Annotated in this window: 57 protein-coding genes and 1 pseudogene (2 of these 58 only partly in view); 23 read left to right on the plus strand and 35 right to left on the minus strand. The window is 47.7% G+C overall.

The genetic code is table 11. The annotated features are described in order from the left end of the window. Positions 1-153: the 5' end (the start) of an IS3 family transposase gene (locus tag CWM47_RS21470; protein ID WP_157816232.1), read on the minus strand. Its footprint begins 768 nt before the window's first position; the window shows 153 of its 921 coding nt (coding positions 1-153); it begins with the start codon at positions 151-153; its stop codon lies beyond the left edge, outside the window. Continuing rightward, a complete protein-coding gene (locus CWM47_RS21475) occupies positions 96-398 on the minus strand; it encodes a transposase (RefSeq protein WP_100990246.1) in 303 nt (100 codons plus the stop codon). The genes CWM47_RS21470 and CWM47_RS21475 overlap by 58 nt, the downstream gene beginning before the upstream one ends. 183 nt (positions 399-581) lie before the next feature. Between CWM47_RS21475 and CWM47_RS21480 the strand changes: the two genes are divergently transcribed. Then, complete coding sequence (locus tag CWM47_RS21480) at positions 582-1,598, plus strand: IS110 family RNA-guided transposase (RefSeq protein ID WP_100990247.1); 1,017 nt, start codon at positions 582-584, stop codon at positions 1,596-1,598. Positions 1,599-1,765: 167 nt separating this feature from the next. Here CWM47_RS21480 and CWM47_RS21485 read toward each other — a convergent pair whose 3' ends face one another. From CWM47_RS21485 to CWM47_RS21520, 8 genes are all read right to left on the minus strand, one after another. Continuing rightward, complete coding sequence (locus CWM47_RS21485) at positions 1,766-1,978, minus strand: hypothetical protein (protein ID WP_157816033.1); 213 nt, start codon at positions 1,976-1,978, stop codon at positions 1,766-1,768. Then, positions 1,953-2,570, minus strand: coding sequence for a DUF4249 family protein (locus CWM47_RS21490; protein WP_157816034.1), 618 nt, complete (start codon positions 2,568-2,570; stop codon positions 1,953-1,955). Before CWM47_RS21490 ends, CWM47_RS21485 begins: the two co-directional genes overlap by 26 nt. Before the next feature lie 36 nt (positions 2,571-2,606). Continuing rightward, positions 2,607-2,786 (minus strand): glutaminyl-peptide cyclotransferase, encoded by a 180-nt coding sequence (locus CWM47_RS39825; RefSeq protein WP_262511975.1) that lies wholly within the window; start codon positions 2,784-2,786, stop codon positions 2,607-2,609. Positions 2,787-3,106: 320 nt separating this feature from the next. Further along, positions 3,107-3,514 (minus strand): hypothetical protein, encoded by a 408-nt coding sequence (locus CWM47_RS21500; protein ID WP_100990250.1) that lies wholly within the window; start codon positions 3,512-3,514, stop codon positions 3,107-3,109. 139 nt (positions 3,515-3,653) lie between these two features. Then, entirely contained in the window at positions 3,654-5,363 is a 1,710-nt protein-coding gene (locus CWM47_RS21505) for a toprim domain-containing protein (RefSeq protein WP_100990251.1), read from the minus strand. 44 nt (positions 5,364-5,407) lie between these two features. Then, entirely contained in the window at positions 5,408-6,592 is a 1,185-nt protein-coding gene (locus CWM47_RS21510; RefSeq protein ID WP_157816035.1) for a DUF3945 domain-containing protein, read from the minus strand. Positions 6,593-6,725: 133 nt separating this feature from the next. Beyond that, on the minus strand, positions 6,726-7,928 hold the full coding sequence (locus CWM47_RS21515; protein WP_100990253.1) for a DUF3945 domain-containing protein: 1,203 nt from the start codon (positions 7,926-7,928) through the stop codon (positions 6,726-6,728). A 23-nt stretch (positions 7,929-7,951) separates the two neighbouring features. Continuing rightward, positions 7,952-11,146, minus strand: a complete 3,195-nt coding sequence (locus tag CWM47_RS21520) for a DUF3945 domain-containing protein (protein WP_100990254.1) — start codon at positions 11,144-11,146, stop codon at positions 7,952-7,954. Between the two features lie 132 nt (positions 11,147-11,278). Here CWM47_RS21520 and CWM47_RS21525 point away from each other — a divergent pair, with 132 nt between their 5' ends. Further along, positions 11,279-12,334, plus strand: coding sequence for a M23 family metallopeptidase (locus CWM47_RS21525; protein ID WP_206170534.1), 1,056 nt, complete (start codon positions 11,279-11,281; stop codon positions 12,332-12,334). A 160-nt stretch (positions 12,335-12,494) separates the two neighbouring features. Here the strand turns inward: CWM47_RS21525 and CWM47_RS21530 are convergent, their stop codons facing one another. From CWM47_RS21530 to CWM47_RS21545, 4 genes are all read right to left on the minus strand, one after another. Continuing rightward, positions 12,495-14,687: a YWFCY domain-containing protein gene (locus CWM47_RS21530; RefSeq protein WP_100990255.1), complete on the minus strand. Its 2,193-nt coding sequence runs from the start codon at positions 14,685-14,687 to the stop codon at positions 12,495-12,497. A 74-nt stretch (positions 14,688-14,761) separates the two neighbouring features. Further along, positions 14,762-16,357 (minus strand): type IV secretory system conjugative DNA transfer family protein, encoded by a 1,596-nt coding sequence (locus tag CWM47_RS21535; protein ID WP_100990256.1) that lies wholly within the window; start codon positions 16,355-16,357, stop codon positions 14,762-14,764. A 404-nt stretch (positions 16,358-16,761) separates the two neighbouring features. Beyond that, positions 16,762-20,145, minus strand: a complete 3,384-nt coding sequence (locus CWM47_RS21540; RefSeq protein ID WP_100990257.1) for a relaxase/mobilization nuclease domain-containing protein — start codon at positions 20,143-20,145, stop codon at positions 16,762-16,764. 4 nt (positions 20,146-20,149) lie between these two features. Continuing rightward, on the minus strand, positions 20,150-20,680 hold the full coding sequence (locus tag CWM47_RS21545) for a hypothetical protein (RefSeq protein ID WP_100990258.1): 531 nt from the start codon (positions 20,678-20,680) through the stop codon (positions 20,150-20,152). 995 nt (positions 20,681-21,675) lie between these two features. Here CWM47_RS21545 and CWM47_RS21555 point away from each other — a divergent pair. The 16 genes from CWM47_RS21555 to CWM47_RS21630 all read left to right on the plus strand — a co-directional run bounded on the left by CWM47_RS21555 (position 21,676) and on the right by CWM47_RS21630 (position 36,455). Then, complete coding sequence (locus CWM47_RS21555; RefSeq protein WP_100990260.1) at positions 21,676-22,374, plus strand: ParA family protein; 699 nt, start codon at positions 21,676-21,678, stop codon at positions 22,372-22,374. A gap of 11 nt (positions 22,375-22,385) precedes the next feature. Beyond that, entirely contained in the window at positions 22,386-23,087 is a 702-nt protein-coding gene (locus CWM47_RS21560; RefSeq protein ID WP_100990261.1) for a hypothetical protein, read from the plus strand. 73 nt (positions 23,088-23,160) lie between these two features. Then, complete coding sequence (locus CWM47_RS21565) at positions 23,161-24,402, plus strand: hypothetical protein (RefSeq protein WP_100990262.1); 1,242 nt, start codon at positions 23,161-23,163, stop codon at positions 24,400-24,402. Between the two features lie 126 nt (positions 24,403-24,528). Continuing rightward, positions 24,529-24,864, plus strand: a complete 336-nt coding sequence (locus CWM47_RS21570; RefSeq protein WP_100990263.1) for a DUF4134 family protein — start codon at positions 24,529-24,531, stop codon at positions 24,862-24,864. Between the two features lie 110 nt (positions 24,865-24,974). Further along, positions 24,975-25,286 carry a DUF4134 family protein gene (locus CWM47_RS21575; protein ID WP_100990264.1) on the plus strand — a complete coding sequence of 104 codons (312 nt, stop codon included), beginning with the start codon at positions 24,975-24,977 and terminating at the stop codon, positions 25,284-25,286. 8 nt (positions 25,287-25,294) lie between these two features. Continuing rightward, positions 25,295-25,657, plus strand: coding sequence for a DUF4133 domain-containing protein (locus CWM47_RS21580; protein ID WP_100990265.1), 363 nt, complete (start codon positions 25,295-25,297; stop codon positions 25,655-25,657). Positions 25,658-25,660: 3 nt separating this feature from the next. Further along, entirely contained in the window at positions 25,661-28,168 is a 2,508-nt protein-coding gene (locus CWM47_RS21585; RefSeq protein ID WP_100990266.1) for a TraG family conjugative transposon ATPase, read from the plus strand. A 52-nt stretch (positions 28,169-28,220) separates the two neighbouring features. Continuing rightward, entirely contained in the window at positions 28,221-29,219 is a 999-nt protein-coding gene (locus CWM47_RS21590) for a hypothetical protein (RefSeq protein ID WP_100990267.1), read from the plus strand. A gap of 30 nt (positions 29,220-29,249) precedes the next feature. Then, on the plus strand, positions 29,250-30,266 hold the full coding sequence (locus CWM47_RS21595; RefSeq protein WP_100990268.1) for a hypothetical protein: 1,017 nt from the start codon (positions 29,250-29,252) through the stop codon (positions 30,264-30,266). 51 nt (positions 30,267-30,317) lie between these two features. Next, positions 30,318-31,364: a hypothetical protein gene (locus CWM47_RS21600; RefSeq protein WP_100990269.1), complete on the plus strand. Its 1,047-nt coding sequence runs from the start codon at positions 30,318-30,320 to the stop codon at positions 31,362-31,364. A gap of 28 nt (positions 31,365-31,392) precedes the next feature. Then, positions 31,393-32,037 carry a conjugative transposon protein TraK gene (traK, locus tag CWM47_RS21605; RefSeq protein WP_100990270.1) on the plus strand — a complete coding sequence of 215 codons (645 nt, stop codon included), beginning with the start codon at positions 31,393-31,395 and terminating at the stop codon, positions 32,035-32,037. Beyond that, entirely contained in the window at positions 32,034-32,501 is a 468-nt protein-coding gene (locus CWM47_RS21610) for a hypothetical protein (protein WP_100990271.1), read from the plus strand. Before traK ends, CWM47_RS21610 begins: the two co-directional genes overlap by 4 nt. Before the next feature lie 21 nt (positions 32,502-32,522). Further along, positions 32,523-33,956, plus strand: a complete 1,434-nt coding sequence (traM, locus tag CWM47_RS21615) for a conjugative transposon protein TraM (RefSeq protein ID WP_100990272.1) — start codon at positions 32,523-32,525, stop codon at positions 33,954-33,956. Positions 33,957-34,018: 62 nt separating this feature from the next. Further along, a complete protein-coding gene (gene traN, locus CWM47_RS39340; protein ID WP_240625387.1) occupies positions 34,019-35,422 on the plus strand; it encodes a conjugative transposon protein TraN in 1,404 nt (467 codons plus the stop codon). A 5-nt stretch (positions 35,423-35,427) separates the two neighbouring features. Beyond that, complete coding sequence (locus CWM47_RS21625) at positions 35,428-36,027, plus strand: conjugal transfer protein TraO (protein WP_100990273.1); 600 nt, start codon at positions 35,428-35,430, stop codon at positions 36,025-36,027. A gap of 11 nt (positions 36,028-36,038) precedes the next feature. Continuing rightward, on the plus strand, positions 36,039-36,455 hold the full coding sequence (locus tag CWM47_RS21630; RefSeq protein WP_100990274.1) for a TraQ conjugal transfer family protein: 417 nt from the start codon (positions 36,039-36,041) through the stop codon (positions 36,453-36,455). 59 nt (positions 36,456-36,514) lie between these two features. Here the strand turns inward: CWM47_RS21630 and CWM47_RS21635 are convergent, their stop codons facing one another. The 7 genes from CWM47_RS21635 to CWM47_RS21670 all read right to left on the minus strand — a co-directional run bounded on the left by CWM47_RS21635 (position 36,515) and on the right by CWM47_RS21670 (position 42,463). After that, positions 36,515-36,988 (minus strand): hypothetical protein, encoded by a 474-nt coding sequence (locus CWM47_RS21635; protein WP_157816036.1) that lies wholly within the window; start codon positions 36,986-36,988, stop codon positions 36,515-36,517. A gap of 601 nt (positions 36,989-37,589) precedes the next feature. Further along, a complete protein-coding gene (locus CWM47_RS21645; protein ID WP_100990277.1) occupies positions 37,590-37,958 on the minus strand; it encodes a hypothetical protein in 369 nt (122 codons plus the stop codon). A gap of 80 nt (positions 37,959-38,038) precedes the next feature. After that, entirely contained in the window at positions 38,039-38,455 is a 417-nt protein-coding gene (locus tag CWM47_RS21650) for a hypothetical protein (protein WP_100990278.1), read from the minus strand. Positions 38,456-38,864: 409 nt separating this feature from the next. Beyond that, positions 38,865-39,926 carry a hypothetical protein gene (locus CWM47_RS21655; RefSeq protein ID WP_100990279.1) on the minus strand — a complete coding sequence of 354 codons (1,062 nt, stop codon included), beginning with the start codon at positions 39,924-39,926 and terminating at the stop codon, positions 38,865-38,867. Positions 39,927-40,234: 308 nt separating this feature from the next. After that, entirely contained in the window at positions 40,235-40,732 is a 498-nt protein-coding gene (locus CWM47_RS21660) for a hypothetical protein (protein ID WP_100990280.1), read from the minus strand. A 305-nt stretch (positions 40,733-41,037) separates the two neighbouring features. Then, the gene (locus CWM47_RS21665; protein ID WP_100990281.1) at positions 41,038-41,739 is read right to left on the minus strand and encodes a hypothetical protein; all 702 of its coding nucleotides are present in this window, start codon (positions 41,737-41,739) and stop codon (positions 41,038-41,040) included. Positions 41,740-42,085: 346 nt separating this feature from the next. Next, positions 42,086-42,463 (minus strand): single-stranded DNA-binding protein, encoded by a 378-nt coding sequence (locus CWM47_RS21670; RefSeq protein ID WP_100990282.1) that lies wholly within the window; start codon positions 42,461-42,463, stop codon positions 42,086-42,088. Between the two features lie 133 nt (positions 42,464-42,596). On the opposite strand from CWM47_RS21670, the gene CWM47_RS38240 reads away from it, so the two are divergent. Together CWM47_RS38240 and CWM47_RS21675 are read left to right on the plus strand one after the other, a co-directional pair. Then, positions 42,597-42,737 (plus strand): hypothetical protein, encoded by a 141-nt coding sequence (locus CWM47_RS38240; RefSeq protein WP_157816037.1) that lies wholly within the window; start codon positions 42,597-42,599, stop codon positions 42,735-42,737. 109 nt (positions 42,738-42,846) lie between these two features. Next, positions 42,847-43,839, plus strand: a complete 993-nt coding sequence (locus tag CWM47_RS21675; protein ID WP_100990283.1) for a pentapeptide repeat-containing protein — start codon at positions 42,847-42,849, stop codon at positions 43,837-43,839. A gap of 114 nt (positions 43,840-43,953) precedes the next feature. Here the strand turns inward: CWM47_RS21675 and CWM47_RS21680 are convergent, their stop codons facing one another. From CWM47_RS21680 to CWM47_RS21710, 7 genes are all read right to left on the minus strand, one after another. Then, the gene (locus CWM47_RS21680; protein ID WP_100990284.1) at positions 43,954-44,292 is read right to left on the minus strand and encodes a hypothetical protein; all 339 of its coding nucleotides are present in this window, start codon (positions 44,290-44,292) and stop codon (positions 43,954-43,956) included. A gap of 210 nt (positions 44,293-44,502) precedes the next feature. Next, entirely contained in the window at positions 44,503-45,003 is a 501-nt protein-coding gene (locus CWM47_RS21685) for a hypothetical protein (protein WP_100990285.1), read from the minus strand. Positions 45,004-45,196: 193 nt separating this feature from the next. Next, positions 45,197-46,084, minus strand: coding sequence for a hypothetical protein (locus CWM47_RS21690; protein WP_100990286.1), 888 nt, complete (start codon positions 46,082-46,084; stop codon positions 45,197-45,199). A gap of 206 nt (positions 46,085-46,290) precedes the next feature. Continuing rightward, positions 46,291-47,325, minus strand: a complete 1,035-nt coding sequence (locus CWM47_RS21695) for an ArdC family protein (RefSeq protein WP_100990287.1) — start codon at positions 47,323-47,325, stop codon at positions 46,291-46,293. Positions 47,326-47,578: 253 nt separating this feature from the next. Continuing rightward, positions 47,579-48,865 carry a hypothetical protein gene (locus CWM47_RS21700; protein ID WP_100990288.1) on the minus strand — a complete coding sequence of 429 codons (1,287 nt, stop codon included), beginning with the start codon at positions 48,863-48,865 and terminating at the stop codon, positions 47,579-47,581. 9 nt (positions 48,866-48,874) lie between these two features. Next, positions 48,875-49,663, minus strand: coding sequence for a ParA family protein (locus tag CWM47_RS21705; protein WP_100990289.1), 789 nt, complete (start codon positions 49,661-49,663; stop codon positions 48,875-48,877). A gap of 132 nt (positions 49,664-49,795) precedes the next feature. Beyond that, positions 49,796-50,620, minus strand: coding sequence for a recombination directionality factor (locus CWM47_RS21710; RefSeq protein WP_100990290.1), 825 nt, complete (start codon positions 50,618-50,620; stop codon positions 49,796-49,798). Positions 50,621-51,000: 380 nt separating this feature from the next. On the opposite strand from CWM47_RS21710, the gene CWM47_RS21715 reads away from it, so the two are divergent. Continuing rightward, positions 51,001-51,987: a hypothetical protein gene (locus tag CWM47_RS21715; protein ID WP_100990291.1), complete on the plus strand. Its 987-nt coding sequence runs from the start codon at positions 51,001-51,003 to the stop codon at positions 51,985-51,987. 494 nt (positions 51,988-52,481) lie between these two features. Here the strand turns inward: CWM47_RS21715 and CWM47_RS21720 are convergent, their stop codons facing one another. The 5 genes from CWM47_RS21720 to CWM47_RS21740 form a co-directional block, all read right to left on the minus strand. Continuing rightward, positions 52,482-52,823 carry a hypothetical protein gene (locus tag CWM47_RS21720; protein WP_100990292.1) on the minus strand — a complete coding sequence of 114 codons (342 nt, stop codon included), beginning with the start codon at positions 52,821-52,823 and terminating at the stop codon, positions 52,482-52,484. A gap of 249 nt (positions 52,824-53,072) precedes the next feature. After that, a complete protein-coding gene (locus tag CWM47_RS21725; RefSeq protein WP_100990293.1) occupies positions 53,073-53,300 on the minus strand; it encodes a hypothetical protein in 228 nt (75 codons plus the stop codon). 75 nt (positions 53,301-53,375) lie between these two features. Further along, positions 53,376-53,678: a hypothetical protein gene (locus CWM47_RS21730; protein ID WP_100990294.1), complete on the minus strand. Its 303-nt coding sequence runs from the start codon at positions 53,676-53,678 to the stop codon at positions 53,376-53,378. A 154-nt stretch (positions 53,679-53,832) separates the two neighbouring features. Next, on the minus strand, positions 53,833-54,561 hold the full coding sequence (locus CWM47_RS21735) for a hypothetical protein (RefSeq protein WP_157816038.1): 729 nt from the start codon (positions 54,559-54,561) through the stop codon (positions 53,833-53,835). A 418-nt stretch (positions 54,562-54,979) separates the two neighbouring features. Further along, a complete protein-coding gene (locus tag CWM47_RS21740) occupies positions 54,980-55,300 on the minus strand; it encodes a hypothetical protein (RefSeq protein WP_157816039.1) in 321 nt (106 codons plus the stop codon). On the opposite strand from CWM47_RS21740, the gene CWM47_RS21745 reads away from it, so the two are divergent. Both CWM47_RS21745 and CWM47_RS21750 read left to right on the plus strand, forming a co-directional pair. Beyond that, entirely contained in the window at positions 55,300-55,521 is a 222-nt protein-coding gene (locus CWM47_RS21745) for a hypothetical protein (RefSeq protein WP_100990297.1), read from the plus strand. The genes CWM47_RS21740 and CWM47_RS21745 overlap by 1 nt on opposite strands. 95 nt (positions 55,522-55,616) lie before the next feature. Beyond that, positions 55,617-55,874, plus strand: a complete 258-nt coding sequence (locus CWM47_RS21750; RefSeq protein ID WP_100990298.1) for a helix-turn-helix domain-containing protein — start codon at positions 55,617-55,619, stop codon at positions 55,872-55,874. An 8-nt stretch (positions 55,875-55,882) separates the two neighbouring features. Here the strand turns inward: CWM47_RS21750 and CWM47_RS21755 are convergent. Together CWM47_RS21755 and CWM47_RS21760 are read right to left on the minus strand one after the other, a co-directional pair. Beyond that, positions 55,883-56,134 (minus strand): annotated as a pseudogene (locus tag CWM47_RS21755) (IS701 family transposase); the annotation flags it as partial. Between the two features lie 139 nt (positions 56,135-56,273). Then, a protein-coding gene (locus CWM47_RS21760; protein ID WP_100990300.1) for a GAF domain-containing sensor histidine kinase crosses the window boundary here: on the minus strand, positions 56,274-57,290 show its 3' portion. 351 nt of this gene lie beyond the right edge of the window; 1,017 of the gene's 1,368 nt are visible here — the last part of the coding sequence; its start codon lies beyond the right edge, outside the window; the stop codon is at positions 56,274-56,276.

Raw genomic sequence — 57,290 nt, forward strand, 5'->3', positions numbered from 1 at the left:
CCCAATCGGATGTTTACGCCAATAGTAATAACCACTACTGCTCACATTCAGCACTTTACACATCTTCTCAACGGGAAATTCGTTGGTATGTTCCTTTATAAATCGGAATACCTCCCGTCGCCCTTGGAGAAGATGCTGACCGCCTTTTTTAATATATCGCGTTCCATCTGAGCTTCTCGAAGCTCCCGTTGCAACCTCCTGATCTGTTGCTGTTCATCAGTAAGTGCGGTATTGGCAGGCAACGGTTGATCGTTTTTTTTTGGCCGTTGCCTCCATTTACTGATTCGTCCCGGATCGATGTCCAATTCGCGGGCGGCCTCTTGAATTGATCCTTTTACATACGATAACTCGACGGCCATTTCTTTAAATGCTATGTCAAACACACGTCGTTTAACCATGGTCAAATTGAAGTTTGTCCCCAAATCTGCTCCAAAAAAAGTCTCCAGTCAAATGTAGCAAGTCCACTGTGGGGTTCCGTGAACATAAGATTCAAATAGAAATGAGGGTTGCCAGGCCCATTAGAAAGGTAATGAATTCTGTTCAGGAAGTGGTTGATTGATAAACTTTACCTCTATCTTATCATGGATTGCTCAAATCAGTATCGCTATTTTATTGGCGTTGACGTATCAAAAAGTGAGTTAGACTTTGCGGTGGTCGAAGCAAATCAAGTACTTTTTCATGTCGAAGTCAGCAATGACAAAAAAGGAATCCAAGCCTTCTTTCGCCAGCTCAAGGATTTGAACCAAGGTGAGATTAAGCATAGTCTTTTCTGTCTCGAGCATACCGGAATTTATAACAATCCACTCTTATCATTTCTATTTCAAAAACAAGCGTCCGTCTGGGTGGAGAAGGCTACCCAAATTCGGGAAAGCATGGGCGTGAGTCGAACCAAGAACGATAAAGTAGATGCTATCAAAATTGCCCGTTATGCTTATAAAAATAGGGAAGACGTGCAGCTATGGCATCATAAACGAGATGTGATTGAACAATTAGATCGGTTAACCGCTATGCGCAAACGAATAGTGAGTGCTATCCATATGCTTAAAGTACCACTCAACGAATCGGCCGAGTTCGTCACTAAGAAGGCATCAAGGAGCGATACCAAGGCCTGCACTCATTCATTACTTGCCCTGCAAAAAGACCTGAAAGGAGTCGATATTGCTATTAAGCAAGTCATCAAGTCTGATCCAGCATTGCATGAATTATTTGAAATTGTTACTTCCATCAAGGGCGTTGGTATTACAGTAGCCACTGAAGTCATCATTACGACCAATGAGTTTAAAGATATTACCGATCCTAAAAAGTTTGCCTGCTACGCTGGAGTCGTCCCTTTTGAGCAGAGTTCGGGTCGCAAACGAGGGAAACCTCAGGTCAGTCGGATTGCCAACAAAAAGGTAAAGGCACTCTTGCACTTGGCGGCTTTATCAGCCAGTCGTCACTCGGAAGAATTTCAGACCTACTTTGACCGCAAAGTATCGGAAGGCAAAAACAAGATGTTAGTGCTCAACAACATTCGTAATAAAATTGTATTGCGCATTTTCGCTTGCGTCCGGCGAGGTCAGAAATATGAAAATTTTTATCCTTCCCCTGTTGTTTGAGTCATAGAAATCTACGGGCGGAGTGGTCAACGTTAATTGGGCCACCAGCGGGGCTTAATAGAAGTACGATACGCACTCGTCTCACAAACAAAGCAGGGCAACAGCGGATCAACCGTCACTCGAAAATAGACCGGATTACCCTGAGCCGCTGACCGATCAACTAGTAATTAGGCTTCCGATTCGCCAGTTGCTCCAAAATAGCCATATGCCAAAGCACCAACCTTATTAAGGGCATGAATATTACCGCTAACATTCTGCGGGGCTGTGTCAAATTGGCCTCCAGTATTGGCTATAAGTTGAGCCGTTCGTTTAAAAAAACTATATACGCCTGCACTCAGTAACTGCTGTTCTACTTCAAAAAATAAGGTTGCCCCCATCATACGTGACTTGAGGAATCGGCTGCCGACTAATCGAATGACCATTAATAGCTATATCCGAAGCGATATTAACACAGTTGCTGTAACAGTGGGTAATATCCCAGCAATTTCGACAACAACTGATACCCGTACTTGGATTACCTGTCACGGTGGCGCAATAATCTAGAAATTGATAATGGGTCCACTCCCAGCGATAAAAATCACCTGTAGTAGCCAGGTCTTTGGTGTCGACGAACACATTCCACAGATTGGCCTTGTCATTGGTCAACGCGATGGGATCATATTGATATTCATAGTAAAGTCGATCAATGGGCGGACAGTCTTTCAAGCGTTCGGGATCGGATTCATATAGGGTTCCATCCTTGGTTTGAATCAGCAATTTGTAGCTGCGCCCAACGACTCCCTGGAAATCCCCTGGTTTCGTCCTGTAAACGCCAGGGGTTTGTTGCTGTAACACTTCCTGATTGCCCAGCGTATCCCCTATTGTCACCAACGCTCCGGTTTCCAACAAATTGAGACTGGTTGAGGAGTAGTCAGCCGTTCGGCTTAGGGAGTGCTCGCTGAACTGTGTCAGCGAGCACTCCCCCGCAGCCACGCCACTTATACAACAAGCCAGATTACAGGGTAAACCTTATCGAAGTGCGATAGTAGTCTTTCGCTTAAGTTTAAATAGGCCATCTACTTTTAGCTTGTAAAGGGTAGGCCAATTTTTACCCGTTATGTATAAGTCAGCTTCTTGAGGCCGGTAAGCAATCCCATTCAAGACATTTTCTTTGATATCTACTTTTTTTAGTGAACAAGCCAGGCACAACCGAACTTGTCGCGTTTGATCAGCTGTGCAGTAGTGGAGGAATTCTAAATGCTTACAAAGCTTTTACAGTAGCACTTGCAAAAGATGCTAAACAATCCCCTGCAAAAGTTCATCGGTAAAAACAATACAATTGGCCAATTCATCAACTAATAAGCCGAAGTTGAACAATTAATATTTGTTACTTCTATATTCTTCAGTATGTTTGGTTATCTACAGAGTTGTAGAAACCTATCGGGGGATAGAAAACGAAAAAAGGGATCTCAGACGTGAAAATTCCATTTTTTTGCAAATACTCTTTAAATCCGCCGACGCTCCAACTACTAATCCTGCTCATCCAGGAACTGATTCCAGTCCTCGTCATCGTCATCTGATAATTCAGTATCATATTCTGCTAATTCCCTAAATCCAATAAACTCAAGTTGCCCCACCAGCCAATACCGTGTCAATTCAGGCGACATGAGTTCACCCGTTTTATTAACGTGTATCCACAAGGCCCGGCCGTAGTAAACGGCTCCAGTTTCGCGCCATTGCCAGCCTGGTGGCAGGGGCGGCTGGGTAAGCACATCACCATTCATAATGGCCCGATCACCGCTCGGCTGATGCAAAAAAAAACCAATTTCAACGGTACCGACCCAACGGCTGATATCCGACAAGGAATCCGTTAGCTCAATTGGATATACCGATTCCAGGTAAGGATCGATTAGCCAGGCGGAAAATAAAGGCTGCATAGTTGCGGACGTTTTACAGGCTACTAGACGATTATAAAAGTAACGATGAGCGGCAATTACCTGGTGAATAAAGGTCCTAAACGAACTTAACGCGCAGTCGAAAATACCACTCGGTTTAGGGTTTGTCTAGAAACACTGATTACGACCGTCTTATTCGATTTGCTGGTACTGGCTTATCGGTAGTGACCGCTGGCTTCACTCCTTCTTTGGGATCGACGGGCTTACCCGATGGAGGGACTGTTTGTGAATTTTGCGGCACTGTTGCTGGTGTATCTTTCCGAATTCGCTTGGCTCCATCTTTTGGTAATTCATTATTGACAGCTCCCTTCTCATATTGATGCAGCGGTAATCCCGTTGGCCCAACCTTCACGGTTGATTTTTGATTGGCTATGGCAGCCGGGTCGTTTTTGAATTGAGACTGTAATTTTACTAGCCACTCGGGTTGAAGCGTAATGGGTTCATGTTGCCGGTTCTCAGGTCGGTTAGCTCTTATTTTGTCAATTTCCTGCTGAATCTTATCGGCTTTTACTTTTAAGTCATCATTAAAATCTTTCTCCACCGAGCGGTTCACGTAAAAGTGATTGTCCGTTAGGCGGATTTCTTTGGTTAGATTTTCCGCCCGTATCAACATCGGTCTGTTATTGGGAATATCGACAGTAATTTCAGTATCGCCCAAATACGTTTTCCCCACTTTAACTTTAGCTTTCGTCTCGTCAACTAAATGGCCCTGATTCATAACCGAAACAATTCGCTGGGTTAGCTCATCGGGTGATTTACCCGGAGGGGATTCCACGCCCTTAGGCAAGGTTAAACGTAGCTGATTTGGATTGCCTGTCTTTTGATTGCCCTCCGTCATATACGCTTGCCAGGTCTGGTCCGGTTGACCAGGTAATTTCAGGCTACCCATGTATTGAATATTAAAGCGTATCCCCGAGAAGTCATTATCGTTAGCTAAGATGAATCGTTCTGGTTTTATGGTATCAATGATTTTTTGCAACGTAGGCAGTTGCAGACCACCGGGCTGCCCTCCTGTCGATACATAAAGCCGATCGCCGGCTTGACGAGGCGGATGTAGCTGGTAGTGAGACAGGGCGTCGATAGGGTTTTCGGTAATAACAATTTCCCGGGGTTTTACGCCGGGAATAACGTTGGATAACCAGACACTATCGTGCTTGGGAGAGACGAGCATATTATGACTGGCATTGCGCGTGTTAAGGGTCACGATGTGTTCCATATTACGCATCGGGAAGGCCGTGTTGATGCCGGTATAGCCGTTTTTCGTCTCAAACGGGCGTTGCACGATCTGGCCTTTGAATTCTGGCGCATCGATGGTCTTGTCGTCAATATGACGACTATATAACCAGTTGCGTTGGTGCAGTGGCTCGATATTAAGCAGTCTGGCCGTTGTTGTCTCATCCAGCCGACGAATGTCTTTCAAGCCAATGGGCCGGATCGACTCATGGGACGTATAGACATTACCGACCAGGGGGCTAAGGTGAGCATGTAACTGTTTCCAACCATCCCGGCTCCCCAGATCCAGGTTTAATTTATTGGATACCATGTTGATGATCGTTCCCCGGTCGCGGTTATCCTGAAACGATTTATAGGCATAATGTCCGGTTTCCTGTACCCGGTGCACGGTGATCTTACGCCCGGTGGATTCCTCTTCCAGAGCCGCCCAGTTTTTACCGTGTTTCCCCTTAATCGGCTGCCAGCCCTGATCAATGAGGTAAGTCACTAAATTGATATCCGATTTATACCGATCGGTGAGTGAACGCTCCTCGGCAACCCGACGATCGTAAGCATCTTGTCGGTTGGTTCGTTGGGCTTCCTGCGGTTGAGTTGACATGGCGATTCAATTTATAACAGGGAAAAAAGGACGGGATGAAGCCCTTACGGACGATGGCCTTTAGGCGGCTTCACGTCTGTTTTGGGTTTACTAACTTTAGCCTTTGCTGATTTGGCCTCTGGACTGGATTTCACCTGGGCTGGTTTGGTTGTTTGTTCAGGTCGTTTGGTATCCGACGCCGTCGTTGTTTGCTTTTGGGCTAACGGCGGGATGGGACGGGCAGCTGTCTGGAGATCAGTTGCGCTGGGGTGTAGGTCAACTTTTTTGTTCAGCGCCTTGATAAAATCAAGGTTCAAAAGACGTTGAACGGAATCGGGTATTTGTTGAAGGATAGGGAGGAGCGGTTGATTTTTTCCAATCGCTTTATCCAGTTGCTGACTGAGTTGAAGTAAAGCTTCTGCTTCAGTTTTTGTGGCCATGATCGGTAGCGCGAATAACTTACCGGTTTCGGGAGCCTGAGCAAGCTGGGGAAGTTTTATCGATAATACGTATTTAGCGTTATCGGCCTGCGGGATGACCAACACTTCGACCCCATTCGGGTGAGCTTGCGTTGTTTGCCTTATTCCCTTCTCGGCGAAACGCAAACTATCCAGTAATGGCGTAGCCGAAGTAGACCGTTCACCAGCTTGTGAGGTAATGAACTGCCGAGTTTTTGGAATCTGTTCAAGCTTGGGTGGCTTGATGCGTTCAAACTTAAACCCTCTCTTCGAGGCTGCCAGACGAACAAAGGCCGAAAACGTCTGGTCATCTTTTTTCATGTTATTGATGCGAATTGAGTACCCTTCCCGTAACCGCTCTTTGGCCGACGGATCAATGGGTACGCCCAGCAACTTATCCGGTATCGGAAATTTATCGGTGTTGATCACCGTCATTTTTTGCGTTTCCGGATTAATACCAATGATGCCTCTAAAGGGTTCATTAGACGTTGGGTCGATGAGCTGAACGGCGCGCCCCATATCTCCGTACCGCTGGAGATTTTCTTTATCACTAGGGCTAAATTGGTGACCCAAGTAGTTATCTCTCAGTTGTAGCCGCGCCTGCACATGCATTACGTTGATGGATAAACCCCGCGTTGGATGATTAATCACGCTGAGCTTGGCGGCATCGCCATCCTTTAACGGAATGATGTTGGTTTGTTTACCGTCCAATAATTTTTTTATCTCAAGGCCGACTGGTGCAGAAACTAAATTCGACGATAAGTCCAGGTGAGCAGCTAGAACTGGACGCATCTGTTCTATCGTATAGCGTTTACCTATCAACGTAGATACATCAATTGGAGGAGTATTCTCGACGGTGCTATCCATTCATTTAATATTTTGTATATAACGTGAAATTACAAGCTCACTCGTTTATAATAGCGTTTTATACCCGTTTCCTACCGTATCCCGCTTTTGTCGAGGCAATCGGTTCAGTCCGTTTCGTATTTTTATCCGTCTTGGCTACGGGCTCATTCTGGCGTGCGGGGCTTGGCGGGGTAGCCGTACGCGCGGGCGTTCTACCCTCCGACAACGACGAAAATTTTTGATCAGCTCGTTTAATTTCCTCTGCTGTCGCGGTTTTTTTGGGCGGCAGTACTACCCCATTCTGTTCCTTTCGATAATCCAGAATTTCCATTTTAGCCTGCGCTCTTGGACTTTTCAATTCCTGGCCATGGGGGATACGGTTTAGGGGCCTCCATTCTACCGGTGAGTCACTCGCCTTATTTACCCGAATCATATCCTGATAGGTTAGTGCGCCCGCTGGCTTGCGAACGACCTGGCCTTTTTCATCCTTTGCCGATACTACTGTTTTCTTCCATTGTTCGTCGGCCGCCTGACGAGCAACCTGTTTGGGCGTTAAATCAGCGGGTTGTGGCGCATTTCGTTGCGTATCTCGTTTTTCCTGCAGGGCGTTGAGAGCCGCCTGGTTGACAGGCGTAAATTTCAGCCCTCGTTTATGGGCGGCCACCTGAACGTCGGCGGTAAAGGGCTTTCCATCCAGACCCGTCATGTTTTTTACCCGGATGACTCCGTGGTTTTTCAGCGTCTGTTGCTGTTTGTCCGTAATGGGCACGTTCCGAAGAACGGTTGGTGGTACGAATCGTTCTTGCCGAAAGACAGTCAACCGATTTGTCTGGGGATCATAGCCCACCATTCCCATAAACTGTTGATTGGTCTCTTTATCCGTCAACGGGACGGGGCGGCCTAATTCACCGGTTCGTTGCAGACGGATGTGGTCTTCATGCGTGAGCTGGTAGCCCAAAAAGCGGGGAGCCGGCGTTCGTTCTAGTTGCCGTGGAATCATTTCAACCCGGGGACCTTTACCCGGATCGTCATAGACAAATAAACGGCCCTGCACCGGGGTAGTAGTCCCGTTGCTATCCGTTTGATTCAGGGTTAGGCTGGATGTACGCCGGGCATTTAATAGTTCGCGCATATCTTCCGGCGATAAGCTTTCCTTGCGAATGCCCAGCGGTTTAAGCTGCATTTCCAGCTGCTCCCAAGTGAAGCGGTTTCCGGTTTCCAGCGGACGCGGGTTAAGGGGTTTTTCGACCCTGTTTAAGCTGTTATAATCTGTAGAAGCCATGGTGTCGGTATTGATTACAATCGTTAAGAGTGACGGCGAACCGTGGGTTGTTTTGGCCGGTCCGCCGGTGCGGTTGACTTTACGGAGTTGGATGGCCCTTTTTTCGCTTTGGTCGAATCCGCGTTTTGCCGTGTGTTACCAGCCGGTTTTTGCTCAAGATTACCCGTCTGGTTTTGCGTTATTCGAGTCGATCCATTTTTTGAAACGACGCTGGTATCCGTTTGGGTCTGGGGCTGGTAGCGGGCTTTGGCTTTCTCCAGTTCGTGAGGCTTGGCTTCCTGTAGGCTAATTCCACCGATTGGCGGATTTCTTTCCAGTTTCGTCAGTAATCGGGCCTGTTCGGACGGTGATAGAAGTGTATTGTCCTGAGGTTTCATCGTAAGCGGCATGTATGCCTTTGAGACACCATCGTTTTTGACAGCAATGGAATCCGAATAGGTCAGATCTTTAACTTTTTTACGCTGCTCGGCTCCATCCCCCGTTTTTACGTCGAGGGTCGTATTGAGCCACTTCTGATTGTTCTCTGGCGTCAGCGATTTTAGATAAACAACAAACCCTTGATTCGGCTTTTCCCCACTTACCGACTGACTTTGCAAAGGGCCTTGTTTGATGTTTTGTGGGATCGTTTCACTCTGTTTTTTGCCGATACGATCCAATCGAAACTGGCCCTCCACCGCTGAGAATTGTAGCGTTGCTGCATAAGGCTTTTTAGTATCGCCTTGCAGTCCCGTTAATGTGATTTGTTTACCGTCGCGCAGCAGCTCCTGCTGCTGGGGGGTCAATGGCTGACCTTTAACCTCAGCGGGCACTTTTATAGATTCTTTATCAATGGTGCGCAGTAGTTTAGCCACCGGATCATAACCGACCAGAACTTCCCGTTTAGTAGCGGTTTGAGCATCTTTGTACTCAACGGGTCGGTTAGCCATGCCTGTCCTTTGCAACCGCATAATGTCTTCTGTATATAAGTTAAGCCCCTTCGGTACAGACAACGAGGTTTTGAGTTGGAGCGGCTCAATATGAACCTGGGGCCCTTTACCCGGAATCTCAATGAGAAGTAGTTTTCCCTGGGCTGGGGCTACTATACCGTTTTTATCCTTTATGGTAAAGGATACGTTTGGGTGCGTAGCATAGCCATCCAGTAATAATGCTTTGTTCATCGGATCAATTGATTTTTCTGAAATGCCCAGTTTATCCATCTGGGGCTTGATCTGTTCCCAGCTGTAGCGCTTTTCCTGGTTGACGTAGGCGGCCTGTTGCCGAAATGTTTCAGGTACAATGGGTTGGGTATGGGTTTGTTTATCTGAGACCTGGCTATGAGCCGTTGCCGCGGATACGGTTGGCTGATGAGCTGCCGTTGATTTGAGCCCATCAGTAGCTAATACCTGTGCCGGCGGATTAGTAACAGCAGTTGTTGAAATAGTTTCTGAAGGTCTGGTTTGCTGACGCGACTCTAACCGATCGAGCAGTTTTATAGCCAGCTTGTCCAAAAAATGATCCATTATCCGGGACACCATCGATTTTGGCCCAGCTTCAGAAGCTGCGGATTGACCGTTTTGACGGATGGGGTGATCTACGCTTAATTTCGGTCCAGGCCGCTCTGAATCGACTTGTTGAGACCGGGCATTTGCGCTTGCCGTTGGTTTTGGGTCAATCGGTTGATTGACTGTCACTTTCTGAACGTCGGCCTGGTTGATCCCTGCGGGACGCGTTCGCCGATCGAGTTCCCGAATTAATTCCTCAAGTGACAGCTGATTGGCTTTTGATGAACCATCCGGCGTAGTTGGCTCGTCGGTTGCCTTCCGTTTGAAACCAAAGTTCTCTCCCTTAAATAGTTTGTCCATCAGGTCCTGAACAATTTTATAATTATTCAGAAAATTGGACACCATACCCCCTTCAGTTAATTTCAATTGAAGGATTTTCGTTAATAAACCCCCTGATGATTCTCCTTCATCAGCTACCCGTTTGGCTGGTGCCGTAGTAGGCCCTTTTTCGCCGGGCAGAGGCAATGATGCATCCCCTTCCGCTGCTGGACGTCCAGGAATGGCTGGCGATTTTACCGAATCAAAAGCGACATTAGCGGGCTTGCCGGTTAATTCCTTAGCATCCTGATCCGTCGGAGAACTTACTGCCCGTTTCTGATCCTGAACAGGTTCCGTTGAATCGAACGCTTTTTTCAGGCGCTCTAACAAATCAATGTTCTTTACCGCTTCGCCCGGTGGTGGTAATGTTAGCGGCGTTTCTCCCGATTGATGATTCCGAACCACATTCATCAAACTAACCATATCAATCGGGTTGCCAGGTCCGTGCTGTACGACGGCTGGAAACTGTTGAGTTGTTTCTTTCAACTCCATCAAGTAGTCCGTAACCCGCAGCTGTACGTCAGGCTGTCGGGTCGTATCTAACTTTTCGACCAATTGATGCATTTGATGCCGAGTCGTCTTTTCGTTGAAAATCGCTCGGGATATTTCCTCATTGCTTAAATAGTTATCGCCTTCAAGATACTGTCGCAATTGATGAGCGTGGGCGGGCAATGCCAAACTCATTTCCGTTGTTTGAATACCCTCTGCTATCCCTAACTGCGTGGCATCGGACCGGCTCCGTTCACTGGCCATGTCAACGCGCCAGCTTTGTGAATCATTTGGCAATAGTCCTTGATCCTTCAGGCCCTGACGAATCGGCTCATCTACTAAACCCGGTAGTTCAATACTCCGGGTATAAAGGAGTTCGAACTGGGGATACATCTCCCCCTTACGAGCTAACGTCGTATCAACGACTGCATCACTAACAGGCTTTAGCGCATGGGCTGGTAGTTCCCCTGCGTAATCGTTTAGGTAGCCGGTTATTGAGGCAGGAATCTGACCCCGTTGAAGACCCTGCTGCTCAGCTTCTGATAAGGGATTTTGCTGCTGTTGAACGCGTTGCTGGCGAAATGGCTCCAGCAATTCCTGCATGATCGGGTCCTGCGTGTAAAGCACGGTTCGTAAATCATCGGACGGCCGGGCATCCAGGGGCTTTCCCAACGCGGCTGCCCGTTCCTGGGCGGCCATATCATTATTGATGATTGTTGCCAAGGGAACGTAGAGATTGGTCGGTAGTCGATTGTCATTTTCCTGCCGATACGTTAAAATCGGCTGGGGCAGTTGGCCACGCTGGGCAAAAGCCGACAGGTCAGCAACCGTGAGGTCATGGGCGGATTCTGGCACGGGTTGAGGTTGCATCTTGGATCAGTACGTTAAGTGATTCATGCGAAAAAATGGTCAATAACTAATGAAGATGTAATAATACAATACAGAAAGTTTGATAACTTTGAGAATGAAAATCATTTTTTTTTCGGTCACGTTCTGACACTTATGAACCACTCGCTTGGAACTTTATTTTTTTCCTTTTGTATTGGCTACGGAGGGGTACTTGGCACGGCTCAGGCTCAGGTAATTTTTAAAGTTGATTCACCCGTTAAGCGCCATCAGAACCTGATGCCTAAGCGCCAGGAAGCTGTCGAACTCGACGAATCTATGGCCGTTGATGTGGACTCTGCAGACAATCCAACACCTGAGCAAAACGCAATCGGTAACTCCCCAAAACAGGATAGTCTTGATGGATACGGGAAGCAATTTTCCCCTCCCTTAAATCGTCCGATTAACCCCAAACAACGATTTTTGGTAACCTACATGGGTAGCCCCCTGAAAAGCGATACCAGTTCTCAAAGCCGGTATCGATTAGCGCCTATTGAGTTTAATGCTGCCGATTCAAGTAAACGGAATTCATTGGCTAATCGGACTCTGGCCCCTCGACGGTTTGTGGATCAGGATTCGATTATGGTTGCGGTTTTGGAGGATTCCCTACGGCGTATTCGTCAACAACTGATACCTCTTGGCCAGACAACTAAAGCGTCGGCTAAATCAGCCTTTGATTTATACCGGTCCATTCCGTCAATATTACCCGTTCGACTACGCTCTTATGAAGACTTCCGGATTTCGTCTGCGTATGGCCTACGCGTTCATCCGATCAGTGGTCGTTTACAGAATCATGCCGGTATTGATTTACCCCAACCTCGCTTTACGGCGGTTTACGCCACGGCCGATGGCGTTGTTGACCGGGTCGTCTGGCAACCTGCCGGGATGGGGCTGGCTGTTTATATCGTACACCCTTCAGGGTATCAAACTGGCTACGGTCACCTCGAAGACCATTCGGTACTCGTGGGAGAAGTTGTTCGCCGGGGACAGGTAATTGGCCGGGTTGGATCGACGGGCTTAGCCACGGGGCCGCACCTTCATTACACCGTTTTAGCGGGAACCCAACCTGTAAATCCGGCCTCGTACTGCTTTTTGCTGCTAAATGCGTTAGACGAATCTAAATCCAGCGTTTCCCGTTCCGGCCGGTCATCAGGTTATCAACGGAGAAAGTAGCCTCCTTTTTCGATTGACCGTAAACGCATTCCTACCGGATAAACTATACCGTTGGTTTACTAAAGTGTCAACGAGTGTTTTTCGGGCTTCGACGTTCCGATGCTGAATAAAAAAAGGCACTTGATCAGTCAAGTGCCTTTTTTGACAGGTTTTTTTCGAATTAATTATCCACGGCGTATTCATCGTTTACTACGTCGTACTCCTCTGAATTCTCATGGTCGGCTTCTTCATCGGCCGCTTCTCCCGTTAAATAATTGGGATCAGCGGTGCGCAGATCTCGTAGCAAATGACTGTTCGGCCCCTGACGAATAGCGTCTAATTCTGTTTTAATCAGATTCGTTACCTCCGTCTTGACTTGTTTAAACTGCTCGTTCATCATCTCCTGCACCTGTTTGTCACTCAGGTTTTCGTAGGCTTTTAAGGCCGGTATTTCAGGGAGCTTACTTAGCTCATCGATCATGTCTTTATCGACGACGATCTGTGCATGAAATATTTTTTGCTTGATGGTTGCGTCAAAGTTGTCCGCTATCGATCCGACAAACCACCCTTGAGACAGGTTGCTGATCTTACTTTCGGGAATGACCGAATCCATTGCCGTCGAAAAATTAGTCGTCGTTTCTTTCTCGGTCACGTTAAAACTTTGACGCTGCTGTACATTTTTCCCAAAACGGCTCGATAAATTTTTGGCCGTTTCTCCAACAACCTGTCCACTGAATATGTTGCCAATCGTGTTGAAAATTGCTTTCGCTTCTTTATCTCCGTAATCCCGTATGAGCTGAGTTAAATCCTGCAACCCTAATAAGGTAGACACTTTATTAGAACGAGCCGTGGCAATCAGGTTATCTAATCCTCGCATATAAATGGTCGGTAGCTCATCAACGATGATGGAGCTTTTTAGCCGGCCTTTGCGGTTTACAAGCTTGATAAGGCGGGCATTGTAAAGCCCCAGGGCTGCCCCGTAGACCGACTGGCGGTCAGGGTTATTACCGACACAAAGAATTTTGGGGGCATCTGGATTATTAATGTCCAAGGAGAAGTCATTGCCGGTCATTACCCAGTAAAGACTCGGGGACGCCATGCGCGATAAGGGGATTCGCGCCGATGCAATTTGACCTTCCAACTGCTCTTTTGCCCCGTTTTTCAGGGCGCTGAAGAACGGCTGAATTAAATTTTCGAGTTCAGTTTCAGCCGCCATCAATGGAAATATCTCTTCATAATCGTGATTGGCGAATTCAATAATGTGCGGAAACGTACAGTAATTGATATGATCCGCGACCCCTGGCTTTTCCCGTTCCGATTCAGGTAGTGTTTCTAAATAAGCTTCTACCTGACGGTCATTGAACCGTTTCATGTACCAGATGCAGGACATTAGAAATGTTATCGGTGACTCGACAAAAAAGTCGCCCTGCTTCTGTAACCAGCTTTTATTCAGATTCAGCAGGATAGTAGCACTAGCCTCCTGGGCATCAATGATGTCTGTCATAAGACGGGGTAAGAGTGGATTACACCGATGAGAGCGCCGGGGGTCGTCAAAATTGATGGTGTAGAACCGGGGTACTTTACCATACATCCTTTCATATACATCCTGGTGTTTGAGTAAGTAGAAATAAGCGATGCGCGACAAGTCGGGAAATTTGAAGTCGTAGATAAACATCGTAAATCCTTTTTGTATCTGCTGGCGAATGTAATTATTGACCACAGCAAAGGATTTACCGGAACCGGGCGTTCCCAGTACCATCGCAGCCCGAAATACATTGACCACATTAATCCATCCCTTGTAAAGCTTTTTTTTGTAGGTGAACAAGGTGGGGATGTTTACGGAATATTCATTATCGACCAACACGGTCTCTTGCATGAAGCTCTCATTCTCTTCATTGAATGGGTCATCCCCCATTTTTAAATTGATGATACTATCGGCAATACCCGCAGCTTTGATGAGGGTTAAATAACCCGACACGGTTGTTAGGACGTACAACAGGTTAATCAGATTGTAGCTTAGATTTCGAAGAGTCAACAGAAGTGCGCTCCCAAAGTAGAGGAGAATACCAATCAGTCCGTACAGGAATGCATCATTCCAGGTAGCCGTAATATTCTTTTTGGACTTATTTCCCAGTACATAGACGAGTAATAAAAACAGAGCTGCCAGCTTGGAATACCACACTTGCTCAAATACGTGCGTCGAACTGTTTAAAGAGCGAATGAACCGATCCAGTAAGCCAAGGGGTATACCTAACTGCTGAAAAACGTTGTTACAGAAAACGTAAAAATGAAATAAGAGGACTGCATACCCCATGAACATGATTGTGTTCAGGATACCTCTATACTCTTTATCCTGTTCTTGTGAATTAGCCATGACAATAAGATCTGATTTGAATTAGAATTAAGATTAATCACGCAGTTGACTAGCCAGATGGCTAGGCTCAAGGGTTAGCGCAACTTGAGGCGCTCACGTTCCTGCTGAATTAAGTCAGCGACCTCCCGTTGAATTGTCGCCATATGCTCATTCAATCGCTGGTCAAGCTGCTTATCAGTCAGCGTAGCCAGTTCAGGATTTATGGGTAGTTCAGCGAGGTTTAGATCAGGCTTTACCTTATGGGCAGTCACCTGAGCGAAGAAAACGGGTTGCGTGGCAGGCGCATCAACCAACGTAGCTACTACTCCGGCAAAGCATCCATAGGGTAAAGCTCCTAAAGTGGCGGGTGATATATGGGGTGATTGCGTTGCGTTCTCTTTTGAAAAAAAGGACCAGCTTCTGGGTGGTTTTACAGCTTCCAGGCCCTTAGTCAACCGATCAGCAATTCGTTGAGCTGACGTGCCCAGCACTTGTCCGGCTAGTATCGTTCCACTCATGGTAAACAGAGCCTGAGCTTTAGTCTTACCATATTGGTTTTCAAGTTGGGTTAGATCCTGAACCGATAAGCAAAGGGCAATTTTATTAGACCGGGCCGTGGCTAATAGGGTATCAAATTCGTCTATATAAAGGGTAGGAAATTCGTCGAAGATCAACGCACTGGGTCGTTGATGGGGATGATTGACCTGCCTGGCCATGAGGTGTGAAATCAACGCTAATGGAACAGAAAATAAGTGGCCCAATGCGGGATCGTTTCCCAGGCACAGTATTTTAGGATTGGTCGGACTATTGATATCTACCAATGCTTCACTCCCTGTCATAATCCAGTAGAGCACCGGATTTTTTAGGGTGGACAGGCTTAGTTGCATCACCGTCAACAGCCCCTCCATGTGTTCACGCGTATCATTTTCAAAGATGCTAGTTATTCCCTCTATCAAATGGGCCAACTCGGGCTCGGCATTGAGTAACGGAATGATTTCTTCGTAAGGGCTTGTTGCAAATTCAATGATGTGGGGTAAGGTGCAGTAGTTGAAGCGATTTGATTTATTGGCCTCAGCTCGTTCTTCAGTTGGCAACCTATCTTCATAATTCGCTACCTGCCGATCGTTGTAGAGCTTCATGTACCAGATACATGCAGTTAAATAATTGATCGCAACCTCAACGGAAAAGTCTCCCTCTGCCTTCAGAATCCAAGATCTATTTACGTTATACACTAGGTTTTTAGCGGCGAGGAAGGCATCGAAACTATCGGTGAACCGCTGGGCCAAAAATGGATTACAACGCGACGAATAACGGGGGTCAGTAAAATTGATGGCATGAAACGAAGGGCTTACTCCTAATTGGTTCGTCGTTTTTTCCTGATTGGCTATGTAATGCATATAGGCCAGCCTGCTTAACTCAGGCGATTTATAATCGTAAATGGCCATCGTGAATTCCTTATCCAAAAGCTGATGTACAAAATTTTGGACAAAGGTTTCTGTTTTCCCTGATCCGGGTGCTCCTAAAATCATCGTACCCCGAAACGGGTTTGTCAGGTTAATCCATCCTTTTCTGACCTGCTTCTTATAGCGCCAATGGGTCGGAATATTGACCGAACACTCATTGGCAATTCGGTGGGTTTCCTGGCTGAAATAATCAATCAGCTCGTCGGCTTGTGTTGCTGAATTCATCATGATACGTTGGATTAAAACTGGAGAAGATAAAGTGATTCACTACGGCCAAACACTAGGTACATTGGTGAACTGGTCTGTAGATTTAGTTTAAACAGGTCGGTACATCCGACAGTGAAGGGGCTGGTTTTAATGGTTTGACGGGCTTTCGAGGCCCTCTCGAACCAGGCCACCCTGACCAGTGAGGGGAGAGATTATAAGCTACACACCGAATCGATAAAAGTGCATCCTGATACGCTCGACCATCCAGATGAAATCTTGACATAAAGTAGTTGGTTGAAACAGTCTATAATTCAGGTGAATCCTGCATCTCAACTATAGACTGTTTCAAAATTGACTCTTGTCAATCACATATCATTTGAAGCTATTACATTATTTTTTTTTCGGTCACAAATATTAAAAAATAATCAGTGCTTACGGCCTCGACGTCTCACGGGCGTATGCTCGCCGACTCGTCTTTTCTTGGGCCGAATGGCACTAGCCGACTCACCCAATATATCCAAGAGTCCTTTCTGGGGAGCCTGGTTTTCAAATCGGTCCAGCAGATATTGTAAAGTGTCACCGGATGAAGATTGCTTCAGCATAGCTGTACTAGTTGACAAAGCGAAATTCTGTGGACTGGCGAGTAGTGGTTGCGAACCTGACGTTTGTTCCTTGGTCGGCTGACGATTCGTTCGTGGTTGACTCACGAGTTGATCCAATAAAAGTTGGGGCTCTCGAATTCGCGATAAATGAGGAAACCGGTCATGGATTCGGTTAATCAATAAATTGATTTTGCCGGGTTCAACGTCGCTATCGACGGCCCTGGCTAATGACCGCATCCGTTGGGCGGCAACCGAATCGGGCGCTGGCCAGGCCCCTTCGAGCACATAGGTATTCTTTCCCGGTTGAGAAGGAAACTGGCGGCTGAAGGTTTGCGCAATTTCGGGCGGCACCGCTACGTAGCTGGTGGGGTCCGTTTTATAGTGTCCCATTCGGAATACCGGTTTGTTGGTAGAATCAACTTCCTGTTTGATTAAGAACCCCCGTTGATACAAGGCTGATAGATGCCGCCGGGCCTCAAAAGGCCGTGTTGTACCGGGATCGCCGAATTGTCGAGTGGTGTCGCTTAAAACTTGGCTTCCCCGTTGTTCATTGTACCAGCGTTGAAAGGTTGGCAGCATCTGCTTGAGTAGGATAGTTTCTACGGCTGGCAGCGTTAGACTGGCCACTTGCTGACGAGTTAGACTGGAGAAATCGTTGCCTTGACTGATGGCCCGTAATAGGGCTTGATCGGCCGCGTTGAGACGGGGGCTTATAAGATCATTAGAGGCGGGACGGCTAAAGTAAGTTTGTTCGGACGGTGTTAAGGTATAGTACCGGCCGGGATGGGTTGAGTGTTCACCTTCTTTCAGCCGCACTTGCCCAGATTCAGCTCGTTGCCAGACCAAGCCTAGTTGCGTGGTAATCTGGTAGCGTTGCTGTGCAGTTAAATCCGCTTGTTGCAAAAGTCTTACCAGGTCCTGGCTTACGGTGGATACTGGTTGAGGGATTACTGGTTTGGTTGGTAAGCTGATCTCTTTGTTTGCTTCCGGCGTTGCATTTTTCCCTGCCGTTGATTCCAGTTGAGCCTGTAGCTGAATTTGTACCCTCATGGCTTGCTCCATCACCGAACCCGAACCCGTTGCATAATTGGTCTGACGATGCCACCGGCCAAGCTCTCCCTGCATTAGTGCCGTATTGTTGAGGTCTATTGCCTGGCTCATGGAAACCAGACTGCGCCCCGCCGACGATTGCAAGGTTTGGGTTTGATCCGCTAGCGTGGGTATGGACTCTTTCTGTAATCGACGAGCCAAGGCATCTGGCATGGGAGTAAATCCGTCTGAGCGGGTTAAATAGTGTCCCATTCGATAGGCACCACTGGCTAACGCGTCGATGACAAAACCTCTGGCCTGAAGTTGAGGAAGTAGGGGTTTTTGGTCGTTCAGGTAAGTACTTACCTGATTGGCATAGGATTTATTTAGCCCAACGGCGACATGGTCAAATTGCGGGCCGATGGCCGCTTTGAGGTGAGCTGCCGATACCTGGTAAAAGCTGATTGGGTCGGGGGGCAGTTGTCCACTGGCTAACGCCCCATACAGCAATCGTTCCGGTTTAGTTAGACGACTTCGAAAGGCCAGTGACGGCCCCTGATCCTGTTGTAGCTGTTTTTGAACAGACAAGGGTATAACATAACGTAGCTGTGCGTCTTCCCGGTGGCTCAGCGTACTCTGATTAACCGTAAGTACGAAATCAGCGGCGGCCAGAAACGCCCGTTTACTGGTTGCCGATAGTGGAAGTTCGCTGGCCAGCGAAACGAATTGGCTGGCGGTCTGGCTAAAATAGGCCTCTTCTTTAGACCGGATCTCGGGTAATTGACTTTGTTTATAGGCTTCGAATTGAGTGACTGCCTGCCGGGCGGATTGGGGATTTACCCCTTCCTCTATTAACAAGTCGGTCAGTGGCTCATGGGGAAACTGACGGATGAGTTGGCTCTCAAAAAAGTATGGCTTTTTGCCATCAACGCCTTGCTGCCGTACCTGCTGGTAAAAGTGACTAACACGTCGACGCAGAGCGAGCTCCTGGGAAGTTGGCTCCGTCTTTTGGGTTTGTCCATTTGTCGGCTCGGCGGACTCGGCTGAGCGCTTAGTTCGTGGTGGTAGATCGGTGGTGCTTGAGGAGGATGCCCGAACTCGGTTTTGAAGCGTGTCAAGCCGAACACTCCGGTCAGTGAATGCGGCTCGTTGAGCCAAGCGGGTATAGGCTGGTCCAAGTTCATTTTCATCGTATACATTGCGACTTTTATGATCGACGTACACGTATTGCTGTCCCGTATCGATCACCTGAATTCCGGCGCTTCGTAACTGAGTTTTAAAATCCGCTTCACTCAGTTGGCTGTACGATCCCAGACTGTTGTGAATCCGTTGCCGCGTAGCTTCTTTACCACTGCGGATGCGGGTAGCGTTCTGTTTGAACTTGCGCTCCAGTCGCTCATAGGTCGGTGCAAACGCAAAACGACTGGCTTTGATAGCCGGACCGATCGCTTCCCCCCGTTGATCGTTCGGCCCATTGTGTAACTGAAACGTAATGCCCTGGTAGGGCCTTCCGTCAGCTGCCACGCCACTTAACTGATTCATCTGTATCCGGTGCTGGTGAAGAAACTCGGAAAAGGTCAGCACATTGGAAAAATTATAATCCGTCAGGGCCGTACGAACCACGTTACCGATTGCTTTTTTAGCTTCGGGTTCTTTAAAGATTAAAACTTGTTCGGGTAATAACCCACTCATCAGTACTTGCTTGCCTTGCTTCTCAGCTTCAACCAGGCCGTATTCTTTTTCCAGCGCCTGGCGAATGGCATTACTACGTCGCTGCTGATGGGAATCTGATATGCGATTTCCTTCATGGTCAATCGACACGGAGACAATATGAATATGGGGATGATGGGTGTCTTCGTGACGATACACTAGGTAGGGCTGTTCACCATAGCCTAATCGTTGCATATACTGCTGACCAATTAATTTCAGCTGATCATCACTGAATTGTTCACTCGGATGAAAGGCCAAGGAGGCATGGAAGGTGGGTTTGCTGATACGCGTGTTGGTGGCTACATAACGTTCCAGGACATTGATTTTTTGATGCACAGAAATCGCTTCCCGCTCAAACGTTGTCGAGTTATAGCCGCCAATAAAACGGGCATCTCCGTTGGCAACTTTATGCTCATTGTAAAGAACGGCTCCAGACGGTCTTGCCCCAACATTGATACGAACTACCATGAGATTAATCGGCTAAATGTCCGTACGTAGTTTCCAATTGTGTATAGAGTTGTTTTACCTGTTGAGTGAGCGCTTTCAAGTCGTCAATCAAGGGTTCCTGGCTTTTAAACTCATCACCTAGTTGACTCCATAATTTAAATTGATGGAGTCGCTTGGTTGATTGGTTAAGGTTGTTATTGATCTGTGAAAGCTGGCGTCCTAGATGGTCCAATTTATTCAAATGATATTGCATAACTGGCAGCTGGTCTGGTTGTCCAGAAGTACCCTCTTTTTTAGAACTGGAAGCTTTGGGATTTGAGGCCCGAAAAATTTGCTCTTTAGCGTATTCACTTTTGGAAATTTTTCGACCGGCTATGTAGTGTTTGAACGCCTGCGTAAACGTCTCTGACTCGCCGGTGGTCATGTATACTTTCAGAATAACGTTGGCCTTCAACTGGTCTTCTTTATAAGGACCTGGTGGCTTTTTAGAAACTTGTCGGGGTTTCTTTACCTGTTTTTCTTCTGGCTTGGGTTGAGCTTGGCTGGTTGATTTCATCGGCTTACAGCTAAATAGTCGTGTCAAAATGTAGTTCAGCTTACTGCTTTACGAACCTCGATTGCGAATGGATTACCGAAGCAATTGGGTAAAGACAATACCGACGAATGTGTTAACGAGTCGGTAATTGTCGGTTTTTTAGCCTCGCAGAGCAAGATTCGGTTTTGGGGCCGTTGATTCGACCAAAGGAAGAATTACGGGCCCGTAAACCACATCTTGCTTTCGCAGTGGCGAACCGGTTTTCGGGCGAGAAAAGCCCCCGATGGGCGAAAAAGTGCAAAAACCGGTTTTACCTAAGTTATCCGGTAGAATTTTATAATCATTCAGCATATGGGTGTTTCTAAACAGGGCCACTAATGACTTTGTGCACGGCGAATAACGCTACAAATATCTAATGGAAATAAATATTAAAATACATGTATATTCAAAATATGCGACCGAAAAAAAAATAATTTATAGACTGTAGTGAGAGTTAAAAATAGAGTCTACTATTTTGAATAAAACTAGAAACCACCAAAAAATGTCGAATCCAGCAAATTGGAACGGTGACCGTGATCCAACGGTAGCCGAGGTCTAACGGTAACCGTGACCTAACGGTAGCCGAGGTCCAACGGTAGCCGAGGTCTAACGGTGACCGTGACCTAACGGTAGCCGAGGTCTAACGGTAGCCGAGGTCTAACGGTAGCCGAGGTCTAACGGTGACCGTGGTCCAACGGTGACCGTGGTCCAACGGTGACCGTGGTTCAACGGTAGCCGAGGTCCAACGGTAGCCGTGACCTAACGGTAGCCGTGGTCCAACGGTAGCCGAGGTCCAACGGTAACCGTTAGCCTACTGAGGATGCAGAAAAGGTAGTGAAGCTAAATTTCAATCACAGATGTCCAAAATTTTGGACAAAGGGGTCATGCATTTTCCTGCTATCTGATCATGAGTATCGCACTTTTTAAAGCAATTAAGCCAGCTTTTCACCTATTAAACATTTAACAACTTACAGATTATGCCCAAGCTAGTCAGTTTTGTTCAGCAGAAAGGAGGAACCGGAAAGACAACGATGACGATGTTGACCGCCGGTTATTTCCACGATAATGGTGCTAATATCATTGTTGTGGATACGGATTACCCTCAACTCAGTTTTGTCCGGATACGGCATCGGGATTTACATAATTTGTCCGAGGAAGATGCTCAAAAACGTACGGGGGAAGAGATTTTGCAAGAACAGGGAAAAAAGCTTTACCCAATAATAAGTTCAAATGTTAACGAAAGCGCGACCCAATTAGGTGTTATAAAAACCTCAGCTGAATTCCAATTCGTGTTTTGCGATTTACCTGGTACGTTAAATGTGTCTGGTATACAAAAGGTTTTTAAACTGCTGGATTATATCATCATCCCCTGCGAGTTGGAAGACAAATCGATTATTGCAGCCTTAGAAACGATGGACGTTATCCGTGGATTTAACCCTGATATACCTATCGGATTTGTTTGGACAAAAATTAAGCGGAAACATAGGGTTGCCGAACGACTCGAATATGAAGCTTATATCAAGTCTATGCATCCGGTACACATTTTTCAATATATCCTCTACGATACAGTTCGAGTAAGCCAGCAATTGAATACGCTAACTTCACAACCGGATACCATTCTTGATTTTGTTTCAGAATTAACCGGTTTAATCAAAGGAAATCTTGTCCATCATTAAGTGGAGGCACTATGAAAAATAGACCAAAATCATTTCCTGCAAGTAGCACGTTCAACGAGTTTTTAACTCAGTTAAAGGAGGAGGATCGAGTATCTAATTCTGGTGAAGATATTCCATCAACGGGTTCCCAATCCTTGCATAATCCTATCGATAAGAATGAAAGCTCAAATTCAAATCGTGTCGATACATCTTCCGATGATCAAGAGAAGGTCAATAAAATTGATGCTTTTAGTCAAGAGATTCACACAGAAAAGGATGTCGAGACTAGCCCAAATACTAACAATGTTATATCAGTAAACTCAACTGACCAGATAGCTGATTCGTTAGTTAAAACAGAGTCAGTTAAGCGGACACGTAGCAACAGTCATGAGGTATCAGCGGCAAAGTCAGTACCTACTTCCTTAGCAGAACTGACTAAGTTGTTAGAAAATTTACCAACGGCTCAGGTTACTCGTCAACGGTTCAGTCGGGATGAAATGCAAATACGGCTCTCTGCCGATCTAAGCTTAGCCTTACGTAATTTCTTACCTTACCTGTCGCTAATCAATCCCACTTCTAATTTCCATATTGATGATTTAGTTAATCATTTAGTCCGTCAATTTGTACTAATTAATTTGGAGTCAATCCAGCAAATGGGGAATAGATTAGCCAAGGCAGAAACCTCTCGCCAACTTCAGATTAATGAATCGCTTCGATCTATCGAGAGAAAGTAACCTATCCAAAATATGCAATTATTGTAGCACTGTTTTTTATAGTGTAGTTGACTCATCTTAAGATTTTAAGCTCATGAATTTTTTGGGATTTATTGCTATTGTCATTGCCGTCACTGGTGTTGTCTGGCTGCTCCAACTCCTCTTTCAGGATAAGGGACGAATCGATATTAATCTGTCTGTTGGACGCCGAAGCTCATCTGAATTAGGGCAGGTTAAAGGAGAAAAGGAAATCGTCGATCCAGTGGCTAAGTCGGCAGAAAGTCTATCAATTTTAGGTGATGTTGTCTTAACAGCTGGTGGGCCACTTTCTCAACGAACCTCTAGCAACTCTCAGCTTGGCCAGACTGAATCAGCAGGGGAATTAGCTTCTGCGACTCATACAGCTCCCAAACCAAACAGTGCAGATACATCTGATCCCTCACCAGAAGATACCTATATCAATCAGGCACTCGCTGATGAAACATTTGAAGATTATACAACTGAGTCGATCTTAAAAGAAGACCAAGAGGGTATTCGTACTCCAGCCTTAGGACAAATTAAACTTTCGCCGTTTGCCAGTATTACCGATCAACTGCCGGCAGAGAGTTTTGCGAAGCCCCAAACGCCTGAACAGATTGAAGCGATGTTTGATTTACTGCGCGAAAGTACGCGCCGTATCGAACAACAAATGATGGCCTTGTATGCGGTCGTTAGAACGCAATCCATGCATCCAGCGGGTGAAGTAACGTCTATAGAAACGGATGAATCAATCAATGGCCAGGGCAATAAAAGCCTGCCACAGGAGGAAACCGGGGTAAATGTGTATGACTTCGACGACGATGAGGCTGCGCCCGATAATGCATTTGGTAGTGGACTGAATCAGCAGTTAGGCGGTTTAACCGATGAAGCAGAACGAGGGGTGGAGTACCTCACCCTGGAAGAGCTAGGGGGTGAACTTCCCGCAGATGCCTGCAAGACCTACGATTTGTCCGAGATAACGGAACCTGTAGAGGATCAACCCAAGGAGCTACTACCCTATTTGGCTAGTCTGAATAGAACCGGAGAATTAAGTTATGACATTGTGGAATCAATTAAGAAAAAGGAACCGACGAAAGTGGTTCGCCACCGAGTTCGTCAACTCATCCGGGCGATCGATCACTACCGCTTAAACAATGATTCTAATGCAGCGATCCGGGTGACAGCCGTAATGAGCCAGCTGCCAACTGATTTAGGGAAATACGCTCCCGCTATTTATGACATTGGCCGTAAGTTTGGCTTAGCAGCACCCGAAGAATTGGCAGAGCCTGTAGAAGCTGACGAAATAGAAAATGATTAATTTTTAAAAAGTGTGACCGAAAAAAAAATAATCAAAGGGTTTGGTTCTTGGGTAGTTCTGAATGAATACTTTTGAATTAAGATAGACGGGGGTCTATCTCCATTGAATCAAACCTTTCATAGTCTTATGAAAAAACTTCTTGTAAGAGGGTGGAATACCCGAACTCTGGTGATCACCTGCGCGCTCCTGAGCATTGGCGCGTATGCCATGGCGGGTGGAACGGCCACGGCTGCAGCTGGTTTGGAACAAGCCAATACGGGCATTCGGGCCATGTGGCCAACGGTACAAAAGTTAATGTTCACCGTCATGGCGATCATCGGTCTGGTCGGTGCTGCGTCGGTATACGGGAAATGGTCCAATGGTGATCCTGATACCCGAAAAGCCGCTGCTTCCTGGTTTGGTGCCTTGATTTTTGCCGGACTGGTCGTCGTTATACTGGGTGCGGTTTTTACTCCAGGTTGATATGGCTTACCAATTACCTAGGTCACAATCGCCGAACCCTGCCTGACGGTGGGGTTCGGCGTTTAAAGCTGACTCCAACAAGCATCCTTACACTTCTTAATGGTACCCTCATGTTGACTAGGCCTTGGATTTTCCCGCTGGTTCTTTTGTCCCTGCTCTTACTGACTTGTTCCGATGTCTGGGCGGGTGGTGCTCCTCCGACAGCCGTAGCCAAAGCTACGTATCAGATATCAGGTGCTTATAAGGCCATGAAGATTCTGGGTAGAACAGTGGCAATGATCTGCGCGATGATCGGCTCGGTAAAGGTTTATAACAAATTTCAGATGGCTGATCCGGACATGTACCGATCCATATTCGCCTGGATATTTGCCTGTCTGTTCTGCCTGTACTTCCCTTATTTCTTTGACCTCCTTTTCCGCTAACACGCACCATGTATCAAATCAATAAAGGTGTTGATCGCCCGCCCGAGGTACTCGGTATTCGGGGCATGAATTATTTGATCTACCTGGCGGGTGGTACGGTTGGCGGTATGGTGGTGGCTACCATCGCGATGCTAATCGGCGTACCCGCCGTGTATGCCTATGGCGTCATGTTCGTCTTGGTTTTTCTAGGCTACAATACGCTGGCCTCCTACAGTAAAAAGCATGGCGAACGTGGACTAGACAAATTCAATGCGCGGAATCGGTATCCAACCGTCATTCAGGTGCGCAGCACCCGGCCTTTCCGGGATATGCTGATCAAGCGAGAGGTGAAAACGTCAACCTGGGATCGATTTAAACTAAAACGCAACTAAATCATGGCCCAACGCACAGAAGACTTAATGAAGTATTGGCCACTGCGGTCAATTGAGAATGACTGTATCATTTCTAAGACGGGCGATATTACCGTCTGCTTTGAAATTACCTTACCTGAAATTTACACGCTTTCCGCGCACGTCACGGAAGGTGAATATCGGGTTGAAACGGGTGATTTCCGGGAGTTAAATGAAACGTGGGGCAAAGCACTCTCCGTTTTACCAGAACACTCTATTTTTCATAAACAGGACTTTTTCACGGTTGATACCTATGACCCGACGCGGGTAGAGGAAGGAGGGTTTCGGAATACATTTCTGGATAAAGCATCGGCCCGGCATTTTCACGAGAGACCCTACCTCAACCACCGCTGCTATTTATACCTCACGAAAACTTCCAAACGGGCCGTGTCAACCATGCAGACCAGCCTGGTGTCCGGTCGGTTTCTGTCAAAGGAGATTTCAGACCCGATCAAGCTGTCAGAGTTCTATTCAGCCATTGAACAGTTCGTCTCGATCATTAATTCAACGCGCAACGTGAGCATGCGTCGACTGGCGGGTGAAGAAATCTACCAGAAGGGCGATAAGGCGGGCATTCTCGAACGCTACATGAGTCTGGAGGCTGAAGCGGATGTGGTACCGCTGTGTGATATACGTCGCGGAGAGGATCTGATGATTGGCGATAAGATTGTTAAATATTTCTCCCTTTCAGATATTGAAGACTTACCGGATACCGTGTATACCCATAACGCGGTGAGTGCCTTGTCCACGGAGAATTCAACGGTATCGGTAGGCTTTGCCGCTCCCGTCAGTTTAATGCTGGGGGTCAACCACGTGTATAACCAATATATTTTTAAAGAGGATCGTAACGAAATCTTTCCGCAACTGGAAGCGCGGGCTACCCAAATGACCGCTTTGGCGTCCTTTACAAAAGCCAATGCCAGTAATGCAGCCAAAATAAACGATTACCTGCATTACGCGGCCGACACTGGTTACCCGCCCGTAAGAGCACACTACAACTTGCTGGTGTGGACAAATGATAAAGCGGATCTGCCACAACTGCGTAACAAAACCAACGCGGCAATTGCCAAGATGGGGGTACGGCCCCGGGAAAATTCGACGAATGACAGCTTATCCATGTTCTGGGCCGGAATTCCAGGCAATGCTGCCGACCTACCAGATGAAGATAAGTTCTGGACATTTACGCCCCAGGCGCTTTGCTTGTTAAATGAGGAGTCCGTCTCGCCAAACTCGTATTCAAGCGTGGGCATTCGGGTAACCGATCGGCTATCGGGCAAACCGCTGTATGTTGATTTTTCGGACGCACCCATGAAGCGAGGCTGGATCACAAACCGGAATAAATTCATCCTGGGTCCTTCCGGATCGGGCAAAAGCTTTTTGACCAACCATTTCCTGCGGTCCTATTTTATTCAGGGAGCCCATATGGTGATCGTCGACGTTGGTGACTCCTACGAAGGGCTATGCTCGATGTTAGGCGGAAAGTATCTAACGTATAAATCGGAAGCACCCATTACGTTCAACCCCTTTTTCATAGAAGGGCGTGCCAGACCGGACATTGAGAAATTGGAGTCTATTAAGGCCTTGCTGCTTTCACTTTGGAAAAAAGAAGAAGAAAACCTGAGCCGGCTGGAAGAGACCGCCTTGTCACTCGCCGTCAATGGGTACTTTTCCCATCTGGAGTTCAACCCGGAGATTTTCCCCTCGTTCAACTCCTTTTTTGAGTTCCTCAAAGAGGACTTCAAAAAGGCACTTGATAGCCGGGGTATTACCGCTAAAATGTTTGATTATGACGCCTTCCTTGTCGTTATGGAACCCTTTTACCGGGGTGGGGAATATGATTACCTGCTAAACTCAGAGGATAATCTTGATCTGACCAATGAACGATTCATTGTCTTCGAACTCGATAATATCAAAGACAACGCCATTCTGTTTCCCGTGGTCACCATCATCATCATGGATACATTTATTACGAAAATGCGTACGCTCAAAGGCATTCGTAAAATTATCCTTATTGAGGAAGCGTGGAAAGCCATTATGAAAGAGAAGATGGCTGAATACATAAAGTACTTATATAAGACGGTTCGTAAGCATTTTGGGGAAGCCTGGATTGTGACCCAGGACATCGATGATATCCTGGGAAATAAGATCGTCAAGGACTCGATTATTAATAATGCGGACACCCGCATTTTGATGGATCAGAAGAAGTATAAAAACCGGTTTGAAGAAGTAAAGAAGTTTCTGGCGCTGACCGATCAGGAAAAGAATCTGGCCCTCTCGGTTAATCGCGATCTGAATGCAACCCGAAAATACAAAGAGTTCTTTGTGAGCTTCGCGGGCCAAATCAGCCTGGTTTATGGATTGGAAGTGTCCGTCGAGGAATACCTGGCGTTCACCACCGAACAGAGTGAAAAAGAGGCCGTCAAAAAGCTGGTAGCGGAGAACGGGGGTAATTACGATTTAGGTATCCGCTCCTATCGGGAACAGCATGGGTAAGCTGGCCGACTGCATCAATCAAGTCTAATCAGTTCACAACATCCAATCTCCTATGAAACACTTACTCATGCACGGGCTTCTGGGGCTAGGGCTAGTCTTGCTGGGCCCGGTTTCGGGTTACCTGCCTGCGTTTGGCCAAACAACGGACCCCGTTTCAACAACGGGATCATGGAATCCTGCAACCGACCCATCCTTCAACCCCAACGATCCGTCAACCTGGCCCCCCTCCTACGACCCAAGTAAACCTGGTTCGCTGAGTATGACCCCGGGAAATGTTCCCAGTGTTGATCCACTTGGCGAGCATCTTGGTGATGATGGTTCGAGTGGATCAAGCAGCTTTGGTTCGTTCGTTGGCCAAAAGGTTACTACGTATGCCGATAAGGTAAAATCGGAAGTCGAAAATCTGATTGGTGAGTATGAAGACCAGATTCTTCAGGGATTAACCGATGCGCTGGAAGGCTGGCTGATGAGCCAACTTCAGAGTTTGCTCGGAGCCTCCCCGATCCGAAGCGTCGAGGCCCTCAAAAAGTTAATGAAAGATGCTTACACAAAGCAACAGAAGATAGACTACCAACAGTTAAAAGTCGATTTCGCTGAGCAGAAGGGCAATACCGAGTTAAGTGCCGGCTTCGGCGATTACTATAAAACGCTGCATTTGAAAGAACACGCGCAGGCGGTTGAGTATACCATCAAACAGATCAATTCAATGGCCAGCAACAAGGTGTTTACGGCCAGTGAGCAATCCCAGTTACAAGCCCTCATTGGTGGACTATCGGATATGAGTGATATCGTCAATGAAGTCAAGTTCGCCACGAATCATTCATCCTCCACGGCTTACATGGCCGAAGCAGACCGAATTCGGACGTTGGATGAGGCATATAAGCGTATTCTCGACCGCGAAAAACGGGCTCAATCGGTGAAGGCTAAAGTCAAAGCCGTCTTCGTCTATCGGATGAAAGATGCCCAGCGGGATAATACGCTGGATGATTTGATTGGCCCCGCAGACACGGGTGGTAACGATGGTAGTCCGCGGGTTCGCCGAATTAAATAAATCAGTACACATCGCTAATTCTCTACTATCATGCGTATTCCAAAACGACACGGTTCCGGCCCAACCAGTAGCCTGAGCTACTTCTGGCTTGGCTTCTTTCTCCTAAGCTTATGGGTATCGCCGGTTCGCGCTCAGGTGTATGATCCCAGTAATCCAACGCCGGGGACGGGCAACACGATCAACGATCTGCCCGATCCTATGTACGTGCATACTGACTGGGGCTCCTCGCTCGACGTTCAAACCAAGGTCGATAACATCCTGCGCGTACGAGGCGGTGAGATCATGAGTGGCTTACAGGATTACCAGGTAGAGCTCACCGATCTTTTAATTGATAAGCTCAAGGACGAACTCGTCAAGATGTTCGCCGATATGATGCCCATTGGCTCAATGGCCGAGAAGATCATCTCTGCGTATCAGAAGAAAAAGGACGAAAATCTAGCGAAAGCTATCGATCGGGTGAAGGTCCTGTCGAGGAATTCACTCAATAAGCAATTGAAAACCAAGTATCAGGATTTCAAAGTCAATTATGCCCGGATGAACGCTAAGTGGAAAAGCTTACCTGAACTTAAAAATTCGGTGGCCGATCACTTGTCGGAGAGCGAATACGATAAACTCTGGGGCGAACACGTGGTGGTAATGGATGGATTTAAGGATGAGGATACCCACAGCAAACTGAAGTGGCTTTATCCGGAAATCGATCCAAACGCGCCGGGCAACAAGGTAGAACATGGTTGGCACGCGTTTGTCTCCGATGCCGTCGTGATGGACGATGCAAAAAAATATAAGGAACTACTCAAGACCATTTCTAACAAGGAATATGACAATGATGCCATGGAAGAAAATGAAATGGTGGCTTATTCTCATTATGACCGGATGGTGATGAAGCGGGCGATACTCGACCGTATGCGAGAACGGGTACGTAATCTACAGGGTATCAACAAGAAAGTTAATCAACACATACAGGGCAGTATGCGAAAAGATCAGCGTAAGCAATTGACCGACGCATTGGGCGGTAAGGATACCTATATGCCGCTACCAAAAAAATAAGTAACCCAAGCGGGCGCTAAGCCCAACTGATCACCTTTTTTTTCAATTCCTATGCAAGATTCAGTTGTTCAACAACTCGACACGTTAGTTAGCCAATTGCTTACGCAATACAGCTGGTTTATTGGTCTGGCCCAAGCCATTGGCGGTTTAGGTGCGCTTTGTTACGTGTTCACGCGGGTATGGGGTCATTTAGCCCGCAATGAAGAAATCGACATTGTACCGCTGTTTCGCCCGGTAGCGCTGGCGATCTGTTTGATGAGCTATGGTGGTATTGTGAACGGCGTTACCTCCTTAAGCGGAGCGCTTAATGAAATGACCCAACCCTTTATCGACAGCCAAAAAACGCTGGTCGATAACCTAACCAAGCAGAAAAAGACAGCCGTAGCAGCCAAACGACAAAAAACGCTTGGCCTCATCGATTCAGATCATGACGGGGAAGAAAGCTGGATGGAGATATTGAAGGCGATGTTTGATGCGGATAGCGCCACCCAATTTGGAGCCGATATGATGAGTTATTCGGTCCAGAATGTTGTCGACCAGCTCATGACGACATTAGGCGAAGTCCTTTATCTCTTTGCCTTTTTATGCCTTAAATTTTTAGTCAGCTTCTTCATCGTGGTTTTGCTCATCACCGGTCCAATTACGTTTGGGCTGGCCACGTTCGAATGGTTTTATTCCGGTCTGGCCGCCTGGTGTACCCGCGTGATCAACATGCTGATGTGGATACCAATTACCAATATTTTATCGGGTATGCTGGAAAGCATTCACGTGATGATGCTGCGTAAAGATCTGCAGCAATTAGCGGCTTCTACCGATAGCACCTTTACCCTCGATGATTTTACCATGGTTATTTTTTACCTCATTGGAACAGTGGCGTACCTGACAGTGCCGATGGCCGCCAGTTGGGTGGTTGAATCCAGCGGAGCCGACCAAGCCATCAGCAAGACGCTGGGCGGAGCTAAGGCGGGCGGTGGCGTTCTGGGTGGCGTCGGTGGCGTTGGCGGTGGCGTCGCCCGGGGTGCGGGTCGCAGTGTTTCGGGTGGGTTCGAGCGAATCCGCGAATGGAACAGCAAACTGCCTACGCTCAATAGGATTTAATTATTCACTTATTCCTTACTAAAAGTTTATGGAAGCTCCTCATTTCAGATCATTACACAACATTGAAACCTCGTTCAAGATGATTCGCACCGTCATGTTTGCGGTCATTTTGGGTACGCTCCTGCTGGCCAGCGGCATTGCCTGGTGGGCGTTCGATATCACCGAGAAGTCGCGTTCCCGGGTATACGTCATGGAAAACGGTAAAAGTATCATGCTGGCGCTGGCTCAGGATCACAACGTAAACCGGAGTGCTGAGGCTAAAGACCATGTCCGTACTTTCCTACGGCTATTTTTTGACCTGGAGCCCGACAATCAGCAGATCCGTAAGACCATTGAAGAAGCTTCGTACCTGGGGGATGAATCCGTCGTCAGGCTTCACAAGGATTTCACCGAAAAAGGATACTATTCAGACTTAGTACAGGGCAACGTACACCAAAAGATCGAGATTGATCCGGAGTCAATTCAGGTAAATATGACGCAAAGCCCTTATTATTTCCGAGCTAAAGGCAAACAACTACTCGTTCGGGAATCGACGGTTACCTACCGTAATCTGGATGTAGAAGGGTTTCTGATCGACGTTCAGCGGACCGATCGCAATCCGCATGGCTTTATGATTGAGCGGTTTCACCCGCTGGATAATTCCGATATCCAGACCATCACCCGCAACCAATGAGACAGCCGCTCCGTCGCCGTAACGGGCATTCGTTTGAACCCGATACCGCTTTAGCTCCTCAGCCCCGGTGGCTGTCAAGTCTATGGATGGGAAAACTAAACAACTCCTACCACCAGGCGACCAATTGGGTGACCGGGTGGCTTACGCTTCGAATCCGAACCTGGGAAAGCCAAACCTCAGTTAGCCAGCGTCGTCGGCAAGTGCTGCTGTTTTTCGGCCTGATTGGACTTTTCTGGCTCATTCGGTTGCTCTACCTGTTTTATCAACTGCCCCCGCTCTCCGCTTTGGTACCAGCCGTTGGCCAACTCGCCACTGAAACCAATGTAAGTCAATCAAAATCCCGACGGGGATCGTCCAGTGATTCGACCCATAAAGCCGACTACTTGGAAGCCCGGTCTGGCGTGACCCGGTCTGGGGTGACCCGCCGCGGCCCGGATCAGCTCCCTCAACCGAATAAGAACTAATATTTACCTTTCTAATCAACAATGGAAACGCAAAAACGATCACTAAAAGATTTATTCGGGGACAAACGATTTCTGTGGAGTATCCCTGTGTTTTTAGTCCTGGTTGGGGCTTTTCTGTGGGTTGTTTCCTCTTCTCCCGAGAAAGAAGCGCCCCCGCAGGCACCCTCGGTAATCAACACCCGGGTACCCTCGGCCAAAACCGATACGTCCCTGAGCAAAACCAACAAGCTGGATTTACAGACGGAAGCCGCAGTGGGTGCATCCACACCGGGTGAGAATCCACAGGCATCGAACATGCAGGGGATTCCGGACGCGAATGAATACGTATACGGGAGCCGTTACAAAACCCCATCGGGCCGGTCAATGAGTCACTTGGATTCAACTGTCTACGAACCCAATCGACCATCCCGGCGAAGTCAGTCCAGTGCGGGCGCATTTCCCGATGTTGTCAATCACCGGTCATCGGGTAGCCGCGGCTCCTCTTCATTTCCGCTGGCGGAATCCGATAGCCGTCTGGACGATGACGATTCCCCCACCACCTCGTCCCAGCAGGCTAAAGAACAGGCCGATAAAAAAGCGAAGTTGCAGATGGCACTCGATAAGCAGGCGAAGCTGGAACGGCTGTTAACCGAGTATAAACAGGATAAGGCGACGCGCGAAGCCCGGGAACAGGACAAAACAAAAGCGCTTAAAGTAGTTACCGATGAGGAGGGGCGGATGGCTGTCCCGATCACTTCGTTGACCGGCCGTGATTATACCGGGCGCAATTCTTTTTTTGGTTTGTACACGGAAGATGCCCGTAAAGCCCAGCAGCGGTTATTGGACGCTGAAGTAGGTACCATTCGGGCGATGGTTTACGGCGACCAGGAAATCAGTAGTATGGGATCGCGCATCAAAATCCGTCTGCTCGAACCGCTTTATATTCGGGGTATCGTTATACCCGCCAATACCCTTTTATATGGTATGGGACAGTTCGCTGGTCAACGCATCAATTTATTGATTCGATCCATTCAGTATCAGAATCGTTTATTTCCAACCAATATCCAGGTGTACGATATGGATGGCATGGCGGGCCTCTACGTGCCGAATATGACGAATCTGGATCTGGCCAAACAGACGGCCGCGCAGGTTGCGCAAAGTGGCGGTGGCGGTGGCCTGGGGGGTGGGCTTTACGTCAATTCATCGCCGAGCGCCGTTCTGGCATCAGCCGGACTACAGGCGGGTCAGCAAATAACCCAAGGCGTAAAGCAAGGTCTCGCCCGGAAAGCGCAAATGCAGCGGGCCTATCTTAAGAACAATTACTTCGTACTGCTGCGTACTGTCGACCGCACCGAACAAGGGGGTACTGGTTCTGTCGGTACACTAGGCAACTCACCAATTATGCCGGTCTCTAGTCCGATAACCGAAAAGCAAATGCAGTTACAGATGCTTCAAAATATTATGAAGGAACAGTAAATCCTGCCGGACGCTGGTCCCTGAAGGCCAGCCTTGTTTAACCTTTATTCGCCAAACTTTTTATGAACGCTTATTTTTTTCGACCTGTTGGCCTGATTTACTTCACCGGTATCAGCCTGTTGGTAACCATCGGAGCTTCAGCTCAATCAGCAGGAACTAACCGGCCTGCCTCCGCTCCTGGTCAACCAGCTACCGTAGCCTACGCTACTGGACGCCCGTTTCGCCATACGTTCACGGCTGCCCTGCCCAGCCGGGGTCTATTGACAAGCCCTTCAGCCTCGACGGCCACAGCGCCGGTCAGAAAGCCAGCCACTGTGGCCGGGGCAACGCCTTCCGTTAAACCGATGCCGGCAGGCTTCCGGCAAGTGACTACCGAGCAAACTGGCGCAAAGCTGGTGAAGCCTGATACGTTACCCTCGTTTGGCGCGCCTAAAGTAGTGCCAAGCTCGAGCGAAAAACGATTTATAGCGGCCCCTTCGAGATCGGATACAAAATCCGTGTCGGCGCACTCTCCCGTTCCGGAGAGCGATGATCAGGCCGTTCCGGCCAGCCAGATTGATGATACACCTCTCGCCGAGATGACCATTGTCAATAATAACGCGCACGCCCTGCGGGTACCCGCCATACCGATCCGAGACTATAATGTTGTCAAATCGTATTATACGGAGTTGCCCTATAACAAGACGATATCCATTATTTTCCCAACGCCGATTAAATCAGTCGATCTGGGGTCGCGCGATATTATTGCCGATAAAGCGTCCGACGTGGAGAACGTGTTGAAGGTAAAAGCCAGTAAAGTGGGTTTTAACGAAACGAATTTTAGCGTCATTACCACCGATGGGAAATTCTATTCATTCGTGGCCAACTATAACGAGCAACCCGCCTTGTTGGCGCTCAACCTGACCATGAACACAATGGCTTTGGAGGGCCCCGCCCGCGTGGGTGGATCGCGGGAGGATTCTGAAGAATTCATCAATGGCCTCAATGCCAAAGATGGCGTTATTCAGTTTTCGGGGATTCGGGCCTCCGCTTCGGAAGTAGTGTATAACTGCGATCAGGTGAATCACAAACGGCGGACGATTCGTCACCTAGGCGTATCAGAAAATCTGATGGAGGCCACCATTCGTGGCTTTTACGTGAAAGACAACGTCATGTACGTCAAATTACAATTGAAAAATAAGTCAAACATCAATTACGATATTGACTACATGCGCTTTTTTATCGTAGACAAGACCATTGCGAAACGAACGACGTTCCAGGAAACCGAAATCGTTCCTTTTTACGTGCACAATAATGGCATCCGGGTCATACCGGGACACCAAAAAATGGAACAGGTTCTCGCTTTCCAGAAATTTACCATTCCCGATAACAAACGGATTCTGGTGCAGATCAATGAAGCGGGTGGAGGAAGAGCCCTCACCTTTTTGATGAATAACGAGGACATCATGAACTCCGGAAAACTTTAATTCACATGAGACTACTTCGTTTTCTTCCATTCGCCCTGCTACTGGCTTTCGAGTTACTGAGCCACAGCAGTTTCGGCCAGCGCCATCGCAAAGGTCAGTACGCCTTTTCCCTGCAGGGAGGGATTATGGACCGCTTTCCAAGGGGGATTAACCTGCGGGCTAATCAGCAGGGAAGTCTGGTGCGAACTGATTTCGTTCGCTACACCCGTTCGGAACATTACTGGAAAATTGGCTATCAATACGACCGTAAATTCTATCAACCACTGGGTGTCCAGGTGATAAGCGAGCGGCATACCCTAGGCATCGACTACGCGCCAATATCGCTTCACGATTACCGAAGGACCTTTTACATCTCCCCCGTACTTGGCCTATTTACTGGCCTGGAGATTGTCAATCAGGACCAGCACGACCTACCCATTGGTTTCATCGGTGCCCAGAGTCATTTTACGTTTGGAGGGACTATCGGCTTGGAAGCCGAAGTGTTTTTGACCGATCGAATCTCGTTGATTGGTGGGATTACCGAACGATGGTATGCCGTGAGTGATCTTAACCGCCTGCATACCCAGGCTCAACTGGGACTTCGTTTCACCTTCGACTCGTTTTAACCGGCCAAATCATGAAAAACAAATTAGTTTACCTTATCGTCATGGCGACGGGCCTTCTGCTGGGAAGCTGCATGAGTGATGATCTTGGCTTGCAGACCCAGACTCCGTTCAGCGTGTCGACTACCAACACGCCCGCGCTGGTGCAAGCAAAAGATACCGTTGAATTTCGCTTACTCATCAATCCCAGCCCTTATCTCTCGGCAACTTCCTACCGGGTCAGTTTTCAGAACACCGACTCAAGCCTCCCCGTAGCGGTTAAAATAGGCAGGCAGTTGGCTGCTCAGGGCGAGTGGCTCTCAATAAATGATCTGTCTCCCTGGATTGCGGTTCGGTGTGATTCGGTTGGCCAGCCCAAGCTTTTATTTTACGTTAAAAATCAGTCGGGTGATTTACAAACGGTCGAAGTTAGTTATACCTCCGCCAAGTAAACCATTTACAATAAAAAAGCCGCAGGATCGATCCTGCGGCTTTTTTGTGGACTCAGGCCTTACATAGACGGCTTGCTTTGGTGCTTGATCAAATGAGATGGCAGATCCAGCAAATATTGAACCTGACCCTGCAACTGGGTAAGTACCAGCAGTAGAAACTGTAAATCGCCCAGTTCCCAGCTGGTTTCCTCCCGAACGCGAACCAACAGTAACTGGGTGATGAGCGGCTCATCGATTGGTAAGCTTTTAATCATACCGGGAGGCATCGCCTGGAGCTGCTTCCAGATATACGCCCGGCAGTCCGCCAGAAGTAAAACCACGGCGAGCTCGTCCTCCATGTGTAAGCCCCGCAAGAGATCAATAACATTATTGAAGGTAAACGGTCGTCGCCCGCCGCGTTTATTGTAATAGGAGGCCTGGGAATCAGCCCAAAAAGGCTGTACATGGGAAAACCGTTTTCCTTGCAGCTTCACTAGTAACAGTTGCTGGATTGCCTGATATTGTTCGAGAAGAGCTTCGAGAGAAAGTTGCATGGTAAAAAAAAGCCGGGCCATTCCTGGCCTGGCCGTGTAAAAAACTTTAAACCCGACAGGCGGGCAATTCGATTACGTTGTCAATAGGGCAGCGGTTTGTCCAGTCTGCCGGCGCAGTTATCCGGCTAGGCTTGAGGCAACTACCTTGGGCCGAGGCTTTGCCTGGGACGCAGGTTGATTATATGAATTTGGCAGTACGTTCTGATCCCGTGAATCGTCCCCGGACCCTACCTGAATCGTACGGCGACGAACGACGACTTTACGCACAGGGGCCTCCAGCGAAGGCAGAGTAGGCTTCAAGGCTCTCCCGATAAACTTCGCGATAAGGGCGATTACATACGTGCCAACCAGGAATCCAACTAAAAAAATGACAAACATGGCCATTGTAATAACAACGGGCACATCTTCCGTTATTAATAAGCGAAAGGTACTGTCTATTAAAGAATTCTCAAAATTTAAGCGCGTTATTTTGCCCCTAGCGCTACCATATCTTCCCAGTAGTCTCTCCAGGATTAAGCGAGCGTTCGTATCGCTTGTCCCCGCTAAATGGCTTTGGCAACAGAGATTGCAGTGGTTCTAATTAATTGATTACCGATGGCTGTTAATCGACGTCCGATCGTGAAAAGTTTAGGTATAGTTGATTCCAGAAGTCTAATCTCATTTCCGGTGAATGTGCTTTTACAGGCTGCACGGTCAAATTATAACTATCACCAATGGAACCCCCAGGCTCTTTTGGCTGCATGGTCCAACTTATTGTAAATTCGTCTTCATACCTCAGAATATCGCCTTTTAATTGTTGCGTCTCAAAGTTTCCTTCATCTGGTAGTAGGCCACATTCATAATGATCTGTTGCAATACTTCTGGCGAAATCCTCAGCCATTTTCCGATTAGTGAACATCAGATAGTGAGTCCCCTCTGACCGATCATTACGATCAAAGCGCTCAACAATCAACAAATGGGTCGCATCCATGGTAATTAAGTTCGTAATCAGTTAAATTCCTCCGTTAGCGTCGTTACCTCTCCGGCTGATCAGCCAAATAACAGCCCTTATTAGTCGGGATTGTCAGGTAACGCGTTAAGCGCGTTAAGCCATGGTTTTAAGTCCGTCGCTTGCAACAACTGGTGAAGATACCGGGTCTGTCCTGGCGGGACAGTTTGGAGCAGGGCCGCAAGCAGGTTTTCCGCTAACTGAGTCAGGACCGACCCGGCTTGGGGCAGCCAGCCTTGCCGTTGCTCATACGCCTGGAACACAGCGATCAGATAGGCCACTTCATTAGCCGCCTGCTGCTGACCGTCCGTCTGATGCGCCACGGCGGTCCGCCGAAGCGGTGCCAGGCTGATATAACCAAGTGGGCCTAAGGCTACGAGCTGACCAGCCGTTACGGGTAAATGCGTGTAGATGCACCGCAAAGGCCAATTCCCGACGGGGACTGTTACAAGGGGAAAGGTTTGCGGTGTCGTATTCATTACTTGCGATTACTACTGGATAAAGATACCAAATTCATTCTAAACAGATGTCAGTACCCGCATAAAGCTTCGGCGTAAAACTTGAGAAGATTGTCCGTGATGGTTTCATCCAGTAGTTGTCCGGTCCAGACAAGCACTATACGTATACTGGTATACGTTAGCGCTGTTTTATGTTCCCAGTGGGCAGTCCCCGTTTGTTTCCCATTAGACCCCAATCCAGCTCAGACGTGGATGACTACAAAACGACTAGCCCTCTCAGAAGGTCTGTTGCAGGTAAGGAAGGCCACTAAACGGAGAGTCACAATCTGGCCGTTTTTTACGGGGGATAAATGGTTAGTTATGAGGGGCGGGAGAAGGTTGATAAACCCTCTTCCCGCCCCTGTTAGAATTATTTTTCAGCCATTGTACTTTAAAGAACTGCCTGGTTTAACTGATGAAAAAGGCTTCCATCCAGGTCGTAGCGTTGATTTATGGTTAAGGATGTTGGCTGATGAAATAACGCGTGATTCAGCCCATTATACAATAGCCATAAATTTGGCTTGGCGGCTAACCTGCCAGCCTCCTCGTCCATTCGTTCAAGGGCCAGTTGTACCAGTTTCTTTGGCACCTTCACTCCTTTCAGGTAGCTCTCCGCCCGCTGCCGCTTGATCGTATGTTCAGCCAGCCGGGTATACATCTGAGCCGTCAGGGAATCCTGAGCCGAAACGAATTCATTAAACATTCCGCTGAGCGTCTTTTCGAAATCGGCTTCGGTAAATCCGGTATGACGGATTCGGCTGTAAGCCAGTGTTGTTTCTTGCCCCACCTCGACGTGTTCGGTCGTTTCGATACGCGCCGGTTCAAAAAATGTTTTCGTTTCCCGAACATTGGTATGACGAGTTGGCTGCCCCTCGGCAAGCCATTGAACGTACTCGTCTAAGCTCATAAACTCGTCCGCCCATCCCATCAATCCATTCCCACAGACCAGTCGGTAATAACTGATGCGCATGCGCGGGGCAATTTCGGTTGTGTCAATACTACGTTGCGTTGAGAGGACTTTCCCCTGAATGGTAAATGGGCTCTTACCCGAATACGAATTGGTGATAATAATCGCTTTTTGCAATGTATCGGGCGTTGTTGAGGGCTGACTGCCCGGCCGCTTGGGGGAAACTACCTCAAACCGTTCTTCAGGCAAGGTTAAGGTCAGCGAAAACTCACCCTGGTCCGAATACGATGCTTGCAGGGTATGCCGTCCCAGAACCCGACCGGCTACATCGCGAATTAACTGATTTGGGAAGAGGGAATAATTCTTACCCTGTAAGCCAAAAATTACTGGCTTGGTGGCCTGGGGCGGCCTGCCAACAATAAATTTTTGCCGATCCCGAGCGACGGAATCGTAACCCGGCATGAGGGCTGAAAACTCCTGTAACTGAACGGGAAATGCGATCTGATTCCAATCGTCGGTTTGGGAAAGTACCTTTGCTTTTGCCATGATCGTCAGTAATAAGGGGTTTGTAATTGAGAATTTTGCTTATCTAAAGATAACCAGGGGCGCATTGCCAACCCGCATAATCAACAGGTAACTAATTGATTATCTGTAGCTTCCTTCCCTGTTATGCCTCTTTTTGGGCGTATATAAAGTCAAGCAATGCGATCGTTTCAGCCAATGATTTTGTCCAAAATTTTGTACAAACGCTGCTGGCTGGCAAGTCAGACTTTTCGTAGCTGCCTTATGCAGGTGTGGCTAAGTGAGGCAGGCTGAAAAAGTGAAGTAAACCGTTCAGGGCCTTCGCCCTGTGCTTACTCAGCGAGTATTAATCCCTGCTGTAAAGCCCATCCCTGGACCCAATGCTGAAGCTTCGTTTGATCATCGTCCAGAAGTGGTTCAAAATCCCGGCCGACTTCCTCAAGCAGACGGTCCAAAGCAAGCGGTCTGCTGGCCGTTCCGCCAAACAGCTCATCCATGACGGGCCGTAATTCGGCCAGGATCTGTTCGACCGATGACTGCGAAAAGGTAAGCGGTAATGGAAACAATTCAGCCCATTGCAGCGGGGGGATTCCTGAAATCAAAAACTCACGATCTGGCGGTGTCAGGAACGGAAAAGCATCCTGCATTAGATCACCCTGACGGGCTTTCCTTCGCCCTTCTTCAAACTGTTCTAGTGTACAGGGCAGGATGTGCTTACCGACTTCCTGAGTAAGCATGTTGATGCGCTGAACCGTAATTCCTTCCGGGCAGGGCCAATACGTTCCTTCGGGCAAAAAGCCGGGTCGAATACCAATTGATGTCGTCTCCATAATTGACTAATGGTTTGTCGTAATGACTTCATGTATCGGGTCAAACGTTAAGGCTAATTCGCTGGTAATCGGGTAAGAACGATGAATTATTGTCCAAGTTATTGGACTTAAATTTTAAATAACTAATTGATTACTAACCCTGTACTAAGATACTCATTCGACTTTTCAAGTAGGAAATAGGCCAGTATACGTGCAGAATGTCCCTGTAGCCTTTCCCCCTGTTATGGCCCCTGCGGGATGAAGTGGTGAAGTGAGGTGAAACCAGTTTACCCAGACCGGCCCTTGGAGCTGGTTTGGGTAATGACTCAAAAAAAGTAGGTCGCTCCTATTCCAATCCCGCTCCCGCTCAACAGATTCACGGATACCCACACGTGCCGTAATTCGGCTGAGACTTGAACACCATACAGCAATACGGGCTTGAGTTTACCCGCTTGCAGAAGCTGCGCGTAGCGGGTGGGCTGGTTATCCGCAATGGTCACTTCCTGATAGAAGGAAGCTCCGGCCAGGCCACCGATGAAAATATGGGGTCGGGCGACAAATCCGATCCCGGCTAATAGGGAGGGGTTAGCTTTGTACTGGCCCTGCGCCCCTACATACAGTTCGTTCTTTCGACGGCCTGCGAGTAGTGTTACATACCCGCCCCAGTTGGTTTTAGCGGTCGCATTAACGAACACGGTACTATTCGTTTGCACGGCCAGTCCAAGACCAACTTTGCCGACTGCCTTTTTTGTGAGGCAGCTATCCGGCTTATTAATGCGCTCGACGGCATCAAAGAATGCTTTTAAACCCATTGACTGCGTATTCATACCCAGCGCGTACGGATTTAAGTAAGAAGGCTTAAGCCCTGATGGTTTGGCCGGAGTGGTAGCCGCTGTGTCCTGCCCATAACAAGTAGAGCAAAACAGCAGGGTAGCAATCCAGTACAATAAGAATGTGGCGAATACCAGACCCATTCCTTTAAAAAAATTTACGACCTGCGAGCGTTGGGGTTCTACAAGTTTAAACATGGTTTTTGGGGCGGTACCGCGCCGGCGGACCGGCCGCCGCGTTTGTGCCTACCGGCGATGGATGATTTATTTTACCTTACTAAAGATACCACCCGCACCCCTTAAATTGCTGTTTAACAGATAGTTATACCACAAGCTATCCGTCGCTCTTTTCCCTGTAATAATTCCCCCGTAGGGGGTTAGGGGGGCCACACTATCGAATCCAATGGCACCGCAGGTGATGAGAAGGTAAAGTGATGTGCGGTGGCATTTAGCTTTGTTGCCAACGGCTTTCAACATCCATGTCCCAAAAAAAACGGTTCGTGAGTGGGACACGAACCGTTCATACTACGTCAGCTTTTTTTGTTCAAGACGAATACTCATCATCAATAAATTCTTCTTCTAACTCCTGACTAACCGATTTTTTATCCAGAACTTTTACCCTTGCATTCTTAATTTTAATGCTGGCGGATGGCTTACCTTCTTTATCCGTGTAGGCTTCCGCTGTCACTTTACCTTCCACCAGCATCAATCGCCCCTTGCTATAGGTTTCCGTGCGATCACCTTTGACTACGCATTCTACCCAGATGGTTTTAGAAACCAGCTCCTGCGTATCCTTTGTCTTGTAGCTGTCATCCAGCCCGATAGAGATTGCCGTTAATGGCTGACTCTGCGCGTCATTAAAAACCCTTGTTGATCCAACGTGACCAATACCTACGAATTTGTTCAACCCGAACATTGACATGGCTTTACCGGTTTGTGCCTGGTTAGGCGATGATTAACTGATTTAACACTATAAAGATAACCTCTATTTATTTTAGCTATTAATTTGAATGTCAGTAACTTAATAACCAACAAAACATTTTCTTCCCTGTTATATGCCGCCCCTTGCGGTGGTTTTAATTTCACTTATTGGTAAGATGGGGTATATGCCGCTTTATGGTGGTTTTGCCCTGAACGCTAACGGCTATGTCACTGAGTTAACACCTTCATTTTCCGTCAGTTATTTCCTGACATAAAGATAAATAATTCACTAACAAATGTTCATAAAGTTCTTTTTGTTTTTTTTTCGGTCAATTCAGTCGATATGACGTTATCTTGTAATTACTGCTACCAATCCTAGTTCAAATGTCGCTTGTTAGCCAACTAGACTTATTTGCACAACAGCCGCAACTCATTCGGTATGAATTGTCAGGCACAAATCATAGCCGGTTTACCGCCGATGATGCTGACCGGCCCGATCAAGAATCGGGTCAGATAGACTTACGAAATGATCGGGGTGATGTATTGATTTCTTTACCTAGCCGGCGTAATCGATCCGTATCGGAACAGGCGCGTCGTCGCTTCCTACTGGAGACGGCCTTTTGTCAAGGCCGGGTGCTGGCAGGCCTGCAGCTGCCGGGGCTCAGATTGGTCCACGTTCACTTGGTTGGCAACAGGCGTATGGATATAACGTGTGCCACATTGCCTAAGGCACTTGTCACGGCGGGTCGTTTATGGGCTGATCTACGGGGATCGACGCTGACGGATCTGGTGGCATCTCAGGCCGATTGGCACGGCAGCCAGCTGGCTGACTGTCAGTTAACGGGGGTTAGGGTTACGGAGTCTAATTTCCAATCGGTCAGCTTTCGTAGATCGAACCTGGAGAAAGCCCATTTTCTGGATTGTCAACTACAAATGAGCGACTTATCGGGGTGCCAATTACGCCATGCCAGTTTAAAAGGGTCTGATCTCTCGGGCTGTGACCTGCGGTATGCTGATCTTACGGGTTGCGATATCCGGGGAACATACCTGCGGGGAATTTCTATTTCGGTCGCCGTATTGGAGAAGGCAAATTTAAAACCGATACGTCAGCGTATACAGCACCTGGTTTGGGCTTTTCCAGGGCTAAAACCAGTATGGCTTGCGGCTCTTGAGGCGGGTCATTGGCAGGCCGGATCGGCCGAGAGCTTAAGCGATTTTCTAACCCGGTGCCTTGGCTACCGGGTTGGTGCGGGCTGGCAAAACGTACACGGCAGTACCGAATGGGTTATCTGGCAATTTCTGCGCTCGATTCAAACCGGTGAGCGGCCCCATTCTCATCCCCTGGCTAACCTGCTCTACAAATGGGTCTCGCTTTAGTGGCCGGCCGGTGTGGTTGACTTACTTAGCGATGAGGAGGTGAAGTAGTCAGGACCAACAAAACAGGGCAAACGCACAGCGATTGCCCTGGTCTACCCCTCTACAACCATTTCATTACAAACGAAGGTAAAACCCGGTTTCCCGTTCAATCACCCCTATTACCTCCTCCCCATAAACCCGGTCCATCCGAACGGTTCTTGCCGGATCGCTATGGGATTTAACAAAGTCAAGCGTATACAGATCCAAACCGGGTCGGTAAAACATATTTATGGCTACACACTTAGCCCCTGACCCCATTGACCAGGTTAGTAAATACTGCTGATTACTGAATCGGATGTGAGTTGCCCCCATCATAATAAATCCCATTTTTGTAATCAGTGAATGCATCTCCATGATTTCAGGATTTGCTAATTCCAGATTTGCCGTTACATCAGTGGCTTGCGCAGTGTTCATCGTTTTAAGCTCATTTACCGAATTGATCTTATATAAAAATACACCTTTGCGGCCATGTCTCTCTAGGTAACAACGAATTGATGAACTGCTTGCGGCTGATTTATCCCCTGTTATACTGAGCCAGCATATGGCTCTGAATAAGTGAAGTGTATGATCTGCCCCTAAATCGCACAAGGGCGCAAGAGGGCAGTTTTAGTCTTCTGGCATTTGTTACGAGACCAGGTAAAAAATTGCCGTCATGGGGTTGATTATTAACCAGACATTTCCATTACAGGTACCCGACCAGTACTGATGCACCCATCCCTTATAAAAACCCTCCTGGAGCTTCAGGGTAATCGTGTAGTCATATTCTTTGGTTGACCAATCGATCGTGTGTTCAGCCTGAAGCTTGATGGCCCGTTTTATGGTATCCAGATGAAAGCTCCGCATTTCAGGCGGCAATATGGTTTCCAGTTCCAGGGTCTTAAAGTTTAACTCTGTCAGCAGATTTGGTTGACTAGCCAGTACGTCATAAACACCACCTAACTGATGGCTCTTTTGCTCGAAACCCGCTTTGAGCATGGGTAAATTTGCGTCCTTATAGCCACGATATAAGTTTTCCCACAAATGAGGATGACGCTGCTCAACGAAAGCCTGACGGTACAATAGAAATTGAAGAAAGTTATGATGCGCCTGGGTTGCATCCGTAACGGGGGGGTAACCTGAATTCATAATCGAGGGAGATTTATTGAGGCAAGAAAATTAGTTAACTGTCTGATTTACTGATAGTAATATAACTATTTTTCGCCGATCTGCCAATAAAGCAGGCTCGCGTTTCTCTTCTTTTTTTCCCCCGTTATTTATGTACATAAACAAAAAAGAGGACCGTGGCCCCCTTCTGTTGATTATCCAAATGTTTACATTGTCAGGTATGACTGGGTTCAACCTGCGTAGTGGAAGTCTCTGACAAGTCCTCAGCAGATGATTCATCCGAATGGGGATGGGTGTAGGAATCATTGAGCAGGTCTTCCCGGCCATCGGGTTCGGTGTCGACTGGGTTGGGGTTGTGAATTAAGTCAGTCGCTTCCAAATTTGATTCCTGCTCAGAAAATGCGCGGATGGCTTTATTTGTTTTTTTCGATTGGGGCCGAACAACTAGCCAGTAGTACCCGCCAGCCCCAGCTAGGGCCAAGAAAAGCAGTGTTGGTAACCAGGAGGAGCTGCTGGTAGGAGTGGGTTGTTCTTTAATAGATGCAACCTTTGGCGTCTTGTCCGTGCTTTGCTGGATCTTCGAGCGTTGGTTGGCCAGCGCTGATTCAATCGCTAAGCTATCTTGTATCGCTTTGCGGGGAAAGATTTCATCCGTCAGAATGTAAAGCTTACTGGCGTACAGACGAGCGTCCTGGGGCTGACCGTTAATCTGGAGAAGGCCAAAGCGAACAAAACGAACCTGGGTATAAAAGTCCATCTTTGACACTACTTCGCTGAGTGAAGCGATAGGAAGATCCATGAGCCCCCGCATGGTTATCGAATCTTGTCGGGTGAGTTGAATCTGATCCGAAAACCGTAATACAGACGGTGAATTGATCATAGTCCGTCGGGCCGAGTCCGATAGATCAAAAGAGGCCGATGAGGCCCCGATGGGCATCCGTAACTTGAGCTTTTGGGCATCCAATTCACGCTGAACCGCATCGGGCGTTGTTGTCTGGACAGCGGGGTTGAGCGTGGCAATCGAGGGTGCGGCCGGGGGTGTTGGCTGCCTGGCCATCAGTGGGCTAGCCAACCCAATAAGCAGGAATACGTTTCTGATCATGAGTTAAACGCAAGCTTTTAGTTGTTTTTTTTCGGTCATCTTACTTCACACAAATATAAATGAATATCTCACATGCACGAGTAAGCTCTTGGGTAGCGGCTTTGGATTTAGCAAAGTATTTTTTTTTCGGTCACTCTCTTTTTACAATCTCGATACGAATGAAAAGGTGAAGTAAAAACCATCCCGCCGGCCTGCGGGCAATCTCATTATTCTTCGTCATCAGGCAACGAGCGTTGATCAAAAATGTATTCGGCTGCGGCCTGCGCTTTAGAAGCGGCCTTCACGATGATCGTTCGATCGCTGGACAACAGCTTGCTGTAATGGTCGATATAAGCCGCGGCATTTTCCAGCAAATCGTCACGCTCACTAAAATCAACGCCCAAAGCATTCAATAAAAATGACGTACCTAATTCAGCAATCAGTTCTTCAAATGCGTAAGCTAATGCATTCGGCTCGCGGTTTGCCACATAGGCGGCTATCGACTCCCGGTTTAACCGCTTAGGGTGACCCGTAGCGTGAACAAGTTCATGGAACATCGTTTTGTAATAATTTTCGGGTGTCCTGAACTCGCTGATGGTTGGTAGGACAATGGAATCTCTGCGGGGTAGATAGCAAGGAGTGCCGGGGCACGTATGGGAAATCTGAATACCGTCCCGGCTCATCCGGTCGACAATCTCCTGCAATTCATTGATTTGTAGTTGTCGGTTGGTTTCAACCAGCGCGTCCAAATCGGGCAGTTTGACATCAATCCCGTCTGTCTGGTCAATATTCCAGACGTAGTAAAACCGGAATAATGGCGCTGCGCTTTTTCCTTCGGCTAATAAGGCCGCTTTTTTGTCTTCGTTAGGGAATTTCCAGAACGTAACAATATGCCCTTTTTCGCCCTTTCTGACTCGTCCGCCCAGTTGGTTAATTTGCTTTAGGGTTAAGTAATACGGTTTCTCGTACGGAAGCAGAGCCAGCAGCAACATATTAATAGACGTATAAGGCCGTTTCGAGCAGTAATTTTGCGGAAAACCATACCCATTCTTCTTGTACTGCGCTTTCCACGGGATGACTCCTTTTTCTAATTGAGAAATAATTGTTTGGGTAATTTTATCATATAAAAAAGCCATGCCAGGCCGGGCCATCTTCCCGCCCTTCGTATCGTCCGTGGCGATCAACGAAGTAGGTGGGACATAATTTTGAGTACGTTTTCCTACGTTGGATTTTTTGGCCGTTTTTTTTGATAGCGTTGTCATGATAAAGGGGTTTTTGCTCTTTGTTTGTAGCCTAAATTTACCCCCCAATCCCTTCTAATACGCTGACAATGAACGACTGATGAATTTTCTATGAGTTACCTTTTTCCCTGTTATAAAAAATGAATCTGGTGAGGTGTTTCTTAACCCTTCCCCGCGTAATTTTTGTAGCTGGTACTTTTCTGATTCACTAATAGACATAAAAATAGCAGACACCGTAAGATGTCTGCCAGGATAATCGGTATGTTCCGACTTACTACCTTTTCGCCCCGATTAAGTCCCAGAATTCCTGGATCGTCATAGTGTCGGAATACTGCTCATCAATCGCACGATCATCACCCCGGAGCGTTTGCCAGCTTTGGGAAAGACCTTCACGAATTAGAAAAGAACCCCGTAGGTTAATCATAATCTCACCAGGTAAGGCCTGAAAGATCTTTTCACTCAACGCCTCACTGAGTGCCTGGCGCGAACCCGCTGGTGCGACATCCATAGCCGTCTCACCCGTTTCCTCATCGCCTAGATCTACTGATGATTCCTCTCCTAGATCGCTGCCCGTTGCCGTTTTGGTTTCCTGGGCTAACCCCGTTGCATTGTTCATCGCCTGACGCGTATGCTCCAGGGCAGCATCGGAAAAATCGTCGTTGGCATCAGGATTTTTGCCAAACGCATTTTTAGCTGGTGCCCGGTCCTTAGGGGCCTTTTTGTTGAGTGAAACCCCTCCTTTCTCGGCAGTTTTTTTAATGCTGCTGGCCGTAATCGGCTTGCCGTCTTGCTGGCTCTGGGCTACGGTCTTCTTCCAAATATTGGTTCGTTGATCTTCCGGCAGCTGAGCCAGGGCAGCCGCGTGAGATTCGGTGTTAGGCAAGGGAATGGGCGTGTTTTTCCCGTTAGGTTGTTCACCTTCTCCTGGTTGACCCGTTGCTTCATCCTCTTCGGGTGCTGACCATACGTAGCTTGTAGAACCCGTAGATTGCGCAGCCGTTTCCGCGTCTACTGGTTCGGCAGAATTTGTGTCATCACGGGACTCTTCTGTGTAGTCAACGTCCTCGGGTTGTTTCGCCGTTGAGGGTGATGGCTTTGTTCGACGTACCTTCCCGGTAGGAACGGCCTGATAGCCTTCATCCGACGAATTATCTGTTGCTCTAACCGGATCAGATTTGATTTCTTCCGCAATCTGATTAACAACTTTAGCCGCTTCGATAAGTTGATAGCCTCGATTTCGGTTGAGACTGAACCGTTCCAGCATATACTGTTCGATGGTCAGGTGAGTAGCCCGGTACAGTTTATTTTCCTGAATTTCAATCAACGCCCGGCCGACTTCCAGAAAGGTATTCATGCCCTTATCAATCGTTGCCTCTAGCGTAACCAATCGGTCGGCTTCGGCCGCTGACAAAGTTGAGAGGGTTTTGACTGAGCTGGAACCAAACCGGCGCGTCGGCGCTGGTACATCGTTGACCACCACTTCCGGCTCCGGTTCTGGCGTTAACGCGCTGCTGAGGACACCGCCTACCTGTTGCGAAAAATCTTTTGTTTTCTTAGCCATAATTGACACTTATTTGGCGGTAGTAAGAACGGCTAGTAGCTCATCCACTAACTGATTAAAATCCTCAGCTCCGTTACTGCCCGGATCATACTCAAATATGGATTTATGATCGGCTGCGCTTTCCATCAGGCCAATGCTCTGCCGGATGGCGGCGGTAAAGACGGGCAATTTACTGTCAACCAAGGCTTTCTTGATTTCAGAACCAAACTTCGTACGTTCCCCAAACCGATTCTTTAGAATGCCTGCTAGTTCAAGCGATCGGTTAAAATCTTTCTTGATGCGGGTCGCCTGCTTGATAATCTGGGCCAGTCCCTGGAAGGCAAAATTTTCACCCTGCAACGGAACAATGTAGTAGTGGGCAGCACATAAGGCATTCCGGGTAAGGATACCTAGGTTAGGCGGGCAATCAATCACGACGAAGTCATAAAATGTGTCCGGTGCTTTTTCGACCTCTTCTTCGATCAAATTCCGTAGGGCGAAAAATTCCGCGTCGTTACTTAAAATGGCGTCCGAACGCTGCAGATCCAGGCTAGCGGGCAGAAAGCCAAAGGGATGCCCATTTGTCTTAGTCATCTCGATTACGTCTTCCCACTGCGCATCCCCCGTCAGCAAATCACCGACATGCTTGGATTTAGCCGGCAAGCCCACGGCCATGGTCAGGTTATGCTGAGGATCCAAATCTACCATCAGCACTGAGTGACCGCGCCGGTTGATACCGGCCGCCAGGTTAAAGGTTATCGTTGTTTTGCCCGTGCCGCCTTTGTTGTTGAATACGGCGAGAATAATTGGTTTTGACATGGTAATAAGTAACGGGGAAGAAATGCGTCAACAAAAAAACTAAGGAATATCTACATTCAGCGAAAATGGACCAACTTGTTTCAATCGGCCGCTTCTACCGGCCGGTACAACCGGGCGTATCGGACCAAAATTTTATACATTTCCAGCCGGTAAAGACACGACAGTTGGTTCATATACATGGTCAGGCTGTCCTATCGGAGGTGGATTAAGTAAACTCGCGTGTGGTAAAGTTGCCGGTTCCTTGGGCCGGTTCTGGGCAAATTGCCGGGCATGATCAAGGGAAAAGTCGGGCAGTAAGTTCAGGTAGGTGAACTGTTTGGCCTTATCGCTTGATTTACCACGTTTAATGCTGAGGACAAAGGGTACCATACACAAACTTCCCAGCAATTGCTTCCAGGTGTCTACCATGTTAGTGACCTGGGGAATGGTGGATTGAGCGCCATGCGTCATGATCTGCCAATACCCTACCAGGGGAAAGTCCCGAATCATAAAACGCAGGGATAAGGTCGGCTTCCAAACGATGTACTTGGCCTTATCGGGCGCAAGTCCTTTCTGTAGATGCGCTTCAATCCCTAAGGCAATATCCGGAACCTGTTGCAACGTGACCAGTTTGGTATAGCCCGGACTTCCGTCTTTAGGTCGGAAATAAAACGTTTGGCCGTCCGAAAAGGCGTATAAATCACCTTTCCGGTCTCTGATTTCTAGCCGTACATTACAACTGGCTTCCTCCGCATCGTTGTAAAAACAAATTGGTAACTGGCGGGGCTCCGGTCCGTACAGTTGCGTGAATAAATCCTGAGCCCGGCCACGGGGCACAAAGTAATCCGTGGCAGTTGGGTATACTTTCCCACCCTCTGTCTGCGCAAGTTTTCCTAAGCCAATTCGTCCTATTTCAGGAATAGCTTCCTGCGGAATGCCGCCAGTAGACACGGGTTGCATTGTCGATATAATCCGCATAGTTCAATGAAGGTAAACAGGATAAACCATTTCATTATGGCTTAAATATAAAGCAATATGTGTTTTTTTTTCGGTCATTGCAACATAAAATTAAGAAATTTCTCTTCAATTTTTGATTTAATGTGCTGATTTTCATTATGTAAGCTTCGTTGCTATATACGATCATAATGATCCATAAAGAGCATAATTGTCCGCTACTGCGGGTAGTTAACACGTTTAAGGTACGTCCGCCACCGAGGTCAATTAACCGATGTATGTTGGGGACTTGCTACGAAAATTTCACACGTCTAACGTTCGTTCAGCATAGGATGAAATTGCCTTCGGATTTGTTCTTTAGGTAGCGGGTCGGAAACGCCGATCCAACACGAAAGATAACGTACATGAGTAGATTGTATACACCAGCCGAAACCCTCCGCCGGCTACGGAACCGAATAGGCCATCCATGCACGGATGACTACGAAATTCGTCGGGTATTTTATGAGTTGTTTTCAGATTCAAAACTTAAATTTGCCTACGCCCCCTACATTTTTCAACATCCCCTACTCCATCGGGCCACTAAACATATCAACGAAAATTGGTTTAGTGACTCTGACGGCAGCCCACTCATCGACCGAATGCACTGTCCGGCTCCTCCCTCCGACCGGGATTATACGTTTCCTCGGAGCCGCTGCAACCTGGATAACGAGTCGATGTTTTATGGGGCTTCGGAAATGGGTGTACCCATTTTTGAGGTTCAGGCAAAGAAAGGCCATTACGTTGTGATTTCGAGCTGGGCTCATAAGTTGGCTACCCTGACGGCCAATAATCGACCCTCTCAACCGATTGAGGTAGAAACAATCATACTGGGGGCTGAACATATTAGACGCTCACTAGATGTGAATTCGGACGAGGACAAGGACTTGTATGACCTGCTGATTAACCACGAGCCTTATTTTTCTCCATCTACCGATCAGGAAGTTCGCGACGTGGATGCTTATATCGGGCAGGTGTTTGCCGAAAAAGGTAGCAATGAAGTTTATCGATTTACCAGTACGCTGTCAAACATCCTCTTCAATGACTTTCGAGTCAATAAAGTCGCGCCCATAAACGGGTTAATCTATCCCAGTGTCGAAAGTCAGGTAAGTGGTCATAATATCGTATTGAACGCCGACTTTGCCCATAACTCGTTTAAGTTGTGGGGAGCAGATATGTACTATGTACAGGAACATGACGTACATCAATCATTATTTGGTCTTCGGAAGATAAAGTCAATTAAGTATGATCCCGCTGGTAAGCATGAATGGGTGGGGGTAAGTCCTGCTGATGCAAAAAAACTGTACTGGTTGTCGCCCGCGACAAAACGGGTCTACGCCGAGCCAATAAGTTAGTTATCATTTTACTGGTACTAAGTCATAAGTAGTTACCTCGCTTACCAGGCTATCGGGCTGTTCGTGCTGACAGCAGCCACAAACCAGGCAGAAGGAAGCTAGCTTTGAATGAACAAACCGCTCTGGACAAGTGCAGTTCCAGAAGTGAGAATTGGTCAGTAACGGTGATTCAGGGGCTACCGGACGTAATTTTCCGGAGATGATTGGGGGTCGAAAAACAGTGGAGGTAAGCATAATTCCTTCTTTTTTGATAGTCGGAAGATACGTTCTGACTAGGATGAAAATCGATCAATGAAGGCTATAAAGGAGTAATTTATATCAGTTCCTTCCCCCGTTATACCCCGGCTTTTTAGCCGGATTAAGTGGATAAGTGCTGTAAAACGATACTAGGTGAAGTAGTAGGTTTGGCGCTGGTCATTGGGCTAAAGGCTTTGCCTGATGTGGCCGGTGATGAGCGCTAAACTTACTTTACTTGAAACGAGGCTGTGTAGCCTTTAACGTCCTTCGTAGCGGTTATGGAGCTTCAGAAATCCCTTGAAATGCGCAGCAAAATCGGGTTGATCGCTGTAAACCCAGTCCCCACTAGCCATAAGGTGTTTTTTCTCATGACCAACTGGCCGTAGATGGGGGGCGTATTCATCGCCTAACGCACTTGGTTCAAGGTAAACGGCGGGGCATCGCTCCGAGACAAATGCATTCCCGGTGATGCCTTCACCGACAATGACGACGCTATCGACGTGACCCAGCAAATGGCGCTCATTGGGTCCATAATGACGATAGATTTGAGCACGGATGCCGTTTTGTTTTTGAAGAGCGGGGGTAAGAACAGGCTGCATAGCGGAGTTGTGGCTGATTTTCTATACCCTAAAGATCTTCAGAACAGGCCGTTGCCTGGGGGTTAAGGGAAACTCGTTATTACCTGCGCAATGTCCCCTTTCCCCTGTTATAATAGGCGTAGCCTTCTTACCGACTATCACCACGGATGATTAGTCATGCCCTTTGTCCTTTGAGTAGGTGAAGTGAAGCAAGCATGACCGGCTTCAAACGGTCATCAACTGAATACCTATCCTAGAAACCCTTTACTGTTACTCCACAGATAAACCCACCGCGGCGGCGGACCGCTCAAAGACGTCATTTTCTTGCGGATCATTCACCTCAATAGTAAACTTATCCAGTACCAGTTCTCCCAGGCCCGTTAAGTTTACGTCCTCATCCTGGTTAGGATTGTAATTGCCCGATAAGGTTTGGTCAATTTGATACAGTTCATTCAGGAACTGGTAAACGGCTTGCTGGGTCAGGGACTTCGTCTTCATAACAGGGCGTAAGGGTTTAGTACTGAATCGGCACTGGTTTATAACTTTCTTTTAGGCACTACCCGTCAGTAGGTATTACCTGAATAAGTGAGCAGGTAAGTTTTTAGGTGGTACCAGCTTTTTTCTATTCTTACGCCAGCGGGTGAAAAAAGCCGTATTATTTTTAAAAAACCAGAGCTGAATTTGAATAAACTCACGGGCAAACTTCCTCGACACCTTATTATCCGATAGTAACTTTTTGTAAATCGGCTCATTCGCCTTAACCCGCTCGGCATTGGTGTTAATCCGGTGATGAATTAATAGACGGTACTTTTCTCGCACTTGAAGGGGCTGTTTATAACTACCAAAGTTTAAGCCTTCAAACGGTATTTTGCTCATAACGATCAGGTGTTTACCTTCCTAAAAATACGATATATGGTGGGAGCAGTTGATTACAATAGGGGGTAGCTGCGGCTTATAGTCAAGTTTTATTCCCCTGTTTTAGTATTGCCTGAATTCGTGAAGTGAGGTAGCCAAGTCTCCATCGGGTTAGTCAATACTTAGAGACAACACAATGACCGTGAGAAAATCGGTATTCTCGCAACTGTTCGATACTCCAGTGACCATATTTCTCCAGTGCCTTCCTCAGATACTGTGGTAGAGCGAGTTTCCCTTTTACGCCATGGTTTACTTTGGACTGAGCGAATTTAGCCAGCTTAGCTGCTTCGCGCTCTACCCACTGTTGCCAGCGATCCGGGTGGGTTCTGTACAAATAAACGATCTCGACTTCGTTCTGAAAGGGACAGAACATACAATTACTTGGGTATGGAACCGGATATCCATACCCGGCAATGATGCGTTGGCAGGCGGCCCGGTCGTGGCCCAGTTCCAGGAGCGGATAGCGATGCTCAACGCACAGTTTCCGCCATTTGGGGATATAGGCGGGACCGGTGTCGCCATCTTGAAACAGAACGTATTCATCCGGCTCGGCTGACGTTTTGGGGCCTGGATTAGCGACCCGGCTTTCCTCACCGGCGGCAAAACCGATCCAGCTGACCAGTTTACCAAAGTAATGGCGGTACTGGTAAAAAACGGAAGGGTCATTGCCATGGTATCCGTAATGATCTCGTAGCCACTGCGCCAGAAATCGATAGCTGACTTTAATCTTCAGATTATCGGTGCAGGATTTAGCAAAGGTTACGCCCATAATGTTGTTATTGCGCTCCATCTGATCCGTAAGGCTCTGCCAGGTTGCCCCGTGAAAGCCCATGTCCGGCGTCACGAACGTAAAATCAATCCCGACCGTTGGACACCATTGTTTTAGTCACGAAACGTATTCTTCTGTTTCCTGATATTCATTGCCGGTGTCAGTCATTAAAGCACAGAAATTAGATTTACCCAAAAACGTTTCCCGAAAACCTATATCATGCTGGCATAACATCAGTAACGCTACGGAGTCCTGACCCCCCCTACAAAGAGGACACGAGTCGGTAGATGAGGGTCAAATAGTCCAGCCATCATACGTGTTTGGGGTTATATATGAGGAGCATAAACGGTTTACCGGGTTTGTCAACAATCAGTTAGTGCCCTGCCCAAAGCAGCTATTTTCGCGGCTGTCATACGAATGGGCATAAGCACTGGCTTGGAGAAAGTGCAAAATTCAACTGGTAATCATAAACGCGAACGGATAGGGTTATACGTCAAGAAAAAACTGACATCTGCTGCGCCGTTTGATCCGTGTCCGTCGCCGTCCTGAGGACCATGAATACGTAGGGATCGGGTTTATCAAATGCCAGGGTGCCCTTCACAGGCATAAGCTCCAACTCAACAAGGCCCGAAATTGATACCCGCCAGCCCTGCCGAGCACCCTGCTCCTGGTCACTAACCCTGCCCTGCTCTCCACCCTGCCGTAAATACTGACCCAGTGGGTTACTCCCCACTTTCATCGGGCTACAACGCGGAAATTGACAGTTGATGTAGTTGATTCGATTGGTGAACGGACCGCCGCTGCGGCCGTTCAATGAACACGTTTGGCTCGTCGGTCAACCGCAGCGGCGGTCCGCTGATTACAAAAGGCTGGCATGACATCCAAAATCGCCTTTTGGAGTTTATTGGCGGGACTACCCGCGTGGGACTTACGAATAAAAAATTGAGTATCCATGACCGTATAAGAGTTGCCGGGGCGGTGGCGTATGTTGGCTTACTTAAAAATACGGCTTTTATAGGACTCAACTCCTCATAAGGCTATTTTACTAGGCTATCAATCAGCATACGGATAAGCCTTTTCCCCTGTTAAGTAATTGAGCAAATTTATCTTAGATTAACTACCTTAGGTTCATGAGCCGCAAAGAAAAGCATATCGATCTAAACGAATCAGAACAAATAACTTTACGGGAAGGGGCAAAATATCATCCTAAACCTGAATTTAGAGAAAAATGTCGAGCTCTTTTGTTGAACCAAACTGGTGTGACCATCAAACAAATTGCCACTCATCTAGATGTCAATCATAATACGGTCGGAACATGGATAAACACCTGGGAAACAGCAGGCATTGTTGGCCTAAATCGAAAACTAGGCCAAGGGCGTAACCCCTAGCTAGCTAGATTTTCATCACTATGTGGCTTGTGAGCGATGCTGTCATCGGTCAACAAAAGCCCGTCAGGTTCCTGAATTTGGCGGATTAGGGGTTTGACATGTTGCCATAGGGTCCGATTATCGCCTTGAAGTCGATTGAGCAAATCCGTGACCGCATCGTGGCCAACTGCCCCGTCGGTTAAGCGGGAAAGTCCGGTAGCGGTGGTTTGTCCAAAGCTACTGAGTAGATAGTCGGTATAGAGATCAAGTGTAGTCTGCATACTCAAATTTAAACCAACCGCCCAGAAGGTGGCGTAACATCAGTTACTAAAAAGAGGCATTTAAAAAGAAATTGATCAGGGGTAGAAGGAAGGGCCTCTTTCTAAGCGATCTGTCAAGTTGCTTTTGGAAGGTAATGTATTACAAACTAATGGGCTCATCTATCGTTGGCAGATAAACTTGAAATGTTGCGCCTAGCCCAGGCTGGCTGATGGCCGTAATGGCCCCTCCATGATTGATGGCGACTTTCTCACAGATAGCCAACCCGATACCCGTACCAGAAAACTCGCTCCTGGAGTGCAGGCGTTGAAAAACCTGAAACACACGATCCAGGTATTTACTATCAAAACCGATACCATTGTCGGTTACCTCGATCCGATGGTACATGGCTACTTTGCGGGCAGGCTTGACTGATGCAGGCAATGCCGTCGCCGGTGTGATTTGAGCCCTTATCTGGATATGAGTCGGCACATCTTGCTGACGAAACTTCAACGCATTGCTCAGTAAATTCTGAAAAAGCTGGCCTAGTTGCCCGAAATCGCCATGTACGACCGGAAGGAGATCAATTTCGATGTGAGCACCAGCTTCCCGAATTGGAATCTCCAAATCTTGCAAGGCGGTATTGATGACCTGATTCAACGGCACAGACGAGGTGGCTTCCTGTCGGGTCGATATTCGGGAGAAGGTTAATAAATCTTTAATCAGACCCGACATTCGTCTGGCTGCTGTCTGCATCCGTACTACAAGATCAGCGCCTTTGCCTAACTCAACGGCATGTTGTGCCTGAAGTAAATCCCCGAAGGATTGAATTTTACGCAAAGGCTCCTGCAAGTCATGGCTGGCAATGTAGGCGAACTGTTGCAGATTGGCGTTTGAGCGTTGCAGGTCGTAGATCGTTTCCTGCAGTTGGCGGGTACGTTCCTGAACCTGTTGCTCCAGCGTATCCGATAAATTTCGATACTGGCTTTCACTTTTTTCAACCTGCTGTCGGGCAAGCTCCTTTTCAGCTACTTCCAGCTGACTTTGCTCAAGCAATTCTATTTGTTGCAGATGAAAGGAAATCAAATCCGTGAATAAACGGAACATTCCAATAATCTTTGGATTTTCGAGCTGTGCAGGTCTGGGATCGATGGCGCAAAGGGTTCCGAAAAAGCCCCC

The organism is Spirosoma pollinicola (assembly GCF_002831565.1).
Classification (GTDB): Bacteria; Bacteroidota; Bacteroidia; order Cytophagales; family Spirosomataceae; genus Spirosoma; species Spirosoma pollinicola.

What these genes read in the sequence shown, in the direction of transcription:
- CWM47_RS21475 (WP_100990246.1), bottom strand. Translation starts at nt 398, where the DNA reads ATGGTTAAACGACGTGTGTTTGACATAGCATTTAAAGAAATGGCCGTC.
- CWM47_RS21480 (WP_100990247.1), top strand. Translation starts at nt 582, where the DNA reads ATGGATTGCTCAAATCAGTATCGCTATTTTATTGGCGTTGACGTATCA.
- CWM47_RS21485 (WP_157816033.1), bottom strand. Translation starts at nt 1,978, where the DNA reads ATGATGGGGGCAACCTTATTTTTTGAAGTAGAACAGCAGTTACTGAGT.
- CWM47_RS21500 (WP_100990250.1), bottom strand. Translation starts at nt 3,514, where the DNA reads ATGCAGCCTTTATTTTCCGCCTGGCTAATCGATCCTTACCTGGAATCG.
- CWM47_RS21505 (WP_100990251.1), bottom strand. Translation starts at nt 5,363, where the DNA reads ATGTCAACTCAACCGCAGGAAGCCCAACGAACCAACCGACAAGATGCT.
- CWM47_RS21510 (WP_157816035.1), bottom strand. Translation starts at nt 6,592, where the DNA reads ATGCGTCCAGTTCTAGCTGCTCACCTGGACTTATCGTCGAATTTAGTT.
- CWM47_RS21515 (WP_100990253.1), bottom strand. Translation starts at nt 7,928, where the DNA reads ATGGCTTCTACAGATTATAACAGCTTAAACAGGGTCGAAAAACCCCTT.
- CWM47_RS21520 (WP_100990254.1), bottom strand. Translation starts at nt 11,146, where the DNA reads ATGCAACCTCAACCCGTGCCAGAATCCGCCCATGACCTCACGGTTGCT.
- CWM47_RS21525 (WP_206170534.1), top strand. Translation starts at nt 11,279, where the DNA reads ATGAACCACTCGCTTGGAACTTTATTTTTTTCCTTTTGTATTGGCTAC.
- CWM47_RS21530 (WP_100990255.1), bottom strand. Translation starts at nt 14,687, where the DNA reads ATGGCTAATTCACAAGAACAGGATAAAGAGTATAGAGGTATCCTGAAC.
- CWM47_RS21535 (WP_100990256.1), bottom strand. Translation starts at nt 16,357, where the DNA reads ATGATGAATTCAGCAACACAAGCCGACGAGCTGATTGATTATTTCAGC.
- CWM47_RS21540 (WP_100990257.1), bottom strand. Translation starts at nt 20,145, where the DNA reads ATGGTAGTTCGTATCAATGTTGGGGCAAGACCGTCTGGAGCCGTTCTT.
- CWM47_RS21545 (WP_100990258.1), bottom strand. Translation starts at nt 20,680, where the DNA reads ATGAAATCAACCAGCCAAGCTCAACCCAAGCCAGAAGAAAAACAGGTA.
- CWM47_RS21555 (WP_100990260.1), top strand. Translation starts at nt 21,676, where the DNA reads ATGCCCAAGCTAGTCAGTTTTGTTCAGCAGAAAGGAGGAACCGGAAAG.
- CWM47_RS21560 (WP_100990261.1), top strand. Translation starts at nt 22,386, where the DNA reads ATGAAAAATAGACCAAAATCATTTCCTGCAAGTAGCACGTTCAACGAG.
- CWM47_RS21565 (WP_100990262.1), top strand. Translation starts at nt 23,161, where the DNA reads ATGAATTTTTTGGGATTTATTGCTATTGTCATTGCCGTCACTGGTGTT.
- CWM47_RS21570 (WP_100990263.1), top strand. Translation starts at nt 24,529, where the DNA reads ATGAAAAAACTTCTTGTAAGAGGGTGGAATACCCGAACTCTGGTGATC.
- CWM47_RS21575 (WP_100990264.1), top strand. Translation starts at nt 24,975, where the DNA reads ATGTTGACTAGGCCTTGGATTTTCCCGCTGGTTCTTTTGTCCCTGCTC.
- CWM47_RS21580 (WP_100990265.1), top strand. Translation starts at nt 25,295, where the DNA reads ATGTATCAAATCAATAAAGGTGTTGATCGCCCGCCCGAGGTACTCGGT.
- CWM47_RS21585 (WP_100990266.1), top strand. Translation starts at nt 25,661, where the DNA reads ATGGCCCAACGCACAGAAGACTTAATGAAGTATTGGCCACTGCGGTCA.
- CWM47_RS21590 (WP_100990267.1), top strand. Translation starts at nt 28,221, where the DNA reads ATGAAACACTTACTCATGCACGGGCTTCTGGGGCTAGGGCTAGTCTTG.
- CWM47_RS21595 (WP_100990268.1), top strand. Translation starts at nt 29,250, where the DNA reads ATGCGTATTCCAAAACGACACGGTTCCGGCCCAACCAGTAGCCTGAGC.
- CWM47_RS21600 (WP_100990269.1), top strand. Translation starts at nt 30,318, where the DNA reads ATGCAAGATTCAGTTGTTCAACAACTCGACACGTTAGTTAGCCAATTG.
- traK (WP_100990270.1), top strand. Translation starts at nt 31,393, where the DNA reads ATGGAAGCTCCTCATTTCAGATCATTACACAACATTGAAACCTCGTTC.
- CWM47_RS21610 (WP_100990271.1), top strand. Translation starts at nt 32,034, where the DNA reads ATGAGACAGCCGCTCCGTCGCCGTAACGGGCATTCGTTTGAACCCGAT.
- traM (WP_100990272.1), top strand. Translation starts at nt 32,523, where the DNA reads ATGGAAACGCAAAAACGATCACTAAAAGATTTATTCGGGGACAAACGA.
- traN (WP_240625387.1), top strand. Translation starts at nt 34,019, where the DNA reads ATGAACGCTTATTTTTTTCGACCTGTTGGCCTGATTTACTTCACCGGT.
- CWM47_RS21625 (WP_100990273.1), top strand. Translation starts at nt 35,428, where the DNA reads ATGAGACTACTTCGTTTTCTTCCATTCGCCCTGCTACTGGCTTTCGAG.
- CWM47_RS21630 (WP_100990274.1), top strand. Translation starts at nt 36,039, where the DNA reads ATGAAAAACAAATTAGTTTACCTTATCGTCATGGCGACGGGCCTTCTG.
- CWM47_RS21635 (WP_157816036.1), bottom strand. Translation starts at nt 36,988, where the DNA reads ATGCAACTTTCTCTCGAAGCTCTTCTCGAACAATATCAGGCAATCCAG.
- CWM47_RS21645 (WP_100990277.1), bottom strand. Translation starts at nt 37,958, where the DNA reads ATGGATGCGACCCATTTGTTGATTGTTGAGCGCTTTGATCGTAATGAT.
- CWM47_RS21650 (WP_100990278.1), bottom strand. Translation starts at nt 38,455, where the DNA reads ATGAATACGACACCGCAAACCTTTCCCCTTGTAACAGTCCCCGTCGGG.
- CWM47_RS21655 (WP_100990279.1), bottom strand. Translation starts at nt 39,926, where the DNA reads ATGGCAAAAGCAAAGGTACTTTCCCAAACCGACGATTGGAATCAGATC.
- CWM47_RS21660 (WP_100990280.1), bottom strand. Translation starts at nt 40,732, where the DNA reads ATGGAGACGACATCAATTGGTATTCGACCCGGCTTTTTGCCCGAAGGA.
- CWM47_RS21665 (WP_100990281.1), bottom strand. Translation starts at nt 41,739, where the DNA reads ATGTTTAAACTTGTAGAACCCCAACGCTCGCAGGTCGTAAATTTTTTT.
- CWM47_RS21670 (WP_100990282.1), bottom strand. Translation starts at nt 42,463, where the DNA reads ATGTCAATGTTCGGGTTGAACAAATTCGTAGGTATTGGTCACGTTGGA.
- CWM47_RS38240 (WP_157816037.1), top strand. Translation starts at nt 42,597, where the DNA reads ATGCCGCCCCTTGCGGTGGTTTTAATTTCACTTATTGGTAAGATGGGG.
- CWM47_RS21675 (WP_100990283.1), top strand. Translation starts at nt 42,847, where the DNA reads ATGTCGCTTGTTAGCCAACTAGACTTATTTGCACAACAGCCGCAACTC.
- CWM47_RS21680 (WP_100990284.1), bottom strand. Translation starts at nt 44,292, where the DNA reads ATGAACACTGCGCAAGCCACTGATGTAACGGCAAATCTGGAATTAGCA.
- CWM47_RS21685 (WP_100990285.1), bottom strand. Translation starts at nt 45,003, where the DNA reads ATGAATTCAGGTTACCCCCCCGTTACGGATGCAACCCAGGCGCATCAT.
- CWM47_RS21690 (WP_100990286.1), bottom strand. Translation starts at nt 46,084, where the DNA reads ATGATCAGAAACGTATTCCTGCTTATTGGGTTGGCTAGCCCACTGATG.
- CWM47_RS21695 (WP_100990287.1), bottom strand. Translation starts at nt 47,325, where the DNA reads ATGACAACGCTATCAAAAAAAACGGCCAAAAAATCCAACGTAGGAAAA.
- CWM47_RS21700 (WP_100990288.1), bottom strand. Translation starts at nt 48,865, where the DNA reads ATGGCTAAGAAAACAAAAGATTTTTCGCAACAGGTAGGCGGTGTCCTC.
- CWM47_RS21705 (WP_100990289.1), bottom strand. Translation starts at nt 49,663, where the DNA reads ATGTCAAAACCAATTATTCTCGCCGTATTCAACAACAAAGGCGGCACG.
- CWM47_RS21710 (WP_100990290.1), bottom strand. Translation starts at nt 50,620, where the DNA reads ATGCGGATTATATCGACAATGCAACCCGTGTCTACTGGCGGCATTCCG.
- CWM47_RS21715 (WP_100990291.1), top strand. Translation starts at nt 51,001, where the DNA reads ATGAGTAGATTGTATACACCAGCCGAAACCCTCCGCCGGCTACGGAAC.
- CWM47_RS21720 (WP_100990292.1), bottom strand. Translation starts at nt 52,823, where the DNA reads ATGCAGCCTGTTCTTACCCCCGCTCTTCAAAAACAAAACGGCATCCGT.
- CWM47_RS21725 (WP_100990293.1), bottom strand. Translation starts at nt 53,300, where the DNA reads ATGAAGACGAAGTCCCTGACCCAGCAAGCCGTTTACCAGTTCCTGAAT.
- CWM47_RS21730 (WP_100990294.1), bottom strand. Translation starts at nt 53,678, where the DNA reads ATGAGCAAAATACCGTTTGAAGGCTTAAACTTTGGTAGTTATAAACAG.
- CWM47_RS21745 (WP_100990297.1), top strand. Translation starts at nt 55,300, where the DNA reads ATGAACACGTTTGGCTCGTCGGTCAACCGCAGCGGCGGTCCGCTGATT.
- CWM47_RS21750 (WP_100990298.1), top strand. Translation starts at nt 55,617, where the DNA reads ATGAGCCGCAAAGAAAAGCATATCGATCTAAACGAATCAGAACAAATA.